General features: G+C 45.0%; 58 protein-coding genes, 1 riboswitch and 1 other annotated feature (1 of these 60 running past the window's edge). Of the genes, 15 read left to right on the top strand and 43 right to left on the bottom strand.

Annotated features, from left to right (window positions below; all coding sequences use genetic code 11):
* Positions 1-853, top strand: the 3' portion of a protein-coding gene (locus ACHAL6_RS05895) for a flotillin family protein (RefSeq protein ID WP_395269320.1). It extends 632 nt beyond the left edge of the window; only the last 853 of its 1,485 coding nucleotides appear in the window; its start codon lies off the left edge, out of view; the stop codon is at positions 851-853.
* A gap of 176 nt (positions 854-1,029) precedes the next feature.
* Here the strand turns inward: ACHAL6_RS05895 and ACHAL6_RS05890 are convergent, their stop codons facing one another.
* The 21 genes from ACHAL6_RS05890 to groES form a co-directional block, all read right to left on the bottom strand.
* Positions 1,030-1,812 (bottom strand): DUF6904 family protein, encoded by a 783-nt coding sequence (locus ACHAL6_RS05890; protein WP_395269319.1) that lies wholly within the window; start codon positions 1,810-1,812, stop codon positions 1,030-1,032.
* A 219-nt stretch (positions 1,813-2,031) separates the two neighbouring features.
* The gene (locus ACHAL6_RS05885; protein WP_395269318.1) at positions 2,032-2,946 is read right to left on the bottom strand and encodes a hypothetical protein; all 915 of its coding nucleotides are present in this window, start codon (positions 2,944-2,946) and stop codon (positions 2,032-2,034) included.
* Positions 2,947-3,217: 271 nt separating this feature from the next.
* A complete protein-coding gene (gene guaA / locus ACHAL6_RS05880) occupies positions 3,218-4,750 on the bottom strand; it encodes a glutamine-hydrolyzing GMP synthase (protein WP_395269317.1) in 1,533 nt (510 codons plus the stop codon).
* A gap of 8 nt (positions 4,751-4,758) precedes the next feature.
* Positions 4,759-6,216: an IMP dehydrogenase gene (gene guaB / locus ACHAL6_RS05875; RefSeq protein ID WP_395269316.1), complete on the bottom strand. Its 1,458-nt coding sequence runs from the start codon at positions 6,214-6,216 to the stop codon at positions 4,759-4,761.
* Between the two features lie 63 nt (positions 6,217-6,279).
* Positions 6,280-6,379: riboswitch (purine riboswitch) on the bottom strand.
* Between the two features lie 109 nt (positions 6,380-6,488).
* Entirely contained in the window at positions 6,489-7,037 is a 549-nt protein-coding gene (locus ACHAL6_RS05870; RefSeq protein ID WP_395269315.1) for a hypothetical protein, read from the bottom strand.
* Positions 7,038-7,050: 13 nt separating this feature from the next.
* A complete protein-coding gene (locus ACHAL6_RS05865) occupies positions 7,051-7,404 on the bottom strand; it encodes a prepilin-type N-terminal cleavage/methylation domain-containing protein (RefSeq protein WP_395269314.1) in 354 nt (117 codons plus the stop codon).
* A gap of 175 nt (positions 7,405-7,579) precedes the next feature.
* Complete coding sequence (locus tag ACHAL6_RS05860) at positions 7,580-8,113, bottom strand: helix-turn-helix domain-containing protein (protein ID WP_395269313.1); 534 nt, start codon at positions 8,111-8,113, stop codon at positions 7,580-7,582.
* Positions 8,114-8,205: 92 nt separating this feature from the next.
* Positions 8,206-8,448: a hypothetical protein gene (locus ACHAL6_RS05855; RefSeq protein WP_395269312.1), complete on the bottom strand. Its 243-nt coding sequence runs from the start codon at positions 8,446-8,448 to the stop codon at positions 8,206-8,208.
* Between the two features lie 193 nt (positions 8,449-8,641).
* Entirely contained in the window at positions 8,642-9,400 is a 759-nt protein-coding gene (locus ACHAL6_RS05850) for an SDR family NAD(P)-dependent oxidoreductase (RefSeq protein WP_395269311.1), read from the bottom strand.
* A gap of 13 nt (positions 9,401-9,413) precedes the next feature.
* Positions 9,414-10,349 (bottom strand): transketolase family protein, encoded by a 936-nt coding sequence (locus tag ACHAL6_RS05845; protein ID WP_395269310.1) that lies wholly within the window; start codon positions 10,347-10,349, stop codon positions 9,414-9,416.
* On the bottom strand, positions 10,349-11,200 hold the full coding sequence (locus ACHAL6_RS05840; RefSeq protein WP_395269413.1) for a transketolase: 852 nt from the start codon (positions 11,198-11,200) through the stop codon (positions 10,349-10,351). The genes ACHAL6_RS05845 and ACHAL6_RS05840 overlap by 1 nt, the downstream gene beginning before the upstream one ends.
* A gap of 16 nt (positions 11,201-11,216) precedes the next feature.
* Complete coding sequence (locus tag ACHAL6_RS05835; RefSeq protein WP_395269309.1) at positions 11,217-12,089, bottom strand: MurR/RpiR family transcriptional regulator; 873 nt, start codon at positions 12,087-12,089, stop codon at positions 11,217-11,219.
* A 78-nt stretch (positions 12,090-12,167) separates the two neighbouring features.
* Positions 12,168-13,445, bottom strand: a complete 1,278-nt coding sequence (locus ACHAL6_RS05830) for a TRAP transporter large permease (protein ID WP_395269308.1) — start codon at positions 13,443-13,445, stop codon at positions 12,168-12,170.
* Position 13,446: 1 nt separating this feature from the next.
* A complete protein-coding gene (locus ACHAL6_RS05825; RefSeq protein WP_395269307.1) occupies positions 13,447-13,956 on the bottom strand; it encodes a TRAP transporter small permease in 510 nt (169 codons plus the stop codon).
* 62 nt (positions 13,957-14,018) lie between these two features.
* Positions 14,019-15,068, bottom strand: coding sequence for a TRAP transporter substrate-binding protein (locus tag ACHAL6_RS05820; protein ID WP_395269306.1), 1,050 nt, complete (start codon positions 15,066-15,068; stop codon positions 14,019-14,021).
* Between the two features lie 524 nt (positions 15,069-15,592).
* On the bottom strand, positions 15,593-16,447 hold the full coding sequence (locus ACHAL6_RS05815) for a MurR/RpiR family transcriptional regulator (protein ID WP_395269305.1): 855 nt from the start codon (positions 16,445-16,447) through the stop codon (positions 15,593-15,595).
* Between the two features lie 120 nt (positions 16,448-16,567).
* Positions 16,568-17,929: a four-carbon acid sugar kinase family protein gene (locus tag ACHAL6_RS05810; protein ID WP_395269304.1), complete on the bottom strand. Its 1,362-nt coding sequence runs from the start codon at positions 17,927-17,929 to the stop codon at positions 16,568-16,570.
* Between the two features lie 17 nt (positions 17,930-17,946).
* A complete protein-coding gene (gene pdxA, locus ACHAL6_RS05805; protein WP_395269303.1) occupies positions 17,947-18,957 on the bottom strand; it encodes a 4-hydroxythreonine-4-phosphate dehydrogenase PdxA in 1,011 nt (336 codons plus the stop codon).
* A 147-nt stretch (positions 18,958-19,104) separates the two neighbouring features.
* Positions 19,105-19,872 (bottom strand): DeoR/GlpR family DNA-binding transcription regulator, encoded by a 768-nt coding sequence (locus ACHAL6_RS05800; protein ID WP_395269302.1) that lies wholly within the window; start codon positions 19,870-19,872, stop codon positions 19,105-19,107.
* Positions 19,873-20,790: 918 nt separating this feature from the next.
* Complete coding sequence (gene groL, locus ACHAL6_RS05795) at positions 20,791-22,407, bottom strand: chaperonin GroEL (RefSeq protein ID WP_395269301.1); 1,617 nt, start codon at positions 22,405-22,407, stop codon at positions 20,791-20,793.
* A 16-nt stretch (positions 22,408-22,423) separates the two neighbouring features.
* Positions 22,424-22,705, bottom strand: a complete 282-nt coding sequence (gene groES / locus ACHAL6_RS05790) for a co-chaperone GroES (RefSeq protein ID WP_395269300.1) — start codon at positions 22,703-22,705, stop codon at positions 22,424-22,426.
* Positions 22,706-23,034: 329 nt separating this feature from the next.
* Here groES and ACHAL6_RS05785 point away from each other — a divergent pair, with 329 nt between their 5' ends.
* From ACHAL6_RS05785 to ACHAL6_RS05760, 6 genes are all read left to right on the top strand, one after another.
* Entirely contained in the window at positions 23,035-23,679 is a 645-nt protein-coding gene (locus ACHAL6_RS05785; protein WP_395269299.1) for a TIGR01906 family membrane protein, read from the top strand.
* 74 nt (positions 23,680-23,753) lie between these two features.
* Positions 23,754-24,167: a HutP family protein gene (locus tag ACHAL6_RS05780; protein WP_395269298.1), complete on the top strand. Its 414-nt coding sequence runs from the start codon at positions 23,754-23,756 to the stop codon at positions 24,165-24,167.
* Between the two features lie 281 nt (positions 24,168-24,448).
* Positions 24,449-25,420, top strand: coding sequence for an ABC transporter substrate-binding protein (locus ACHAL6_RS05775; RefSeq protein ID WP_395269297.1), 972 nt, complete (start codon positions 24,449-24,451; stop codon positions 25,418-25,420).
* Positions 25,420-26,355, top strand: a complete 936-nt coding sequence (locus ACHAL6_RS05770) for an ABC transporter permease (protein ID WP_395269296.1) — start codon at positions 25,420-25,422, stop codon at positions 26,353-26,355. Before ACHAL6_RS05775 ends, ACHAL6_RS05770 begins: the two co-directional genes overlap by 1 nt.
* Entirely contained in the window at positions 26,321-27,112 is a 792-nt protein-coding gene (locus tag ACHAL6_RS05765) for an ABC transporter ATP-binding protein (protein WP_395269295.1), read from the top strand. Before ACHAL6_RS05770 ends, ACHAL6_RS05765 begins: the two co-directional genes overlap by 35 nt.
* A 201-nt stretch (positions 27,113-27,313) precedes the next feature.
* Positions 27,314-27,664 (top strand): DUF6054 family protein, encoded by a 351-nt coding sequence (locus ACHAL6_RS05760; RefSeq protein WP_395269294.1) that lies wholly within the window; start codon positions 27,314-27,316, stop codon positions 27,662-27,664.
* Between the two features lie 90 nt (positions 27,665-27,754).
* On the opposite strand, the gene ACHAL6_RS05755 is transcribed toward ACHAL6_RS05760, so the two are convergent.
* From ACHAL6_RS05755 to ACHAL6_RS05730, 6 genes are all read right to left on the bottom strand, one after another.
* Entirely contained in the window at positions 27,755-28,705 is a 951-nt protein-coding gene (locus ACHAL6_RS05755; protein WP_395269293.1) for a DNA-3-methyladenine glycosylase family protein, read from the bottom strand.
* A 14-nt stretch (positions 28,706-28,719) separates the two neighbouring features.
* Entirely contained in the window at positions 28,720-30,114 is a 1,395-nt protein-coding gene (gene gltA / locus ACHAL6_RS05750) for an NADPH-dependent glutamate synthase (RefSeq protein ID WP_395269292.1), read from the bottom strand.
* Positions 30,101-31,006 (bottom strand): sulfide/dihydroorotate dehydrogenase-like FAD/NAD-binding protein, encoded by a 906-nt coding sequence (locus tag ACHAL6_RS05745; protein WP_395269291.1) that lies wholly within the window; start codon positions 31,004-31,006, stop codon positions 30,101-30,103. Before ACHAL6_RS05745 ends, gltA begins: the two co-directional genes overlap by 14 nt.
* A gap of 146 nt (positions 31,007-31,152) precedes the next feature.
* Positions 31,153-31,788 (bottom strand): redox-sensing transcriptional repressor Rex, encoded by a 636-nt coding sequence (locus tag ACHAL6_RS05740; protein WP_395269411.1) that lies wholly within the window; start codon positions 31,786-31,788, stop codon positions 31,153-31,155.
* 339 nt (positions 31,789-32,127) lie between these two features.
* Positions 32,128-32,694 (bottom strand): DUF3795 domain-containing protein, encoded by a 567-nt coding sequence (locus ACHAL6_RS05735; protein WP_395269290.1) that lies wholly within the window; start codon positions 32,692-32,694, stop codon positions 32,128-32,130.
* Between the two features lie 84 nt (positions 32,695-32,778).
* A complete protein-coding gene (locus tag ACHAL6_RS05730; protein ID WP_395269289.1) occupies positions 32,779-33,525 on the bottom strand; it encodes an alpha/beta fold hydrolase in 747 nt (248 codons plus the stop codon).
* Between the two features lie 206 nt (positions 33,526-33,731).
* Here ACHAL6_RS05730 and ACHAL6_RS05725 point away from each other — a divergent pair, with 206 nt between their 5' ends.
* On the top strand, positions 33,732-34,721 hold the full coding sequence (locus ACHAL6_RS05725; protein ID WP_395269288.1) for a hypothetical protein: 990 nt from the start codon (positions 33,732-33,734) through the stop codon (positions 34,719-34,721).
* A gap of 25 nt (positions 34,722-34,746) precedes the next feature.
* Complete coding sequence (locus ACHAL6_RS05720; protein WP_395269287.1) at positions 34,747-35,283, top strand: GNAT family N-acetyltransferase; 537 nt, start codon at positions 34,747-34,749, stop codon at positions 35,281-35,283.
* A gap of 64 nt (positions 35,284-35,347) precedes the next feature.
* On the opposite strand, the gene ACHAL6_RS05715 is transcribed toward ACHAL6_RS05720, so the two are convergent.
* Together ACHAL6_RS05715 and ACHAL6_RS05710 are read right to left on the bottom strand one after the other, a co-directional pair.
* Complete coding sequence (locus ACHAL6_RS05715) at positions 35,348-35,578, bottom strand: glutaredoxin family protein (protein ID WP_207599182.1); 231 nt, start codon at positions 35,576-35,578, stop codon at positions 35,348-35,350.
* A gap of 90 nt (positions 35,579-35,668) precedes the next feature.
* Positions 35,669-35,887, bottom strand: a complete 219-nt coding sequence (locus ACHAL6_RS05710) for a cysteine-rich CWC family protein (RefSeq protein ID WP_395269286.1) — start codon at positions 35,885-35,887, stop codon at positions 35,669-35,671.
* Positions 35,888-36,003: 116 nt separating this feature from the next.
* Here ACHAL6_RS05710 and ACHAL6_RS05705 point away from each other — a divergent pair, with 116 nt between their 5' ends.
* Positions 36,004-36,723, top strand: a complete 720-nt coding sequence (locus ACHAL6_RS05705) for a pseudouridine synthase (protein ID WP_395269285.1) — start codon at positions 36,004-36,006, stop codon at positions 36,721-36,723.
* Between the two features lie 421 nt (positions 36,724-37,144).
* Here the strand turns inward: ACHAL6_RS05705 and ACHAL6_RS05700 are convergent, their stop codons facing one another.
* The 5 genes from ACHAL6_RS05700 to ACHAL6_RS05680 are packed head-to-tail and all read right to left on the bottom strand — an operon-like array spanning position 37,145 to position 42,095.
* On the bottom strand, positions 37,145-37,720 hold the full coding sequence (locus tag ACHAL6_RS05700) for an Rnf-Nqr domain containing protein (protein WP_395269284.1): 576 nt from the start codon (positions 37,718-37,720) through the stop codon (positions 37,145-37,147).
* A 1-nt stretch (position 37,721) separates the two neighbouring features.
* On the bottom strand, positions 37,722-38,360 hold the full coding sequence (locus tag ACHAL6_RS05695) for an Rnf-Nqr domain containing protein (RefSeq protein ID WP_395269283.1): 639 nt from the start codon (positions 38,358-38,360) through the stop codon (positions 37,722-37,724).
* 12 nt (positions 38,361-38,372) lie between these two features.
* Complete coding sequence (locus tag ACHAL6_RS05690) at positions 38,373-39,317, bottom strand: FMN-binding protein (RefSeq protein WP_395269282.1); 945 nt, start codon at positions 39,315-39,317, stop codon at positions 38,373-38,375.
* A 13-nt stretch (positions 39,318-39,330) separates the two neighbouring features.
* A complete protein-coding gene (locus tag ACHAL6_RS05685; RefSeq protein ID WP_395269281.1) occupies positions 39,331-40,791 on the bottom strand; it encodes an RnfABCDGE type electron transport complex subunit D in 1,461 nt (486 codons plus the stop codon).
* Between the two features lie 14 nt (positions 40,792-40,805).
* Positions 40,806-42,095 carry an RnfABCDGE type electron transport complex subunit C gene (locus tag ACHAL6_RS05680; RefSeq protein WP_395269280.1) on the bottom strand — a complete coding sequence of 430 codons (1,290 nt, stop codon included), beginning with the start codon at positions 42,093-42,095 and terminating at the stop codon, positions 40,806-40,808.
* Between the two features lie 494 nt (positions 42,096-42,589).
* On the opposite strand from ACHAL6_RS05680, the gene ispF reads away from it, so the two are divergent.
* From ispF to ACHAL6_RS05665, 3 genes are all read left to right on the top strand, one after another.
* Entirely contained in the window at positions 42,590-43,066 is a 477-nt protein-coding gene (ispF, locus tag ACHAL6_RS05675) for a 2-C-methyl-D-erythritol 2,4-cyclodiphosphate synthase (protein WP_395269279.1), read from the top strand.
* Between the two features lie 26 nt (positions 43,067-43,092).
* A complete protein-coding gene (locus ACHAL6_RS05670; RefSeq protein ID WP_395269278.1) occupies positions 43,093-43,893 on the top strand; it encodes a nitroreductase family protein in 801 nt (266 codons plus the stop codon).
* Between the two features lie 295 nt (positions 43,894-44,188).
* Entirely contained in the window at positions 44,189-44,752 is a 564-nt protein-coding gene (locus ACHAL6_RS05665; protein ID WP_395269277.1) for a carboxymuconolactone decarboxylase family protein, read from the top strand.
* Here the strand turns inward: ACHAL6_RS05665 and ACHAL6_RS05660 are convergent.
* The 8 genes from ACHAL6_RS05660 to ACHAL6_RS05625 all read right to left on the bottom strand — a co-directional run bounded on the left by ACHAL6_RS05660 (position 44,749) and on the right by ACHAL6_RS05625 (position 53,869).
* Positions 44,749-45,081, bottom strand: coding sequence for a hypothetical protein (locus ACHAL6_RS05660; protein ID WP_395269276.1), 333 nt, complete (start codon positions 45,079-45,081; stop codon positions 44,749-44,751). The two genes, ACHAL6_RS05665 and ACHAL6_RS05660, sit on opposite strands and share 4 nt — an antisense overlap.
* A 167-nt stretch (positions 45,082-45,248) precedes the next feature.
* Positions 45,249-46,094, bottom strand: coding sequence for a PRD domain-containing protein (locus ACHAL6_RS05655; RefSeq protein WP_395269275.1), 846 nt, complete (start codon positions 46,092-46,094; stop codon positions 45,249-45,251).
* A 32-nt stretch (positions 46,095-46,126) separates the two neighbouring features.
* The gene (locus ACHAL6_RS05650) at positions 46,127-47,587 is read right to left on the bottom strand and encodes a glycoside hydrolase family 1 protein (RefSeq protein ID WP_395269274.1); all 1,461 of its coding nucleotides are present in this window, start codon (positions 47,585-47,587) and stop codon (positions 46,127-46,129) included.
* A gap of 73 nt (positions 47,588-47,660) precedes the next feature.
* Positions 47,661-49,505 carry a beta-glucoside-specific PTS transporter subunit IIABC gene (locus ACHAL6_RS05645; protein ID WP_395269273.1) on the bottom strand — a complete coding sequence of 615 codons (1,845 nt, stop codon included), beginning with the start codon at positions 49,503-49,505 and terminating at the stop codon, positions 47,661-47,663.
* 185 nt (positions 49,506-49,690) lie between these two features.
* Positions 49,691-51,133, bottom strand: coding sequence for a proline--tRNA ligase (gene proS / locus ACHAL6_RS05640; RefSeq protein ID WP_395269272.1), 1,443 nt, complete (start codon positions 51,131-51,133; stop codon positions 49,691-49,693).
* Positions 51,134-51,170: 37 nt separating this feature from the next.
* Positions 51,171-51,366: a binding site (T-box leader), on the bottom strand.
* A 124-nt stretch (positions 51,367-51,490) separates the two neighbouring features.
* Positions 51,491-51,751, bottom strand: coding sequence for a hypothetical protein (locus tag ACHAL6_RS05635; protein WP_395269271.1), 261 nt, complete (start codon positions 51,749-51,751; stop codon positions 51,491-51,493).
* A 221-nt stretch (positions 51,752-51,972) separates the two neighbouring features.
* Positions 51,973-53,043: a peptidoglycan DD-metalloendopeptidase family protein gene (locus ACHAL6_RS05630; RefSeq protein WP_395269270.1), complete on the bottom strand. Its 1,071-nt coding sequence runs from the start codon at positions 53,041-53,043 to the stop codon at positions 51,973-51,975.
* A gap of 178 nt (positions 53,044-53,221) precedes the next feature.
* Entirely contained in the window at positions 53,222-53,869 is a 648-nt protein-coding gene (locus tag ACHAL6_RS05625) for a hemolysin III family protein (protein ID WP_395269269.1), read from the bottom strand.
* Between the two features lie 187 nt (positions 53,870-54,056).
* Here ACHAL6_RS05625 and ACHAL6_RS05620 point away from each other — a divergent pair, with 187 nt between their 5' ends.
* Together ACHAL6_RS05620 and ACHAL6_RS05615 are read left to right on the top strand one after the other, a co-directional pair.
* On the top strand, positions 54,057-54,551 hold the full coding sequence (locus ACHAL6_RS05620; RefSeq protein ID WP_395269268.1) for a DUF1836 domain-containing protein: 495 nt from the start codon (positions 54,057-54,059) through the stop codon (positions 54,549-54,551).
* Positions 54,552-54,711: 160 nt separating this feature from the next.
* Positions 54,712-55,500, top strand: a complete 789-nt coding sequence (locus ACHAL6_RS05615; RefSeq protein WP_395269267.1) for a VOC family protein — start codon at positions 54,712-54,714, stop codon at positions 55,498-55,500.
* A 116-nt stretch (positions 55,501-55,616) separates the two neighbouring features.
* On the opposite strand, the gene ACHAL6_RS05610 is transcribed toward ACHAL6_RS05615, so the two are convergent.
* Positions 55,617-57,626 carry a fructose-1,6-bisphosphatase gene (locus tag ACHAL6_RS05610; RefSeq protein ID WP_395269266.1) on the bottom strand — a complete coding sequence of 670 codons (2,010 nt, stop codon included), beginning with the start codon at positions 57,624-57,626 and terminating at the stop codon, positions 55,617-55,619.
* Positions 57,627-57,671 lie beyond the last annotated feature (45 nt).

Raw genomic sequence — 57,671 nt, 5'->3', positions numbered from 1 at the left:
GGCGAAAGCCAACAAGCAGTCCAACGATGAAGAAGTGAAATCCATGCAGGAGATTGCTGAGAAGCAGCATGAACTGGATATCAAAATCGCGGAACTGAAGCAAAGCGCGGATACCAAGAAAGCGGAAGCAGATGCAGCTTATGGAATTCAGAAAGAGAACCAGCGAAAACTCATAGAGATCGCATCCGCCAATGCGAACCTGGCAAGACAGGAAAAGGAGATCGAACTTCAGGAAAGAGAAGTACGAATCGAAGAGCAGAGACTAGATGCACAGATCAAGAAGAAGGCTGAAGCGGAAAGCTACGCCAGAGGAAAGATCGCCGACGCTGAGCTTTATGAAACAACGAACAAGGCGAAAGCCGAGATCGAAAAAGCGAAGGCGGACAGAGTCGCAAGAGAAGAAGAAGCCATCGGTATCAAAGCCATCAACCTGGCTGAAGCCGAAGGTATCAAGGCCAAGGGACTGGCTGAAGCGGAAGGTATCGACAAGAAAGCTGTAGCCATGGCTAAAATGAAGGAAGCCGCAATTCTTGAAATGTTCTTTGATGTTCTACCTGAAATCGCAAAGAATGTTGCAAGCCCACTGAATAATGTGGACAGCATCACCATGTACGGTTCAGGAAACACCGCTAAGATGGTGGAAGACATCACGAAAGCCACCACGCAGGTCACCACCGGACTATCTGATGGTCTGGGCTTTGATGTAAGGTCCATGCTAGCAGGATTCCTAGGTGGCAATCTCGGCAGCAAGATGAGCACAAAAGAGCTTGGTGAGGATACACTGAATAAACTGAAAGAAACATCAGGCCTTGTGATCAAGGACAACGAACTCGATGAAAATAAGGCTGAATAGAAGGATCCATTAGAAGGAGATTCTATATTCTCAGTTATAAAAGAATAAAACGCTCATAAAAAGAGAGTTGCAGAAATGCGACTCTCTTTTCTATACCTATGCTCAGAAAACAGCGAAAGAAATTATTGAATGAAATATATGCTTCAATTCCAATTTTAATCAGAACCAACAAACATTTACCATTCCAGATGTTCCGGGTAGTCTACGCCCTTCAATCTTACTTGTGATGGATCGACACCATTCTCCAAAGCGTAGGAGGAAACTTCATGATGCAGCTGATAGTAATCTTCTCCAAGAACAATCATTTTTCTCACGAGGGTTGCCAGAAGTTTTTTCCGTTTCTCCGGCTCGGCGTAGAGATACTTCATCTGGAGCTCATCGATATAATGAGCACAGAACCCTGAATATCTGAAAGAAGAATTATAGCATTCTGTTTCTTTCGCTTTCTTATACAGTCTCTTGAAGGCTGCCTCTCCTGTTGCATCCCGGAAAGCTTTCCATACTTTTTCCTGAAATAGTCTGACCAGAGCGATATCCTCGTACCTTGTCATGAAATAGTACTGCTTCTGATCTTCTTCCATCCCTGCATTTTTCATCATCAGATTGAATGTGCGATCATTTGCATACCGTTTTATAGCATCATCCAGTGCCAAAGCTGCAAACATGACATCCAGCCACAGGATATCCACACTAAAATGCACATTGGTGCCAGGATGCTTCTCTCCGAAATATTTCTGAAGCTCTTCATCATATCCGTTATCGACAAACTCAATATCCCGATCCCCCATGAAGCAATGTCTCAGATCATAGCATACAGCTAGAATCCTGAGCGATGTCAGGTCTCCCTGATCTTCAGGACCCAATACATTTTCGATTGCATGATACAGTTCATATAAATCATCGTGGGTCCCTGAAATAGTCACACCAGTCAGTTTTTTAGTGTTTTCAATAGTTAACATTCATTCGCCTCATTTCATTCTCTTATTATACCCTTCCCTTGTACTGTATAATGTTTCCAGCTGTGATTCAATATATTTCAATCTGTTCCATTGCACAGAATCTGCCTGATGGGGTAATTCCAGCCTTGTGTAACTTTTTATCATCGTGATAAAACTGATTCAGCTACTGGTAACTGTTGATAAAGCAACCCCTGAAACCACTAAATATTAGTTTCTATGTTATTTAAGATGCCTATTTAATTTATGTTTCCAGTACTCATTATGAATTATTCTTTCCTCAGCGAGATTATTTTGAACAATCTCTCTTTTAGTCAATTTAGAAACATTAACCCAATCATCTTTAAAAATATACATAGCATCACCATATAATATCGAATCAAAAATAAAGAGATTCTTATCCTTAAACTCAAAAATTAAATATCCAGTATAACCACCAATACCTTGACGGACAGAGTCTGGTTTAAATGAGTAAATATAATCAAATCTTTCTTGGATTAATATCTGTTCGCTATTAGAAAGATTTTCTATAGTTTTATTGTTGAAAGATTCCCAAATTTGCTCTCCTTTTGGAATGATTTCCCAATTTACTATTTCAAATGAACTCGTATTAATAACTTTTTGATTTGAATCCATGATAAATGTACCCACTTCATTGAAAATTTCCAATGTTAAATTAGCTCCAAATAGTATATTTTTATTATTATCTTCATTATTTTCGAATTCCTGACTCAATATAAAATACTGCCTGCCTTCTTCATCGGAAATAACAACATATTTAAACTCCTTAGGTTCAATAAATAATCTTGGATATCTCTTATATGGAACATATGATGTTCCCGAATGAGTATATCCTCCCCAATCTTTAGTTTCCCAAGATTGAGATCTATATGCAGTTTCTTTGGGTTTGCTTTTTTGAGGAATAAATTCTCCTATAGCATTTCTTTCCGACATAATACCATTAAAGGGGTTTGGAAATATCATCTGCCCTTCGCGTATATCAGCAAAATTAAGTTTTCGTTCTATAATTTCTAACGTTTCTTCTTTTAAACAAACACCTAGAAAAAATTTTTGATTTTCTTCAATGTCATTAAGCAGTTGTTTTGTTGTACGAATACTTGACTGGTTTAAATACATAAATAATACCGCCTTTCATCAATTTAATATTAATTTATACTATTATATCATACTAAAATAATAACATTAGAAAATAAGGGATATAAATTTTATGATTCAGATATTCTAATATATAAACAAAAAAAAGAATACTTCATAAAATCTCCACTATAACCAATAATGAATCTCAGTTAAGTATGAAATATTTTCTATTTTAATATCAAATCAATATTAATATAGATTAATAAAGCGTCAAACCCTTTAAACACAAGGGTTTGACGCTTCTAGTTTACTATTCCCACTCAATAGTTGAGGGTGGCTTGCTGGTTATGTCATACACGATTCTATTGACCCCAGGCACTTCATTGACGATTCTTCTTGAAACGATGTCCAGGACCTCATAAGGTATTCTGGACCATTCGGAAGTCATGCCATCCGTGGAGTTCACAGCACGCAGCGCAATTAGATGAGAATAGGTTCTGCCATCTCCCATGACCCCTACGCTTCTTACGTTAGGAAGTGCTGCAAAATACTGCCAGATGGTTTCATCCAGATTGTGCTTTGCAATCTCCTCTCTGAAGATATGGTCCGCTTCTCTGACAATTTCAAGCTTTTCTTCCGTCACTTCTCCCAGAACTCTGATCCCAAGACCAGGACCAGGGAATGGCTGCCTGTAGACCAGGTCATGAGGTATGCCAAGCTCTTCTCCAAGTACTCTTACCTCATCTTTGAAAAGCTCTCTTAGAGGCTCTATGAGCTCAAATTCGATATCCTCTGGAAGCCCCCCCACATTATGGTGACTCTTGATCACCTGTGAAGTGTCTGTACCGGACTCCACCACATCAGGATAAATGGTTCCCTGAACCAGATAATCGATCTTTCCAAGTTTATTGGATTCTTCCTCAAATACTCTGATGAATTCCTCGCCGATGATCTTACGCTTTCTCTCAGGGTCTTCCACCCCTTTGAGCTTTCCAAGGAATCTGTCCTTGGCATTGACACGGATAAGATTCATCTTGAAACGCTCTCTGAAGATTCTCTCCACATCGTCTCCCTCATTCTTTCTCAGAAGACCATGGTCCACGAAAATACAGGTGAGATCATCTCCGATGGCTTTATGCACAAGCACTGCTGCCACAGAGGAGTCCACCCCGCCGGAAAGAGCGCACAGCACTTTCTTTCCGTTGGCCACTTTTCTGATCTCTTCGATCTTCTGCTCTCCGAAGTCCTTCATCTCCCAGGTTCTTTCGCCCTGACAGGCTTTATGGATGAAGTTCGACAGAATCTCTTCTCCCAGCACCGAGTGCTTCACTTCAGGATGGAACTGAAGACCATAGAGCTTTCTCTCATTGTTCTCCATGGCAGCCACCTTGCAGTCTCTTGTGGTTGCCACTACGCTGAAGCCTTCAGGCACAGCCACCACTTCATCCTGATGGCTCATCCATACGGTGGACTTTTCATCCAGCCCCTGGAACAGTGTGCTCTGCACATCAAACTCGATGTCCGTCTTTCCGTATTCCTTGATGGTACCGGTCTTCACCTGTCCACCCAGCTTATGGGTCATGAGCTGATGTCCGTAGCAGATGCCAAGAACCGGAATACCAAGATTGAAGATCTCCTCTGAAATGGTCATGGAGTTTTCATCATAGACGGAATTGGGTCCTCCCGTGAGAATGATTCCGATGGGATTTCTTTCTCTGATTTCAGAGATGGGGGTCTTGGATGAAATCAGTTCGCTGTAGATGCCAGCTTCTCTGACTCTTCTTGTGATCAGCTGATTGTACTGACCACCAAAATCGATGACAAGAATCATATTTTCTTCCATATTCTCTCCTACGCTTCCTTATTACTGTAGTTTGGTGCTTCTTTGGTGATGTAGATATCATGAGGATGACTTTCCTTCAGGCCGTTTGCTGTCTGAACCACGAAAGTGGCTGTCTCGTTTAATGTATCCAGATCCTTGGATCCCAGGTATCCCATACCGGAACGGATTCCACCTACAAGCTGGAAGATGGTATCTGCCACAGGTCCTTTGTATGCGACTCTTCCCTCTACACCCTCAGGAACCAGCTTCTTGGCATTCTCCTGAAAGTATCTGTCACTGGACCCCTTGTTCATGGAGGTCAGAGAACCCATCCCACGATAGACCTTGTAGTTTCTGCCCTGATAGATTTCCATTTCTCCGGGGGATTCATGACATCCTGCCAGGATGGATCCCAGCATGGCTGCGCCTGCTCCTGCAGCAAGAGCTTTGACGATGTCACCTGAGTACTTGATACCTCCGTCTGCAATGACCGGCACATTCATGCCTTCAAGCTCCTCCACACAGTCCATGACTGCTGTGAGCTGTGGCACACCCACTCCGGATACCACTCGTGTGGTGCAGATGGAACCAGGTCCGATGCCCACCTTCACTGCATCCGCTCCAGCTTCCGCCAGTTCTCGTGCACCTTGAGCGGTTGCCACGTTTCCTGCAATGACCTGAAGCTCAGGATAAGCCGCCTTGATCTTTCTTACGCCTTCCATGACCCCTTCGGAGTGGCCATGGGCGGTATCCAGAACCACCACATCCACGCCTGCATCCACAAGGGCCTTCACTCTTTCCATCATGTTTCCTGTGACGCCTACTCCGGCTCCGCATAGAAGTCTTCCTCTGGAATCCTTGGCCGCATTGGGGAACAGTCTTGTTTTCTCGATGTCCTTGATGGTGATGAGTCCCTTCAGGTTATTGTCTTTGTCAACAAGAGGAAGCTTTTCGATCTTATGGGTCTTCAGGATTTCCTTTGCCTCATCAATGGTGGTGCCTTCCAGCGCCGTGATGAGATTTTCCCTGGTCATCACTTCAGAAATGGATTTCTCATAATCTGTTTCAAAAACCAGATCTCTGTTGGTCACGATACCAACCAGTTTGCCGTCTGTTGTGATGGGCACACCACTGATTCTGTAACGCTTCATCAGTTCATTGGCTTCCGCCACGCTGTTTTCGGGAGTCAGATGGAATGGATTCACGATGACGCCGTTTTCCTGTCTCTTGACGATATCCACCTCATGGGCCTGTTCTTCTATGGACATGTTCTTATGGATGATGCCGATGCCACCTTCTCTTGCCATGGCGATGGCCATGGTGGATTCCGTTACCGTATCCATGCTTGCACTCATCAGCGGAATGTTGAGCATTAAGGTCTTTGTAAGTCTGGTCTTTACAGAAACATCCTTTGGGAGCACCTCCGACTTGTTCGGCACCAGCAGCACGTCGTCAAAAGTATACGCTGTCTTTAGAATTTTACCCATTTTTTGTCCTCCTTCTAATAAAAAAACATACCCGAAATCACATGCGTGACAAGGGTATGCTAAAAAGAGCACCTTGTCACTCATAGGCGGAAATTGCATTGGCTTCCGGTAGAAACGCCCCCCCATATCAGAGGCTTATACGAGTAACTGTTATTTTTAAATTAAATCTAATTATAGTTATCCGAACCCCTCTTGTCAAACGCATTTTGCAGGAATTGTGTTATTCTTCACATCTTGATAAAAGATAACCTTCACAACTTAACAATCCGCATCTAAATACCGAAGATGTTATTGATTTTTTCCACCTGAGAAATCAGTAAACCTAAGAACAGAAAAGGAAGAAAGTAGACTTCTTTTTTCTTTCTGACAAGAGAGAACAGAAGACCAAGACCGGAAGCGTAAAACAGCGTGTAGAACACATTCCGTCCATAGGCCATGGAAATGAAGAGAAGGATCCACAGATCCCCCTCCCCAAAATAGAACTGAAGCTTTTTGTTTCCTTTATATAGTGGAATAAGAAGCATGAAGATGGCGGCAATGTAGCTTCTTGTCCCGTAAAAAAGATAAAGCGCGAAAGGCGCCATGACGTAGAGAGAACAATCATAGACTTCTCCGCTGTGGGCATCCGTGATGACACCCACCAGAAAGGCGGAGTAGAAGAGAATCTCTGCAGTGGAAAACGAAAAATAGATGGAGCTTCCTGTCAGGATCAGCGCAAATGGCAATAGGAGCTGAATTCTGATTTTTACCGTATCCCGAAGGATACGAGTCCCTATGAGGCAGGATAAGAGCGGAAATAGAATGCTGCCTGTGATCTGCATTTATCCTTCCCCGCTACGGTGTTTCAGGAATGGTGATCCCTTTTCCTTCAGCAAAGAGCCTGAGATTACCGATGGTGCACTTCTTATAATCCGCATCGACTTTGACACGCACATCATCAAAATCCTGTCCAAGACCGCTTACTCCGCTAAAGAGTTCAGTATCTTCAATGTCTGTTTCCGCATCCAGATTATAGATGTCGATGTAATTCAGCGCTTCTCTTACATGTGCACGCTGCTCCATTTCGTCAGCCTTCTCCACAATCCCCTTATACTTTGGTGCAGACATGGCCATGAGCACACCAGAGATGGCAATGACGATGAGAAGCTCAACCAGTGTAAACCCCCTTTTCTTTTTCCTTGTTTTCATATTTTTTCCTCCTTTTCCTTTGATACCTCTATTATGGAAAAGCAGTCAGGAATTATGCAGAAAAGAGTTCAATTATTCATAAAATTATTCCGATCTGTCTTCTGTCATTCTCCTTTACCCATCAGAAAATCAATGCAGCAAAAAAGAGAAGGTTTCCCTCCTCTTCCAGAACTTTCTAGTAGCTTAGAGACCTCAGTCTCAAAGTCACAGTATTTTCATCCAGCAGAATGATATGATAGAGCTTACTGACTCTGTCCTTGATCTTTTCTTCTTCCTTGTTTCCGCCGCTGAGCTGACGGTGAACAAAATAGTAGAGAGACTCTATAAGCCCCACGGTTCCCCCGCTTCCAAGCTCTGTTCCTAGCCTTGCCGTATCAGAGAGCTGGCCTGACCGCACTTCTTTCATGATTTCACTGAACTCTCCAATGACATGAAACTCCGGTTTTTTCGCCTCCAGTGCAATCTTCAGCTCCTCCCAGTTTCTTACGATGAACACTTCATCCTTGTTTCTGATCCGGATCAATGCATCCAGCACATCTCCTGGAGAGATACCTGTCGCCTGGGAAAGTGCGGTGAGGATCTTCCCGGAATAGGACTCCGGGTCTTTTTTATTGGCACTGGATAAGGTCTGCTGTGAGATTCCTGTCCTTTTGTGGACATCATATCTTGTTATACCGAACTTCTGAAGAAACACATCCATGTACTGCATCTTGCTTTTGCCTCCTGAATACTAAAATATTTTTTACTATAATTAATTTTACTACACAATATTTTAGTAGTCAAGTAGGATCCTTCGCCATTCTACTCATGCTTCGATTCTTCATCTGCTTCATCAGTCTTTCTTCTTTTCAGAAATCCGCTCTCAGTGATGAGTCGCACGGAAACAAGTACCAGGATAAGCAGAATCACCAGAATAACCGGATCTCCAGAAATGAATGTTCTCATGGCTTCTATTGCAGGATGATCTGATTTCTCAAGCATAGGAACAATCAGGATAGAAGTCGCAAATCCGAGAAAAAAATAGAATACTGATTTCTTTTTCATAAGCACCTCCCATCTTTTCGCTTTATTCTATATATAATTATAACAGTAACATAAAAAACACTATGCTTCACATTGATCTCTGCCGGCTCTTTTCTCTACTGACCCTCTATGAAACTGAAAGAGCTGCAATGAAAAAGTGCAGACCTTCTCCTCACGGAAAGTCTGCACAGAAATTCAGTTTAAAGGACTGAAACTAGTCCATATGAGAACCACCATTGATGTCGATGTCCTCACCTGTGATGTAGGAAGCCTCTTCTGATGCAAGGAATGCGATGGTTGATGCGATTTCCTTGGTTTCTCCAGGTCTTCCCATGGGAATGCTGTCAATGACAGTTTTTGCGATCTCTTCAGGCATGGACTTCCAGATGTCTGTGTTGACAAGGCCTGGAGCCACACAGTTCACTGTGATGCCATCCTTTGCCACTTCTCTGGCAAGATTTTTCGAGAAACCCAGCACCGCCGCCTTGGATGCGGAATAATGAGCCCCACCGAATACACCGCCGCCTCTTTTACCGGAAACGGAGGACAGACTGATGATTCTGCCATATCCCTGCTCCTTCATAGGCTTCAGAACCGCCTTTGAGATGAGAAACAGTCCGAACATGTTCACATTGAAGATTCTCTTCATGTCATCCAGTGTCATATCTTCCACAGTGACTTTCTGTGATATGCCTGCATTATTCACCAGAATATCGATTCTTCCGAACTCCGCCAGGGTCTTTGACACCAGCTGGTCCACCGATGCTTCGCTGGTCACATCAAGCACCAGGCCAAGGGCTTTTCCACCTGCGTCCTGAATTTCCTTCACCACGCTGTCTACACCTTCCTGAAACATATCTGCAATGACCACGGAAGCACCTAAGGAAGATAGTGTCCCCGCAATTTCTCTGCCGATTCCTCTTTGTGAGCCGCTGCCTGTTACGATCGCAACTCTATTGTTTAAATCCATCATATCTCTCTACTCCTTATGCACCGATTAGTTCTTTCGCTTTGGCAACAATATTCTCCACTGTGATTCCATTGATTTCTAAAAGCACTTCATAAGGTGCGGACTGTCCGAACTGATCCATGACGCCGATTCTTCTGACCTTCGCACCGCCTTCTTCCGCTACAACCTCTGAAACCGCACTGCCCAGACCGTTGATGATGTTGTGATCTTCCACCGTGACGATTCTCCCCACTTTGATGCTTTCAAGGATCGCATCGCGATCAATGGGCTTTATTGTATGCATGTCAAACAGTTTTGCTGTTATGCCTTCTTCACCAAGCTTCTTCACTGCTTCCATGGCAAGATGCACCGTATCACCGTTGGCGATGATGACCACATCTTCTCCTTCACTGAGCTTCTTCGCTTTTCCGATCTCGAAAGTCTCGTTTTCATCATAAATCACTGGAATGGCATCTCTTGTGAATCTCAGATATACGGGACCATACATTTTATAAGCCTGTTCCACCAGTTTCTTTGTGGAGTTGAAATCCGCTCCCATGACCACCGTCATATTAGGGAATGTGCGAAGTACGCCCATGTCCTCTATGCTCTGATGACTCGCACCATCATTGGCAGGTGTAAGTCCTCCATGAGAACAGGCGATCTTGACATTCAGGTTCGGATAACAGATGGTCTGCCTGATCTGCTCCGCCATTCTCAGAGATCCGAAGACCGCGTAGGTGGTGATGAACGGAATCTTCCCTGTTGTTGCAAGTCCGGCGGCTAAGCCTGCCGCATTCTGCTCTGCGATCCCCACATTCACATGCTGAGCAGGAAGCTCTTTGGCGAAAGCCGTGGTCTTGCAGGAGTTACCGATATCCGCATCAATGACACAGATGTTTTTATCTGTTTTACCCAGCTTCAGGATTTCTTCACCGAAAGCTTCTCTTGTAGCTCTTTTCTTGACTTCCATTATTTGAGCCCTCCTTCAATTTCCCTGAGCGCATCTTCATACTGCTCTTTGTTCGGTGCTTTTCCATGCCATCCCACTACATCCTCCATGAAAGAGACCCCTCTTCCTTTGATGGTATTCAGGACAATGCACTTCGGCTTTCCGTTTTTCTCATCTCTTACTTTATCCAGTGCATCCACAATGTCTTCCATGATGTGTCCGTCAATCCGCATGGTGTCAAACCCGAAGGCTTCGAATTTCTTCTCAAGGTCCAATGTCGGCATGACATCTTCACAGACCCCGTCACACTGCAGTCTGTTGTCGTCCACAAAGACGATCAGATTATCCAGTTCATATTTCACAGCAGTCTGGGCCGCTTCCCAGATCTGTCCTTCCTGGCATTCACCGTCACCCACCATGACAAACGTTCTATATCCCTTCTGATCCATTTTCGCTGCCAGAGCCATGCCTACACCTGCCGAGAGCCCCTGACCCAATGAGCCGGTGGAGATATCGATCCCAGGTGTCTTCTTCATGTCAGGATGTCCCTGCAGAATGGACCCGTGCTTTCTCAGTGTATAGATTTCTTCATAGGGGAAAAATCCTTTGTGTGCCAATGCACTGTACTGTATCGGACACACATGGCCTTTGGAAAGCACAAAACGATCTCTGTCCGGCCAGGCGGGATCTTCCGGTTTGATGTTCATCTCCTTGAAATACAATGCTGTCATAAGATCTGCCGCAGACAGTGATCCACCTGGATGACCGGACTGCGCAGTGTATATCATGGTAAGAGTTGTTTTTCTCAACTCTTTGGCTTTCTCTTTAAGCTCAGCGATACTGATATTGTTCATGATTTTTCCCTCCTGAATTTCTTCTGTTTCAGATTTAATAATTAACGCGTTTCAGTTTATACACTTTTTTCGATTTCTCATTTTTTCTGGAATACTTCCGATAGTCCCGCGATAAGATCCCCAGCTGCAGCACCCCGATGATACTGAGCTCACTGATTCTTGCCGAAGGCACATCGCTGAGTGTCAGTGTGTCTCTTGTGGTGGAATAGATGACAATATCCGATAAGGAGGCCAGAGGTGACTTCTCATGACCTACAATTCCGATGACGGTCGCTCCGTTTTCCTTTGCAGCCCTGATCGAATCAATGGTATTGATTGTTCTCCCACTGTGGATGATCGCCAGAAGCACATCTCCCTTTTCAAGGTGCGTCGCTGCCATGATCTGCAGGAAGGCATCGGTCTCCACCATGCAGGGAAGCCCCAGCTGAAGAAACAGATTATAGGCACTGACACAGATGGAACCTGAACCGCCTTCCCCTGCAATGAGGATTCTTTTCGCCCCAATGATGCTGTCAATGGCTCTATCCAGTGCTTTGAGATCCAGCATCTGCATGGTTTCTTCGATGACATTCTGATTGATTTTCGTAAACTTCTCTTTAATGGCCTTCAAGTCATCAAAACGTGTGATATCCTCTTCCAGGCTGTATTTTTTCGGCGCCATGTTCTTCAGATAGTATTTCAGTTCATTGAACCCCTTGAATCCGATGGTTTTACAGAACCGGACCACAGATGCTGCACTGACGCCACTGGAAGTGGCCAGATTGCTTGCAGTCATATTTTCCACTTCAGCGGAGTGCAGCAGAATATACTCGGCGATCTTATGCTCTGTTTCACTGAAACTCCCCATATAATGATGAATGCGATCAAGTGCTTCCGCATCTCCTTTTTCTGGCAGATATAAATTCATAGCAGTCCTCCGATTCCTTGAAGTCAGCACTTCAGAAGTATGTTTTCTATGGTTTCAGTCAGTTTCCGATTCCTGATCCTAGCCAAGCAGTCCTGGTAGAAACAGTACCAGCTCTTCCACATAGGTGATCAGGAAAAGCACGATAATCAGAGGAACCAGGAACGGCAGTATGGCTCTGTACATACTCTCTATGGATATCTTCGCCTGTTTCGCGCAGATGAAGAGAGATGTGCCTACTGGTGGAGTGACAAGTCCGATCATCAGATTCAGGACAATTACAACTCCAAGATGTATCGGATCTATATTATATGCACCCATCAGCGGAATGAGGAAAGGAACCGTTATGGTCAGTACAGACAGGGCTTCCATGAACATACCGAGAATCAGGAATGTGATGTTGAGGATCAGCAGAATCACAACCTTACTGTCTGTCATGGATGTCAGGAACTGTGCAAGGTTGTTCGTTACACCTGTCATGGCCACCAGCCATGAGAAAGCTGCAGCTCCTGCAATGATGAACAGGATTGCCGCGGAATCCACAGCAGTCTGCTTCATTTCCTTCCAAACATCCTTCAGTGTAAGTTCTCTATATACTATGACACTTAGAATGAACGAGTAACCCACCGCTACAACCGCCGCTTCCGTAGGACTGAAGATTCCGCCCCAGATACCGCCTATAATGATGACCGGGGTCAGCAGAGAAAGAAATGCGGACTTTGTGGAAACTACCACTTCCCTGAAGCTGAAAGCATGTTTCGGATAGTTTCTCTTCTTTGCGATGATATACACAAGAATCATGGTCGCAAGACCTAATATGAGACCTGGAATGAATCCACCCATGAAGAGTGCCCCTACGGAAACCTCAGCCATCATACCATACACGACCATGGGTACACTTGGTGGTATGATGGGTCCGACAGTTGCGGAGGCTGCTGTGACTGCCGCTGAAAATTCAGGGTCAAAGCCTTCATCCTTCATGGCCTGTATTTCCACCTGTCCCAGTCCGCCGGCATCTGCCACAGCAGAACCGCTCATGCCGGAGAAGATGATGGATGCCACGATATTGGCATGTCCAAGTCCTCCTGGAATGTGTCCTACCCAGGCTGCTGCCGCTCTGAAAATTCTTTTTGTGATACTGCCCGTATTCATCAGCTTCGCTGCCAGTATGAAAAACGGGATAGCCAAAAGCGTATAGGAATTTGTACTTCCGATCATTCTATGAATGATGGCCGTTATGGCAAATGAGTCTGTCACAAAAACTGTTACAATTGCCGAAAAAGCAAGGGATACAGCGATGGGCACGCCTATGATCATCAGGACCGCGAAAACAATTAATAGTACTACTCCAATTTCCATGCTATACCTCCACTCCGGACTGAACCGTTTCTTTTTTCTCTGAGCCTGTAAAAGTCTCCAGGAATTCCACCAGTATATGTACAAAGCTGATCACCGCTGATACAGGAAGTGAAGCATAAAACAGTCCTTTCGAAATCGGCACGGTATTATAAACCTGATACCAGGTGCTCTTTGAAACTGCCAGTCCTTCTTTGGTACTGATCACAAGAAAAACCAGGATCACCAGAAGAATCACTCTGCTTAGCCAGATTCTGGCACCCTCAGGAAGTGCATCGCTTAAGAATGTCAATGAGATCTGCTCTTTTCTTTTAAATGCCATTGACATACCGAGGAAAATCATCCAGGCAAAGCAGACCACTGTAAACTCGTATACCCATACAATGGGATTGTCCAGAACGAATCTGTAAATGACTCCTGCCAAGGTGATTGTTGTTAGAACTACAGTTATGATCCCCGCTACTGTAGATGCGGCATAATCTAGAATATCGCTGATTTTTGAGAGTAATCTCATGAATTCTTCCTCCTATTGAATCGTAGAGGAATTCACCTGAATTCCTCTACATTTTTATCTATCTATTTTGCACGTTCTACAATTTCATCAATTGCTTCCTGACCCCAGATTTCTGCATATTCGTCATATACTTCTTTTGTGGCTTCCTGGAAAGCTGCCAGGTCAGGTCTGTCTACGGTCAAGCCTTCTGCTTCCATTTCCGCGATGAGCTTATCTTCATCACTTCTTACCATGTCTCTGTGAACCTGTCCGAATTCCTTAGCACCTGCTGCAATGACTTCCTGAATGTCTGCAGGAATTGTCTGCCACACTTCTTCACTTACAAGGAATACCAGTGCTTCATATTTATGATTTGACATGGTCAGGTATGGCTGCACTTCATACAGCTTTGAAGCATGTATGTTTGCAATGGGGTTTTCCTGTCCATCGAATGATCCCTGGGATAATGCCAGATACAGTTCAGAGAATGCAAGTGGTGATGGATTCGCACCCAGTGCATTGAAGATGGAAAGAGTCATGTTGTTTTCCGGTGTTCTGATTTTCAGTCCATTCAGATCGGATGGCTGAAGAATCTGCTTCTTGCTGTTTGTAACATGTCTCATACCGTTTTCCCAGTATGCAAGTCCTCTGAGTCCCTTGGATGGAAGACTTTCAAGAATCTCCTGTCCGAATTCGCTGTCTAGAACCTGGTCCACCTTTTCATAGGATGAAAAGAGGAATGGAAGCTCGAAGATCGCGATCTTAGGTTCATAGTTCGCTACGACACCCACAGCGTTGATGGTCATGTCCAGATTACCCATACTTGCCATCTCTGCCATTTCAGAGTCTGTTCCAAGCATTTCTGTTGGATAAAGATCGATGGTCACACGTCCGTCCGTCTCTTCATTCACATATTCCGCAAACTGTTCTGCAGCCAGATGTCTCGCATTTGTCACCGCACCGCCGTATCCTAACTTGAAAGTGTACTCCTCGTCGTTTTCCGTTACTTCGCCGTTACCAGGTTCTGCAGCATCAGGTGTCTCTGGATCAGATGCGCATCCTGCAAGCATGGAGAAAGCTACAGTAGAAACCACCAGCATCGATAAGATCTTGTTCAGTTTTGTTCTTTTCATAATATCCCCCTGTTTTTGTATCTGACGATACATATAATGATTGTGCTTCACATGGTTCTTTTGTTCTGCTTGTACCTGCTTCATCAGATGGTCTGATAAAAACAGAAACAAGTCTTGGAATTGATTTCATTCTAACCGTTTACAATTTTCATGTCAAGAAATCTCTTTCATTTTTATTATTTTTATGAGTTTACTATGAACTTTCTTTTATAGTAAGTATTTTTACGTTATTTATTGTTTATCAATATTATTTAATCTATATTGTAGATGAAATCACAGAATTCAGTTTGAAATACATTCTTATTCATTTCATGATATTTCATATTTTATAAAATATTGTGAAATAAACAGTGTTTCATCTAACTATTTTATGATTCAAAATTTCATGAAGGCAAAAATGAAGCACAACTTATCATATTGTCAACGTTTCCATTTATTTTTGCGCTTTTTTCAATACAAAAAAATAAACATCTTTTACGCATATTACGCAAAAGATGTTATTTATTTAACAATACCTTATTTTACTACCTTCTGACTCTCTTCAGACTCAGCAGGTCACTTACATTCTGTCTGTAATCTCCCAGTGAGTCTTTTCTTCTTATGGCCAGGATGGAATGAAGTGTAGACGTCACATTCAGTTCACAGATCCTTGATGCCAGAGAGTCGCTGAAGAAATTATGAGAGGATACGCCAGTGAAAAGTACAATGTCAAGATGTTTTGTGATAGGAGAACCAATGATGGCAACCAGACCAATGGTAGTAAGGCCTTTCTCTTTTGCCACCTTTACCGCATCTATGGTGTTTCTTGCCTGCCCGCTGGCATTGTAAGCAAGAACCACACTGCCTTCTCTGGCATTATTGATGGCCAGAATCTGAAAAAACGGATCCTCCACAAACTGGCAGGGCACATCAATCTGGAGAAACGCATCAAAGGCTGATCTGGCTGAAGTGCCCGATCCTCCTTCACCCACTATGATCACTTCCCTGGCATTCTCCATGGCCAGAGCGGCTTCTCTTAAGGAATTATCATCCAGTATGGCCAAAGTCTCATCCATGCTGCTTCGGTTGAATGCGAAAGTCTTCTGCTTGATGGCATTCACCGATTCCTCGTAATCAACCGTCAGCATTTCCCCATGCGAATAGGCATCCTCATGTCTAAGATAGATTTTAAATTCCACCATCCCTTTGAATCCGATGGTTCTCGTAAATCTAACCACCGTTGCCGCACTGGTTTCAGTCAGCTCCCCCAATTCTTCTGCAGTGACGTCTCCAAGCTCGTTATAATGCTCAAGCACATAATCCGCTATTTTTTTCTCTGCATGACTGAAAATATAATAATGATTTCTGATTCTAGCAAGATTATTCAGGCTGTCACTCATGGAAATCCCCCCCGATATTCATTCTGTTTCCATGATACCTCATAAAAGCGCTTTCTTACAAGAAGAGAAGAAGGAACCGTAAGCACTGCGCTTTCAGATTCCTTCTTTATGGATTTCCGTTTATTCTTTTTCCTCTATGATATCCCTTTTGTGCGATTCCAGCGCAATCCGGTCCACAATCTCACAGGCTGTGTGCTCATTTCCGGTGAGACCACCCTTGCCTACAATGGGTAGACCTTCATAACGTCCTATGAACCTGCCAAGGTCCGCCTGAGGAATGACATAGTCCACCATTTCTATGGCTTCCACACCCAGTCTTTTACATACACTCTCCATGGTGTCTCCACCTGTGGTGTAGAAACCAGCTATCCTGTCCTCACCGTACATCTCCAGTATGGATGCCGCCACATCGGCCATGGCATCATTGATAAGCACGGAACAGGAGCCTGGAAGATATCCACGCTTCTGATCTTCCCGATTCAGATTCAGGTTGCTTCCGTTGGAAGATTCCAGAATCAGTGCTCCGGGACTTCGGGTTCCATCCAGCATTTCCTGCGCTTCTTTCTTCACTCTGTCCTTTTCACTGCTTCGGGTTTTCTCATCTCCGATGAGTTTCTGCGGATCCACCATGACGAATCGGGTATTCTCTCTGCCTTTGAGCTTCTCCATCTGCATTCTCGTCACAGGAGTGGCACTTCCTGCCACAACAAGTACAGTCTTCAGATGTTCCTTGCTCAGCAGGGCTTTCTCCTCACGCACAGGAGAGGTCCTATGCTCTCTTTTGAGCGTCAGGGCAGTGGTGAACGGACCCGGGTCCACCGCCAGCACAGGATTCGTAAGCTTCAGCACGGATTCCGCCAGCACGTCAATATCTTCCAGCGTGACCGCATCGCATACGATAATCCGATACCCCTCTCTTATGGCCTGAAGAAGATCCGCTGTCACTGCTTCTGGTCCCTTCAGGACCGATTTCAGACCAATGGATCCTACTCTGGTAGATGTCTGTTCCTTAAGCAGGTCAGGTACATGACTTTCAGTCACAGGTGTTTTGACATCCTTTGAAACGGAGGTCCTGGAAAGAGGGATGTTATCGATGATGGAATATCCTCCCACCACGATACGCCTGGACTGAGGCATGGCTGGTACGACGACGGCCACTGCCCCTTCATCAAGGACAGACAGCATCGCATCTATTTCAGTGCCGATTCCACCTCTAAGCGTGGTATCGATTCTTTTGGAAAAGTGTTTCACACCTCTTTCTTTCAGGTGTTCTGTCACACTTCTCACATTCCTGTAAGCTTCCTGCTTCTGCTGTGCTCTTGAGTCTGTGCTGATGCAAAGAGCACTGTAGTGTTCTTCTCTGAACCGGAAAACAGCTTCGCCGCTGAACAAAGCGGCAGTCCGAATTCCGGATCTGGCAAGAAGAACACCTACAGTAGTCGCTCCTGTCAGATCGTCTGCGATGGCAGCGTATTTCAACATGGTGTTTTCCTCCATTATTACTTCATATGCATATTGGCAGCATATTCTGCCACAACCTTCGTGGATTCAATCATACTTACAGCCTGCGCAATGTTCTTTCCGGCAATGTCGAAAGCTGTTCCGTGGTCCACCGAACTTCTTATGAACGGCAGGCCGAATGTCAGTGTAACGGACTTCTCAAAGTCCAGTGTTTTGCAGGCGATGTGCCCCTGGTCATGATAGAGCGACAATATGGCATCATAGGTGCCCTTCTTTCCGATATGGAATACAGAGTCTGCAGGAACTGGTCCCACCACATTGTAACCTTCCGATTTCAGAAGTTCTACTGCAGGAATCAGCTCATCGATCTCTTCACGGCCGAAGAGTCCATTATCTCCACCGTGAGGATTCAGGGCCGCCACTGCGATGAGCGGATTCTCGATGCCGACTTTCTTCAGTTCCTTGTCGATGTTCCTGACATTCTCCGCCACTCTTTCTTTTGTGGCATATCTGCAGGCATCTATGACAGACATATGCCGGCTGACAAAGAACACCCTCAGCTTGTGACAGTTGAACATGGTCAGTGCATATTCGGATCCTGTTTCATCCTGGTAGATTTCTGTGTGTCCAGGCTGTTTCACACCAACCAGCTTGATGGCACCCTTATGGATGGGAGCAGTAGATACCGCATCCACTTTCTTCTCTTTTCCGAGTTCAATGGATTTCAGGATGAAATCCATCGCCATCTGCCCTGCCAGAGCCTGTTCCTTCCCCCATTCTATGGATTCGGAATCATAGTTCCCGGTGGTCAGAAGATCGATGGTTCCCTTTTCAAATTTCGCTTCATCCGGATCGCTGATCAGATGGATCTTCGGATGCAACCCTTTGACATCCATCGCACGGCGAAGAATCGTTTCGTCTCCGATGAGAAAAGGCCGCGCAATCTCATGCACTTCCTCGCTGAGCATTGTTTCCAGTACGATTTCAGGTCCGATCCCTGCGGGATCCCCCATGGTTAGTGCTGTAATAGGTCTGTATCTGTTTTCCATAATTCCTCCTAAAAGCTTCAAGCTTATTGATTTATATGTACCATGATACAGACACGTCTTTTGTTTTTCAACATTTATTTTCGTTTTCGTAAAATATTATTACTTTTTATGTTGTTATTTTTTGTTATATATCGTTTTGCAATAATATCAGTAACTAGAAATCGTAAGTACGATCTTTCGACTTTTAGCTTCTTTTCTGTATTCTTCAGAAATACGCTTATCTGTGATGACGCGACTGACTTTTTCTATGGGGCATACTATGGAAAGATACGCTCCTCCGAATTTACTGCTGTCAGCCAGTACAATGACCTCCTTGGCGGCTTCCACAATGGCTTTCTTCACCTGCATCTGTATGGTTCCTATGGAGGTGATGCCCACTTTGAAGCTGATTCCATGAGCACCTATGAACGCCTTATCCACATGATATCCCTCTATGTTGCTCATGGCTGTTTCTCCCATGGTTGCAGCCATCTCAGAAGAAACCTGACCACCGATGAGGAAAAGATTCACGTGCTTTTCATTGAGAAGCTCAGTAGCCACGAGGATGGAGTTTGTCACCACCGTGATCTGCTTCAGTCGATTCTCCCTTATTGGCTTCGTCAGATAAAAACTTGTGGTGGAATCATCTATGATGATGGTATCTCCATCCTGGATCAGCTTATAGGCTTCCCTGCAGATGGCAATCTTTTCCGATTCATTCCGGTGGACTTTCTCCGAATTGAATAGAACCGGATTCTGTTCTGCCCGAATGGCTCCTCCGTGGGTCTTCAGCAGAAGCCCCTGCTCATCAAGAACCTTGATGTCGTTGCGTATGGTGACTTCTGAGCAGCTCAGAAGTTCGCTCAACTCCGTGACCTTCACAAATTCCTTCTGTTCTAGAATCTCGAGTATTTTCTTTCTTCTTGTCTGAAGCATAAGATGCACCTTTCCTTAATTTTCATTTATTTACGATTTCTTTTATTTTACCACCAAAACAGCACTTCTTACCAGTTTTTTTAACTGGCTTCATGATGATGTGCATATACAAAACATGCACATCAGAAAAGCCCGATGCTTACCCACTGACCGGTCCAGACATTCACGCTTACGATGATCATATAGGAACACTTCAAATTCTAACGATGATTTCATATTATATAATCCAATGATGATACTATTTTATGATTATCGCTTTCATTCTTGTAGATAAATAATTATTGATATATACTAAACTTAAGTATTTAACAGATATATCAGATGATCATTCAGTACTGATAGAATTTATGATGGATGTATAGAATCAGGTAGTATGAACAAAAGACGACAATAGGATGTAGCTGTCATACAGAAAATGAGTCAGGCGACGCACAAATCAATCTTATAAGGAGTGATCTAACATCAGCATTTTACTTTCACCTTTTACCATATTGGCATTTGTCATACTATCCAGTATCACAATCAATTCTATTCTGCAAAGCAAGGTACCCAGAAAAACTTATATGCTGATTAATAGCATCGCCATGCTACCAGCGATACCTGCATCTTGGTTGATGACTACATCTCTTTTCTCATCAGCGGATAGATTTTTCCACTTCTATTTGTCTTTGATGTTTACAGTGATTATAATCTTATCACTCCTATTCCGAATAATTCAGTACAAGAAAGATGAATTATAAAGAACTATAGAATTCACTCAGAGATGACGCTTTTAGTGAATACCACCGTATCATTATTTCAGCATAGGTTTCATACGAAAATTAAAACACACTGCGGATAGCTATAATCAGAAAGACCGTAGACACTGAATCAACAGTATCTACGGTCTATTTTTGACTATTGTTTCCTGAATTCCTGCTAGTACATTCCACCCATATCAGGAGCGGGCATTGCAGGTGTATCTTCCTTGATGTCCACTACAGCCGCTTCCGTGGTTAGGAAGGTCGCTGCAACAGATGCCGCATTCTGAAGTGCGGACCTTGTCACCTTGGTAGGATCTACGATTCCGGCTTTGACCATATCCACCAGTTCCTGGGAAATGATATTGAATCCGATTCCCTTTTCACTGCTTTTGACCTTTTCAATGACAACGGATCCTTCTACACCACCGTTCTTGGCAATCTGTCTAAGAGGCTCTTCCAGCGCACGCTTCACGATGTTGATTCCGACCTGTATATCTGAATCTTCACTGGTAAGGTCAGCTAAGCCGTTCATGACATTGATGTAGGCTGTTCCACCACCAGGAACGATACCTTCCTCCACTGCAGCCTTGGTTGCTGCCAGTGCATCTTCCATTCTCAGTTTCTTTTCCTTCAGTTCTGTTTCTGAAGCTGCACCAACCTTGATGACTGCAACGCCACCGGCCAGTTTCGCCAGTCTTTCCATGAGCTTTTCCTTGTCGAACTCAGATGTGGTTTCTTCAATCTGACTCTTCAGCACATTGACTCTGTTTTCAATGTCTTCCTTATGTCCTCTTCCGCTGATCACAACCGTTTCGTCCTTATTGACTCTGACTGTGTCTGCGCTTCCAAGCATATCAAGGGTAGCATCCTTCAGTTCTCTGCCCAGTTCTTCTGAAATCACCTGTCCACCGGTTAGGATGGCGATGTCCTGAAGCATTTCCTTTCTTCTGTCTCCGAAACCTGGTGCCTTTACCGCCACGCAGGTGAAGGTACCTCTCAGTTTGTTGACCACCAGTGTAGCCACAGCTTCACTTTCGATGTCGTCCGCAATCAGAAGAAGCTTTTTGCCGGTCTGTACGATCTGTTCCAGAATCGGAAGGATTTCCTGTATGGTTGAAATCTTCTTGTCTGTAATAAGGATGTATGGGTCATCAAGAACCGCTTCCATCTTCTCTGTATTGGTTGCCATATAGGCGGAAACATATCCTCTGTCAAACTGCATCCCTTCCACGACTTCAAGCTCTGTACCGAAGCTCTTGGATTCCTCTACAGTGATGACGCCTTCTGTGCCCACTTTCTCCATGGCATCGGAAATCAGCTGTCCTACTTCCTCGTCTCCTGCTGAAACCGCAGCAACCTTGGCGATGTCATCTTTTCCTCTGATGGAGATGCTCTGTTCCTTGATCGCTTCCACAGCCTTGTCTACAGCCATCTTGATTCCCTGTCTGATGAACATGGGATTGGCTCCCGCTGTGACATTCTTAAGCCCTTCCTTGATCATTGCCTGCGCAAGTACGGTAGCTGTGGTTGTTCCGTCACCAGCCACATCATTGGTTCTTGTGGCAACTTCTTTGACCAGCTGGGCGCCCATGTTCTCGTAGGCATCTTCCAGTTCGATTTCTCTTGCGATGGTCACACCATCATTAGTGATCAGTGGTGCGCCGAATTTCTTCTCCAGAACCACATTTCTTCCTTTGGGTCCTAAGGTCACCTTGACGGTATCCGCCAGGATGTCCACACCCTTCTGCATCGCTCTTCTTGCTTCTTCACCATATATGATTGTCTTAGCCATAATCTCTCTACTCCTCCTACTCTACAATTGCAAGGATGTCACTCTGTCTGACGACGATGACCTCTTCACCTTCATGCTTCACTTCTGTACCCGCATACTTGGAAAAGAGCACCTTGTCTCCCACTTTGACTTCCATCTCCACTTTATTGCCTTCCACAAATCCTCCCGGACCTACGGCAATGACTTCCGCTTCCTGTGGCTTTTCTTTGCTGGATCCTGTTAAAACGATTCCTGATTTTGTTGTTTCTTCTGCTTCAAGTCTCTTCAGCACGACTCTGTCCCCTAAAGGTCTGATCATTTGACATTCCTCCTAAAAGTTCGTTTTATTAGCACTCTCAACTGTCGAGTGCTAACACCTATTTCCTATTATAATTTATTTGATTCTTATTTCAAATATTATTTTACGGCCAATCTCTTAAATATGCCATAAAATCTTTTATTTCAGGCATTTAGCTGTGATTCTCTGAAAAAATCGCCCGTTCTCTTTCTCTTTTACCGTCTTATAAATCCCCTGAAATCATGATATCATTATTCAGAGGCTTAGACCAGTTTAGCCCATATTCTATAGTATGAAAGAGGTGAATCATACGGAAGAGTAGACAAGCATCATTCTTCTGTAGAACGATCATGCACAAAGCGAAAGAAATCCTATATGCCATAATCAATGCACTTATGATCATTTCCGGTTCTGTTCTTCTGGGACTGAACCTTCGATTTCTCTACTATTATAACATTCCAAGGATTCAGGCCATGAACCCGGAGTACTCCGGAAGGCTCATCAAGAATAATTATGATATCCTCATCGATTATCTCAATCCCTTCTACAGAGGAGATCTTTCCCTGGATGGACTTACCATGTCCAGTCAGGGTGAATTTCATTTCTATGAGGTGAAGGTCATCTTCGATCTTATCTTCATCCTTTTTGCGGTCACTCTTCTTCTTTCTCTCCTGATCTTCATCCAGAAAAGAAAGAAACGTGACTACCGGTACATGAAATACACCGCACTGCTTACATTCCTCATTCCGGTCATTTTAGGCATTCCTTTTGTCCTGGACTTTTCGAAGTCCTTTGTGGTCTTCCACGAGATCGCCTTCAGCAATGATTACTGGATCTTCGACCCACGGATCGATCCGGTCATCAGGATTCTCCCAGAATGGTTCTTTATGTATGCGGCGTTTCTCATCCTCATCCTCATGGCGATCACGGCCTTCCTGTTCTTCCTGGCTGGGAAATATGGAACAGGAAAACCTGAAAATGATGCAAAAGCATAACCATAAGAGAGAATCGTGCAAAGTAGAGGAAAATCTCTGATATAATGAAAGAAACGGTTTAAAGAGGTGCAGATATGATTTTGAGTCTGGATATACCAAAGGAAGCGGTCAGGCTTGCTTTGACGACAAGAGAAGAAGAAAAGGAACTCATCGTGAAAATACAGTCCATGGGCGGCCAGGCAGCCGCTGTTGATATAGGAGGCAATGTCTCCACAAGCATCGCCAAGATTCTGGAACGCGCCCTGGTGGCGTCCAAAAGAGCAGGTCTCATCCCTGAGGAATACGCAGCCGAAGGCGCCGTCATGGGCGCAGCAAGAGATGCCCTCATGCAGATTCTGGAAAGATCCAACAATCTCAATGTAGGCGGCAAGATCGGTCTTGTGCGTATGGGTGATGATATCGCCGTATGCATCTATGTGAGCATCGGTCTTCTTCACCTGAATGAATTCGCCATCGGCATCGGACATCGTACCCTCTCCCCAAGATAAGAGAATACAGTTCCATCACCAGGTATCGGTTTTCCGGTACCTGTTTCTTTTTTAACCAAATTTCAGAATATTGAGATGTAGTTGTTTACATTCTCCCCCTCTGTGCCAATCAGACAATTTACCAGCATTTTCATTTCCAAAGTATCAAGAAAACTCTTCTAAATTTAACACTATTCTCTAATTTTCATAAAAACAACCCTTGCAAAGGGACTTCCTCCTCTTTATAATTAGGTAATTCATGAAATATTCATGAATTATTGTAGTATTAGGAGGACGGAAGAATGGTAGGAAAAAAACTAATGGCTGCAGCAGCAGTGCTTATTGCCCTGGGGGCAGCAGGCTGCGAAAGCAAAGAAGATGTCGTAACGATCGGAATCAATCAGTTTGTCGTGCATGAGGCACTGGATGCTTCAAGACAGGGATTTCTGGATGTACTCAAGGAGAACGGTTATATTGAAGGCGAGAACATCGAAATCGACTATAAGAATGCACAGGGCGAACAGCCCACAGCACTGACCATCGCACAGGACTTTACAAACAGCAAGAAAGATCTGATTTTCGCAATCGCAACGCCAAGTGCTCAGGCATCCTATAATGCCACAAAAGAGATTCCCATCGTCATCACTGCGGTGACAGACCCTGTGGATGCAGGAATCGCTGAATCTTTTGAAGCATCAGGAACCAATGTCACAGGCACATCAGACGGTGTCCCCATCGGACCGCAGCTCGAGATCCTGAAAAAAGTGCTGCCCGAGGCAAAGACCATCGGCGTGATCTATAACACCTCAGAAGCCAATTCCATCTATCAGGTGAATCAGCTGAAGGCAGAAGCCGAAAAGCAGGGATTTACACTGAAGGAAGTGGGCATCACAAACCTCAATGATGTGAACTCCGTGCTGCCAACGGCACTGGAAGGCATCGATGTACTCTATACACCAACAGACAATACCGTGGCATCAGCCTATGCCATCATCATAAAACTGGCCACAGAAAAGAACGTTCCAGTGTTCTGCGCAGAAGATGCAGGCGTCAACGTAGGCGGACTCATCTCAGCAGGACTGGACTACTATGAACTCGGAAGAGAGACAGGACTCATCGCCATCGAAATCATCGAAGGCAAAAACCCCAAGGACCTCCCTATTTCAACGATGAAAAATCCAGTGATCGTGGTCAACGAAGACACAGCTTCAAAACTCGGGATCACCATTCCGGAGGAGATTTTAGCTGATGCGAAACTGGTAGGAGGTAACTGATGAATATCCTGATCAATATTCTGGAACAGGGAATGCTTTTTGCAGTTCTTGTCATGGGGATCTACATCACTTATAAGATCATGGACTTTCCGGATCTTTCTGTTGATGGCACCTATCCTCTGGGCGCAGCTGTCTGCGCAGTGCTTCTGCTGAGTGGAATGAATCCATGGGCAGCCACACTGCTCTCCGCACTGGTCGCTTCCCTGGGTGGACTCATCACAGGAGTCATTCATACGAAACTGTCCATAAACGGGCTCATGGCTGGTATCCTTGTGATGTTCGGTCTCTACTCTGTGAATCTGAGAGTCATGGGAAAATCAAACATTCCCCTCTTCAACGAACGTAATGTATTTGAACTGAAAGCTGTCACTGTCTTTGGAGAAGACATCAGCACGCTGCTTCTTCTCACTGCTTTCGTGGTGCTGATCAAGGTGCTCTTTGAACTTTTCTTCAAGACGAAAACAGGCTTCTTCCTAAGAGCTGTGGGAGACAATGAGGAAATCCTCACCTCTCTTGGTGCGGACAGTCATAAGATCAAGATTCTTGGTCTCATGGTGGCAAACTTTCTTGCGGGTCTTTCCGGCGCCCTTACAGCGCAGTATCAGGGATTCTCTGATATCGGCATGGGTACAGGAAGCGCCGTTACGGCTCTTGCAGCGGTCATCATCGGATTCTCCCTTCTGAAGAAACTAAATGTATCCATGAGCGGTATCGCCATTTCAGGCGCGATTCTATATAAGGGCATTCTGGTCTTTGTACTTCGCTTCGGTCTGGACCCCAATGACTTCAAACTGGCTACGGCAGTAGCGGTGATTGTAGCCATGGGATTCACATCAGGCGCTTTCAAGCACAAGAAGAAAGCCGTAAAAAAAGCGAATTCATCTGAAGGAGGTGAGTCCTATGCTGAAGATCGAAGGCTTGTCAAAAACCTTTAACAAAGACACACCCCTGGAGAACAGGGTCATCGATGCCCTTTCCCTGAAAGTGGATCGAAAGGACTTCATAACGCTCCTTGGTTCCAACGGAGCAGGAAAATCCACCCTTCTGAACCTCATTGCAGGAACCCTGGAAGAAGAGGAAGGACAGATTATTCTGGACGGACAGGACCTTACCCCTATGAAAGCATATAAGAGAGCGAACCTCATCGGACGCGTCCATCAGGACCCGAGGCTCAGCGTATCTCCCAACATGACGCTTCTTGAAAACCTGTCCCTGGCGGATGCCAAAGGACACAGTTTCAGCCTGAAGAAGGCCATTGACCTCTCCAGGACAAGCTACTACAAAGAGCAGCTGGGTACCCTTGGCCTAGGCCTTGAGACAAAGCTTCATACAAAGATCGGCCTCCTCTCAGGAGGACAGAGACAGGCAGTTGCCCTCTTCATGGCTGTGATGAAGAAACCGAAGCTCCTCCTTCTGGATGAGCATACAGCAGCTCTTGATCCCAGAACCTCAGAAATCATCATGGGCGTCACGGAGAAGCTCATCAGCCAGGAAGAGATCACAACCCTTATGGTCACCCATAACATGAACCATGCACTATCTTATGGTAATCGCCTTCTCATGATGCATGAGGGCAGAATCGTGGAAGATCTTCGCGGAAAAGACAAAGCGGATCTCAAAGCGCAGGATGTCATCACCATGTTCAAGAAGAATGCTGAGGTCATAGAAGACCGAATGGTTCTTGGTTTATAAACAGTATATTTTCATTGACATACTCCTCCCGATGGGAAGGTCCTCCTGAAGACAACTTCAGAAGGACCTTTTCTTTGTTCCAGAATCATGCTCACTACTCCGAGTTTCCCGGTGAAAGATCTCTAGCAGCCCTACCCTCTGAACTTTCAATATGGTACCATCTATATATAATACTGATTGATATGGAGAGGAGAAGGATTTATGGCAAAATTATCCATGCAGGGAAAAGGAAATGGAGAAGAGATTGTAAACTTCATCATCGAAGAAATGGGCAGAAGCGGCATGACCGTAGAACTCATTGATTCCGTGACTCGTCAGATCGGAAACGCCATGGTCTATATCATGGTTTTCGAAAAGTATTACATGCGTTCCTCAAACCGTGCAAGCCTTACAGTGGTTGTGACAGCAGAAAATGACGCCATCATCGTGGATGCCATCGGAGCAGGTGGTGGTCAGGGCGTTGTCTTCAAGTGGTCCTGGGGTGCCGAAGAGAGCTTTGTCTCTTCCATCGAGAATATTCTTGCCGGAAAGAACTTTATCCTAATGGAGTAGAAAAACTTCGAAAAGCAGAGTCTCCTGAAGAAACCAACTTCAGGAGACTCTGCTTTTCTGTATTTGATCTGCGAAAAAACCGCCGCTTCCCTACTCAATCCGGATCTTGTTCTCTCTGGCGTAGTAGAAAAGATACTGCTGGGCTATGCCGGCCAGTTTTCCGAACTGATTCTGCCCGAATGCTCTGATCTTAGGAAGATTCGTCCCTTCTGCACCGTAGAAATGCATCATGGCTTTCTTCACCCATACATCCACAGGAAAAGCTTCCTCTTTCTTCATGGAGAAGAGCATCACGCAGTCCGCCACCTTGGCACCCACACCGCTATACCTCTGGAGCGCTTTGTGACAGAGGTCCTGTGGAAGAATCGATATGCTCTTCAGATCAAAAAGAAGATCTTCCTTCTCTTCCTCTGTCAGCACGCTTGCCTTCTCTTGCTCTCTCAGAATCTCCGCCCTTCTTATGGCCTGCACCGTCTCGTAGATGTATTTAGCGCGATAGCCTACTCCAAGGTCTCTCAGCTCCTTTTCCGTTGCCTGAGAAAGCTCCTCTGGCGTAGGAAAGGCGTAGTGCTTCTCTCCAGCAGATGCTATTTCTTTTCCGTACTTCTCACTGATTTTTCTGATGCCTTCCTTGATCTTCGGAATCAGATTGTTGGAAGAAAGAATAAAGGAGATCAGCGTCTCAAAGGGTTCCTGATTGAGCACTCTGATTCCATATCCGAATTTCACCGCTTCTTTCAGAAGCGGATCCTTGCGAAGCTCCTTCTTCACCTCTTCATACTCTCTTCCCAGATCAAAGTACTCTCTGAAGAAACCATTGAACTCATCGATGTTCACATTCTCCAGATGCACATCCGTATCTCTCAGAGATACGCTTATGACTTTACCATGGACTATCCCCTGAAATCTGGTCTCATCATCCGCATCTATTCTGTTCCACCGGAAGCACTGTCCGCATTCGAAGATGTGCTTCGGATGAAAATTCTTCACATTCCTCAGTCTGATTTCATTCTCCAGTATTTCCACTGCTTTATAGTCCATCTCTTCCTCTTTCCTTAGTCTGCCTTCCCCTTGTTCTCCAGATAGGCATGAATGCCCTTCGCCGCTTTCTTTCCTGCACTCATGGCAAGAATCACTGTAGCGGAACCTGTTACAGCATCTCCACCGGCAAAGATTCCTCTAAGAGTGGTCTCACCGCTTTCCTCATTGATGATGATGCATCCTCTTCTGTTGGTGTCGATTCCCTTTGTGGTGGATGCGATGAGCGGATTCGGTGATGTTCCTAGGCTCATGATGACACTGTCGCAGTCAATGACAAACTCACTTCCTGTAATCTCCACAGGTCTTCTTCTTCCGGAATCATCCGGTTCACCCAGCTGCATCTTCACACAGATCATGCCCTTCACAAAGCCCTTCTCATCCACAAGAATCTCCTTGGGATTGGTCAGAAGGTTCATGATGACCCCCTCTTCGATGGCATGATGCACCTCTTCCGCCCTTGCCGGGATTTCCTTCTCCGATCTTCTATAGACGATTCGAGACTCCGCACCCAGTCTTACGGCAGTTCTTGCCGCATCCATGGCTACATTGCCCGCACCCACCACAGCAACTTTCTTTCCATGACTGATGGGGGTATCGTAATCACTTCTGAATGCCTTCATGAGATTGGCACGGGTCAGATACTCATTGGCAGACATGACGCCATTGGCGTTTTCTCCCTTGATGCCCATGAACATGGGCAGACCTGCTCCGGAACCGATGAAGATTCCTTCGAAATTCTCATCCTCGATGAGACTGTCAATGGTCACTGTTCGTCCGACGATGACATTGGTCTCGATCTTCACGCCCAGATCCTTCAGCAGACTGATCTCTTCTCTTACAACGCCTTCCTTCGGCAGTCGAAACTCAGGAATGCCGTAGACAAGAACGCCGCCAGGCTCGTGAAGCGCTTCAAAAATCGTCACTTCATAACCAAGTTTCGCCAGGTCTCCTGCACAGGTAAGCCCTGCAGGACCGCTGCCAACCACAGCCACTTTTCTGCCGTTTCCAGGCAGTCTGTCCGTGTTCCTGTAGTTGTTTTCCATGGCCCAGTCTGCCACGAAGCGCTCCAGCTTACCGATGTTCACCGGTTCTCCCTTGATCCCCACAATGCAGCTTCCCTCGCACTGTTCTTCCTGAGGGCAGACTCTTCCGCAGACCGCAGGCAGATTGCTTGCCTCCCCGATGGTGTCTCTGGCACTCCTGATGTCGCCGCTTCTCAGCTCCAGTATGAATTTCGGAATGTCGATGGCCACCGGGCAGGCGCCCACACATCTGGGATTTCTGCACTGGATGCATCTTTCCGCCTCAAGAACAGCTTCCTCCAGATCATACCCATAGCTAACTTCCTTGAAATTTCTTATTCTCTCTTCCGGTTTCTGTTCTCTCACCGGCACTCTATTTTTCTTCATGCAGTATTTCCCCCAAATCGCACAGCTGTGAATGCTCATGAACCGCCTTCTGCTCCATGATGATGTTCTTCTTTCCTTCCACCGTCTTGTACATGCTCTGGCGCCTCATGGCCTCATCGAAGTTTATGAGATGCGCATTGAATTCCGGTCCGTCCACACAGGCGAATTTCACCTCATCTCCCACTGTGACTCTGCAGGCTCCGCACATGCCTGTTCCATCCACCATGATGGGATTCAGCGATACAATGGTTTCCAGGTCGTAGTTTTTCGTGAGCTGTGATACAAACTTCATCATGATCATAGGACCGATGGCGATGCAAAGATCGTATTCCTTCTTTTCCACCTCCATGAGCTCTTTCAGCTTGTCTGTCACAAGACCATGAAATCCGTAGCTTCCATCATCCGTACATACATACAGGTTCTTTGCCACTTCTTTAAATTCTTCTTCCATGATCAGTGTCTTTTCTGATCGCGTACCGATGATCACATCCACATCGATGCCTTTCTCCTTCAGCATCTTCACCTGCGGATAGACCGGTGCTGTACCTACACCACCGGCCACAAAGACAATCTTCCTCTTCAGAAGATGCTCTTTCTCATCGGTGACCACCTCGGAAGGATTGCCCAAGGGTCCGACGAAATCTCTGATTTCATCTCCCTCCGAAAGGGCTGCCAGCTTCTTCGTGGAAGCGCCCAGCGTCTGGAAGACGATGGTCACAGTTCCCTCTTCTCTGCTGTAATCGCAGATGGTCAGTGGGACTCTTTCTCCCCACTCATCCACCTTGATGATGACAAACTGTCCAGGCAGTGCAGACTTCGCCACACGCCTTGCTTCAATATCCATCAGGAATATGTTTTCAACCAGTTCCCTTTTACGCGTTATTTTATACATCTGTTTCCCCCAATACTTTAAGCCTCAAAGACTTATTTCAATCACCATATAAGTATACGGATTCTCATGGATTATTTCAACCGATACCACTGGAATTTAAGGTAATGGAAAGGAGACCTTATTCAGGTCTCCTTGCGTGAATTACTCTATTTATCCAGGTCATTCATGAGATAGACAAGTGTCAGCAGACTTTCACTCAAATGCACATTCTCAATGGATACATTTTCCGGCACCTGGATATCCAGGGGAGCAAAGTTCCATATTCCCTTTACACCATTTTCAACCAGAAGATCCGCCACTTTCTGCGCCTGTGCCTGTGGAACGCAGATGATTCCGATATCCACCTTGTTCTCTCCTAGGAAAGATTCCATCTGATCCAGATCAGATATCTCCACATCCTTGATTCTCATGCCGATGAGCTTAGGGTTCACATCAAAGATCGCCTTCAGGTCAAATCCGAACTTGTCGAATCTTGAATAATTGGCAATGGCCTGTCCGATGTTACCGGCACCGATGATCACGGTGGTGTACTTTTTGTCCAGTCCTAGAATGTGAGAGATCTCATTATATAGTTCCTTTACGTTGTATCCATAACCCTGCTGACCGAAGCCACCAAAGCAGTTGAAATCCTGTCTGATCTGAGAAGCCGTGAAGCCGATCTTTTCACTTAGTTCCTTGGAAGAAACACGATCCACATCATTTCTCAGAAGCTCAGCAAGATGTCTGTAATATTTTGGCAGTCTTTTGATGACAGCCATGGAAATGTCTTTTTTCTTATCCATCATTGCACCTCATCGTTAATTAAATTTCTAACAATATAATACCATAAAAAAGAATAACTTGTGTAGGTTTTTATCAAGGAAATTCCATTTTTCAGAAAAAATTATGAGATTGTTAGAAACCTGAACAATTTACCCACTGATTTTTCCATAATTACAGTAAAATACCTATGACACAATCAATAATAAGAAATACTGAAGTCAATGTTTTCTCTTATTGTTAATATTTCACCTTGCACATCCCTTTACTGATACATAGTGGTAATAATTTCCCAAAGCAGAAGAAACCATCTCTTCAGATGGTTTCTCTGCTTTCAAGGCATCCTTTCTGTTTTTCAGTTTTCAGATCTCCGCCTGCGTCTGCTTTTTCCGGTTGAGCCGCAGCAGAATACCTCTGCTGCGGGCTTTTCTTTCAAAGGCTTCCACTGCAGTCTTCGCCTTTTCCTTGCCTGACAGCTCCATTTCTCCTGTCTTCTCTTCGATCTGCTTCATAACGTCTTCAAGGTCGTTCATCTCCAGAAGATTCACAGAAAGACAGTAGAAGCTCTTGCGCCTGCCGTCATTGTAGTCGGAAAGAAGACGGGAAAGCAGCTCCATCTTTTCATGAAGCTCCTTCTGATAAGCATCCAGCCCAATGGTCTTCATCTTCTCAAGGTCCTTCCTCTGATTCCGATGCAGAATGAAGGAATCCACAAGCTCAATGCCCTGATACTTCTCGCAAGGATACGCTTCACAGTCGATGCAGTACGCCACACCCCCATGGTTCAAGCTGCACCGGGCGATGGCACAGGCCTGGTTCCCTTCTCCACCACCACATCCAGGACAGTATCCTCCGATATACATGGTGCAGAGTCCGCAGTTCAGTCCGCAAAGTGAAAAAAGCGGGTCGGGTCTTCTGAAATTCTTCACTGTTCTCTCCCTCCCAGAATTCAAGGAAAAAAGGGTTCCTCACAATGCCGCTTCTGCCATTCACGTCCACTTCAGCAGGGAGCCCTACCTGAAGGCATCTCTCAGAACATCCAGCACAAAATTCTGCTGAGCATTGTATCCGATATCCGGGAGGGTATCTCCATCCTGAACACCGTAGTTTGCGAAGCTGGAATGATTTCCGCCGCGAATATCCACCTCGATCATGGAGACAGGCAGCCTGACCTTTGCTTCCTCCAGATTCTCCATGTCGATGACGGAGTCTTTTGTGCCCACAAGTGAGTAGACTTTGAACGGAGCATCCCTTAGGTCTGTACCACCATCAGGATAGGCCGCCAGAAACACCAGTGCCCTGATCTTATCGGGATTCTTCTCCGTAAACCTTGCTGCTGAAACGCCACCCAGGGAATGTCCTATGATGACCCAGTCCGACAGACCTTCCTCTTCCACATATTTCTTCGCTGCCTGGTTGGATAGAATGGACAGCTTGAGCGGCGCTTTTATGATGACTGTCTTATACCCCATTCCGGCGATCTTACTGCCCAAGAGGCCATACGCTCTTTCAGAGACTCTTCCTCCAGGGTAAATGACGACGCCTCCCACAGGATTCTCTGGTGTAAACACCAGATCTCCGTCCTCAACCGTAAACTCAATTCCCTGAACCGACTGCAGCGCACTCTGCGCCGTCACGGAGGGTCTGTAATAATCATCCGCATAGATATAGATTCCTACCGATGCAAATATAAGAAGAATAAAGAGAATCCTCCCTATTCCATAGATCCATTTCGATTTTCCTGATTCCTTTGTTTTCAAGTCCCCACGCCCTCTGCCTTTCGCTTAATACTCCATGTAATTGTCTCTGTACTAAGTATACTTGATTCCAGCCCTTCCTTTAAGCTCTTTTCGTGAATTTTAAAAGATTTAGAAGTGAAACCTGCAGAAGTTTCCCCTTTCTCTCCTCTTCATAACGAGACCTATGATAGAATAGAGATAGTGAAAACACAGGAGTGTAAGAAGAAATGGTGAAAAGAGTTTTAGATAAGCAGCGTTATGTCTTTTTAGAAAAGCCGGCCATGGAAGTGCTGCAAAGAGAAGAAAATGAAATCAGAGCAGCCCAGATTGAATCCTATTTAAGTGAACTGAAAGAATTCCATCTCTCTGTCATGAAACTTTCAGAAACCCGATATGACAAGAAAACGCGGAGTCTCATGCTGAACCTGGCCATGATCCTTCTGTCGGAAGAGAAGCTCTGGGAGAAGACGAGATCCGAAAAGCGCATTCCCCTGAAGGTCTTCTCAAGAATGGTGGAGGAACCCGTCTTTGAACTGAAGGAGATGGAAAGCCACATCCTGGCCTACGCGCTTCTTCTGGAGGAGGATAAGTATCCTCTCATCCGAAGATACCTTCATTACAAGGAAGGCGCAGGAGAGGACACCTATGAAAACGGAGAGGATAAGAGCCGGGGTCTTTCTCTGCTTAGGAAAGGCAGATTCTCTTTCATCCTCACAAGCCAGGGACAGTTCATGAAAATCCGGGTGGAGGAAACCCCTTCCGGTCATGTGGCAGCCGGCAGAAAAGTAAGAAAGAAGCTGAATCTGTTCAAACCACTGCTGGTGCTTCTACTGGCTGCGCTGCTACTTGGCAGTGTCTACATCACCATGTCCAGGAGAATCACTCAGACCATCATCGTGAAAGCTGCAGGAGAGGTGAAGATGGACTTCAACTCCTTTGGAGATGTGATCCATGTCATCGGCATCGATGGCGCCGGACGGAGTTACGTTGCGAAAGCGACCTTCGAGGAGAAGGATATCGATACGGTCCTTGCTGAAATCATCGAACAGGCTTACATCAGTGAAACCATAAAGGAAAGAGCGGAAATCACGATTCTTGTTTCCGGAGAATTTCTGCCGGAGGATTTCTTCAAATCCGGAAAAACCCACGACCGGATTCTTTCTTACCAGCTCAACGCCAAAATAAACAACAACGGTTCCTTCCTCTATGTGGAATAGCAGGAAGGAAAACCCTGGAGGTATCATGACAACCATGGAAATCAGACCCTTATCAGAAGCAGAGCTTGAGCCCGGACTGTTCCGCTCCTTCAACCGCTACCAGAAAGTGACCCGGTGCTACAGAAAACACGAAGGAAGCTGGGTACTGAAGGACATCCCCTTCACGGAAGACTGGGGTCCGGAAGAATATGCCTATCTTGTACAGTGTCTGAAAAACACTGTTGCCACCGGCGGCATTGTCCTGGGCGCATTTGAAGAGGATACCCTTGTAGGATTCGCTTCCCTGGAAAGTGAACGCTTTGGTAAAGGCTTGCCCTATCTTCAGCTCTCCAGCCTTCATGTTTCCCATGAGCATCGCAGCATGGGCATCGGAAGACGACTCTTTCAGGAGATGATTCTCGATGCACGCAGAAAAGGCGCAGAAAAGCTCTACATCTCCGCACACTCTTCCGAAGAAACCCAGAACTTCTACCGCACTCTGGGATGCGTGGAAGCGGAGGAATACAATGAAAAACTGACAGCAGAAGAACCCTTCGACTGTCAGCTGGAATATATCCTGTAAACTGAAATAGGCAGCCTGACTTGAAACCGTCAGGCTGCCTTCATTTCCGCTATTCTTCTCTGTTTTACGCGTTGTAGAGTTCTTCGAAGGCACCTTCGTCGAATCCCACCACATACTGATCATCCACAAAGATGGTAGGAACACTTCTTACACCGATGCTCAGAAGTTCTTTTCTGAAAACCGGATCTGATGTGTTCTTCTCTTCATAAGGAATGTTGTTCTCCTTGAAATATTCCTTTGCAAGATCACAGTATGTACATGTGTTGGATGTGTATATTACTACTTTTTTATCCATTCTTATCCCTCCATTATTGTAAAGCTTCCATAACAGGCATCTATATGCCAGTAAATCAATTGTATCCTATTCAATGCATTTTGTCCAATTCTATCTGGACAATTCAGCAAGAAACGCCTCACCTTTTTCGCCGTATTTCAGAGCGCAGGACCTGCAGATGCATGCCTGTCTTCTGGCTTCTTCCGGAACAAGGAGAAGCAGTCCCTCAGGAAAAGTCACATCCTTGCACCAGCAGTTATTCGGATCCTTTCCATTTTCCATGTAGCAGTCATTGGGTTCCCCACACAAGGGGCAGATCGATCTATCCATTAAAAACTCCTCTCAATTTATCATTATATCCATCATAATCCCTTTTCGTCTCCATCACAATAATACTGTTCAAAAAGGTTCTCTATCATGTATAATAGGGTCTTAGGAGGTGCTTTATGGAAGAAAAGAGAATCAATAAAGCCATATCCGATACAGGATACTGTTCAAGACGTACGGCAGACAGTCTCATCGATGAGGGGCGCGTCACAGTGAATGGCGAGAAAGCAGTCATGGGACTGAAGGTCACTGAAGAAGATGAAATACGCATCGATGGAAAAATCATCAGCAATAAGCCGCCTATGGTCTACATAGCCCTCAATAAGCCCCGTGGCATCGAATGTACCACCAATCGCAAGACCAGAGGAAACATCATAGATTTTGTGAAGCACAAGGAAAGAATCTTTCCTGTGGGCAGGCTGGATAAGGATTCAGAAGGCCTTATCCTCCTGACCAACGACGGGGATATCGTAAACAAGATTCTGCGCGCCAGAAACAATCATGAGAAGGAATACATCGTCACGGTGAATAAGCCCATCACGGATGAGTTCATCCGAAGAATGTCTGGCAGGATTCCCATCCTCGGCACCATGACCCGTGAATCCAAAGTGGAGAAAATAGACGATCGCACCTTCAGAATCATTCTGACTCAGGGTCTGAACAGACAGATCCGTCGTATGACTGAATATCTCGGCTATCGGGTTGTCACACTGAAAAGAATTCGAATCATGAACATCAGATTAGGAAATCTCAAACTTGGCACATACAGAGACCTGTCGCCATTGGAGCTTAAAACTCTGAATGAACTGGTGGATGATTCCAGTAAAACCATTGATTAACCGTCAATGGTTTTTTCTTTACTCAAATTTAACTTCGAATTCATATTCCATGAATATTATCCGCACAACTGTTCATTTATGCACATTGTTAACAAAAACCTGTGGATAACTTGTGGAATTCCTGTTATTTACTTCTGTATAACTTGATGTGTTAAATAATAACAGGAATCTCTCCACAAAACGCCTTAGTTATCCACAGACTTATCCACATTTCCGTTCTCTTCTTGTGAGTAGTCTGTTCAAAACAGGAAGAAACCTCTTCTTTTCTGTGGACGCGCATTGAATCCTGTTCTTTTTTAATCTCACTCAACATCCTGCACCATTCTGAATGAACCGAACCGCAGAAGCATAATAAAAGAAACCTCCTCACCGGAAAAATCGGTTAGGAGGTTCCTTGATGTTCTGAAATTACAGGCAGTGTCTATATGATCCCATTGAGACCGCTCAGTGCCATTAAAGCCAGAGCCGCGTAGATCAGTAGAATAGGCAGTCCTCTGAACGCTTTAGGCGTATCTGATACCGCAAGTCTTTCTCTTACTGCCCCGTACAGGACAAACGCAAAGAGAAGACCGATGGGTGCTCCAATGGATGTGAAAAGCATCGGCAGGAATTCCATACCCTGATTCATCATATCCAGAATGAGATAAAGGATTGATGAGTTCACAGCAATCAGTGGAAGGACCTTGCCTACCGCCTCATACATTTCAGGCTTTCTGGATTTTACAAATCCCGTCACCGCCATGGTGACCAAAAGGACTATGAGTACATAAACCAGAAGGTTCAATACCGTAACCCCTAAAGGATCCAGGATGAAGGTGAAGGCCACATAGGACAGGATACTTGAAACAGCCATGATGACCGCTGCAGATAATCCAAGCGTTAAAGTCTGATCTTCATTGTCACCGAAGTTTGCCAGCTGTCCGATAGACACAAGCTTCGTCAGTGCCAGGTTGTTGATCAGTATGGTGCCTAAAAGAATCGGAAATAAATTTTCCATGCTATTTACCTCCCATATCTACATCTTTTTTACCCAGTGCGGCAAAGAGCGCCGCCACCATGGCAAGAACCAAAAGGGCTCCTGCAGGCTGAGTGAAAAGACTCAGTGTATATTCAGACGGAAGCAGGCTGAAACTTGCGATTTCCGCTCCACTTAATGGATTCGAAAGGGCTATGCCGCCTGTTCCAAGCACTTCACGCACAAAGGACACTACCAGAAGGGCTACTGTATAGGCTGCGCCAGCCTTGACCGCATCGCCCAGTCCCTTCCCGAAGGAAGCTTCCGGCAGGAATGCCCCTGTGGCAAACAGAATCAGTGAATTCACTGCAAGCAGCGGAAGGAAAATTCCCACACTGGATGCAAGGGATGGTGCATAGGCGAGAACGAGAAGCTCTCCCATTTTCGCAAGGAACGCCACCAGCACAATGTTCACGGGAAGCAGCGCTTCCTTCGGTGCAACCATCTTGACGATGCCGCCTAGAACTGCAGCCAGAAGTACGAGTACGAATGTGAGGATCCCGATCCCCACTGCACTGGTCATACTTGTGGTTACTGCAAGAGCGGTGGTAAGACCAAGGGCTAATCCAAGCACTGGATTATTGCCGAGGAATCCGATTTTTGTGTTTTCCAATCTATTCATTCTCTTCCCCTCCTACTTGCTTTCTTCTATGGCAGCGAGTATCGCATTGACTACAGATGTGGATGAGACTGTCGCTGCAGAGATGGCATCCACTTCCGCACTTTCATCCGCATAGGACAGGCCTTCAAACTGAGCCAGGAAATCCGGATGCTCGATCTTTGTACCCAGGTTTGGTGTATCACTTGCTTCCAGCACTTCCACACTCTCTATGGTCTGTTCCGCTTTGTTTATGACGATCTTCAGGACGTTTGGTGTATCACCATAACCTTCCTGCTTGGCGTATCCTGCCACTTCAACGGTGTAGGTCACAAGATCGCCTTCTTCTACTGTATCGGTGATGATTCCGGCCTTGCTTTCCGCCACTTCTCTGAAAAGAGAAATCTTCGCACCGAACTCGATGGGCTGCACTGCAGGTTCCTCTGGTTCTGCAGGCTCTGCTGTTCCGTCATCCACGATACCCATGGATTCATTATAGATGGCTTTGGCCGCATCGATTCCGTCCACAACAGCCTTTGAGCTGACTGTGGCTCCTGAAATAGTGGCAAAGGCATCTGTGGAGGTCTTGCCCACCACGGAGCTTACGAATGATTCATCTCTTACCTGTGTGCCGATTCCGTCGGTATCGTTGAGACTGATCACTTCATATCCTGTGATGTTTCCGTCCTTGTCGAAAGCCAGGGCAAATGTGATCACATCCGCGTATCCCTGATTTTCGATGATATATGCATATCCTGCATCTCCGGCTTCATAGGCTTTCTTCACAAGCCCTGTCTCATCTGTGAATTCCACAGCTGTGAATTCCGTCTGACCTTCGAACAGGCTTTCCAGTACCGCTTTGTCTTCTGAACCACCAGCCGCATCTATGATGGGTCTGAGCTGGCTGTCGGCAAAAATGAGGATTCCCCCTGTAAGGAGAACAGCAACCAATAGAACGAGTAAACTCTTTGTACTTTTCATACTCTCTTCCTCCTTACTTATTCAGTTCTTCAAATGCGATTCTGACCGCTTTGGTTACAGAAGTTGAAGAAATTGTTGCTCCGCTGACTGCATCCACTGAGGCATTCTCATCTTCAGAGGTGATGCCTTTGAACTGGTCCAGGAAGGATGGATCATCAATCCTGTCTCCAAGACCCGGAGTGTCATTCACTTCAAGAATCGCCACACTTTCCACTGCATTGGTGTCTTTATTGATCTTCACTTCAATCTTATTGTTGTCTCCGCCTTCCTGTGCATAGTAGCCTGGTGCAGACAGAACGAATGTCACGATGGAGCCGTCTTCCGTCTCTTCCAGCACTTCAGGAAGATCTGTGGTGGAATCAGAGAATATCTTCAGACCTCCATCCTCTCCAGGGAATTCAATGGCTTTGGGTTCCAGACCGTTTCCAGCAAAGAATGTAAGCACAAGTCCAAGGACAAAGGCTGCAGCAATGGATATGTTGTATTTCTTCAGTGCATAAATGGACCATCCGTCTGTAAGTTTATCAAGCAGAGGAGATACCATATTCATGATGAGGATTGCGTATACCACACCACCAGGCAGACTGGACTGTAGTCTGATGACTACGGTAAGTACTGCAAGTCCGATGGCATAGATGATTCTTCCAGTGATGGTCGTCGGATTTGTAACCGGGTCCGTTGCCATGAATACGGCACCGAACATAAGCCCTCCGGAAAGAACATGGAAGGAAGGATACCACATGCCCACACCGTTAGCCAGCGCTATGACGGCAGTGAAGATGAATACGGCTCCCACATAGACCACTGGCACTTTCCAGTCCAGCACTTTTCTGTAGGCAAGATAGATGCCCACAAGGATGATGAGCAGTGCACTGGTTTCACCAAGTGCGCCTGGATACCATCCCAGAAGAAGATTCGTCAGTCCGCCGAACTGCTCCAGGAACTGCTCTGTTACAGCGGCATCCTTGATCAGCCATCCTGCATTTGCCATGGAGGAGACTGGCGTTGCGCTGGTTGTGACATCTGCCACAGTAGATCCTACCAGAGAGGAGAATATGACCATTCTACCCACCCCTGCAGGATTGAAGATGTTATGTCCGAATCCGCCGAATACAAGCTTACCGAAGAAGATTGCAAAGAAAGATGCAACTCCGATGGCAAAGAAGCTTGTAGACATTGGAACTGTTAACGTAAGTATGATTGCCGTCACAAGCGGGAAGGAGTTCTTGATATGATATCCCACTTTCTTCCTGGTGGCTAGAGCGAAACCCGCTTCTGTCACCAGTGCCGTGATGATGGATACCGCCATGAGGCCGACGCCATGAATGACGTAGTCCATTCCATATTCCTGGAAATAGAAGACCATGGAGAACACGAATACGACCATAAGGCCAACTGCAAGCTCCGCCATGATGCCATGGGTGCTGTGGTCCTTGTCTCGATTGTTCGGAGACACTTTTGTAATAAATTTCATTCTATCTGTCCCCCCTACTTCTGCGTTGCAGCTCTGAGAAGAGCTTTACCGCGTCTAACGCCTTCAGTAACTTCAATCTTGGAAGGGCACACGTACGTGCACATTCCGCACTCGATACACTGGTCCGCTCTCAGCTTCGCCAGGAGCTTCACATCGCCAGCTTCTTCGGCATTATTGATTCTTACAGGAAGAATTCCTGCAGGACAGTGGTCATTGCATCTTCCGCATCTCAGGCACGCGATGGTGTCCACAGGATCCGGCTTCAGTATCGTGATGGCATTGGATGCTGTAGTGATGACCATTTCATCGGACGTTGCGGTTTTACCCATCATAGGTCCACCTGCAATGACTCTCACTTCATCCTGCGCATATCCGCCGATCTGCTTCACGATTTCTCCCACGGAGACGCCTACCGGAACACGGACGTTGCTTGGATTCTTCACCCCGTCACCACTGACTGTGATGAGCTTCTCTATAATCGGCTTTCCCTGTTTCAGCGCTTCTGCAAAGGAAATTGCAGTGGTCGCGTTATTGACGATGACCCCGATTTCTCCAGGAAGCCTGTCATATCTTTTCTTGAAGATTTCATATATAAGTGTTCTTTCCCAGCCCATGGGATACATGTCTGGCACTTCCACCACTTTCATGGCACTCTGACCCTGCAATGCCTCGTTCACCTTGGCAATCAGGTCCTTCTTTGTAGTCTTGATGGCAATGAGCGCTTCTTTTCCGCCAGACATTTTCAGCATGGCTTTTGTACCGTAAAGAAGATCCTCCACCTGATTGTTCATGATTCTATAGTCTGCAGTAATGAACGGTTCACATTCCACCGCATTGATCACTAATGTATGAATTCCCTTTGCTCCTCTGTATTTCACATAGGATGGGAATCCGGCTCCGCCGCAACCTACGATTCCGGCATTCATCATGAAAGTCACCAGTTCCTCCACAGATGCTTTTTCCGCATCCAGTGGTTCAAATGGTCTTTCAAATTCTTCACATCCGTCGTTTTCCACCACAAGATGATCGATTTTCATCCCTACATTGTGTTTCAGTTCCACTTCTTCTATACCCAGAACCTTTCCACACACAGAAGAGAAAATTGGTACGACAAAATGATCATTCCTTTTGGCGATTATGGTTCCCTTTTTCACATAATCTCCAGCATTGACCAGAATATCCGTGCACGCCTGAAGTGGTATGTAGACCTTCTTCCCCGCGACGATATTCTTTACTTCCCCGTAGCTCGTCAATTCTTTGTGCCCATTTAAATGAAGCTTCATAGGGCCAATTAATATTGACATACTGTTCACCCGACCTTTCTGATTTTCGTTAAGATTTAAACTAAGAATGTTTTAACTCCCGATAATTTATGTCATTCTTATTAAGTTCCTGAATAATTATAACATAAAACAAAAATATTTAAACAGAATATGCTTTTGGATTGGCACCATTTTAACGAATTTTGCACGATAAACGTTCCATTTATTATCAACCTGACAATTTAATCCTTTTCAGCTGTTTATTATTATATTATCAAAGATGCTGTTATATTTTAACAACCCATATTTCAGCTGTTAATTTGTTAACTTTTCCTGAATTTACTAACAATCTAATTGTGAAATACAGATGTCTATAACAAAAAGATAATCCTACAGGGTTCCTTGCCTGATTTTCTCATTGAGATTTTCATAAATCGAATTAAAATATAACGAATCAGATTATTGATTTCGTTTTTACCACTGCATGCTATAATAGAAGAAAGAAAAAGCAAAACTTCTTGATTTAGGAGGAATATATGAGAGTTGGAATCGGTTATGATGTACATAGATTAGTGGAAGGAAGGGACCTCATCATAGGAGGTGTCAGAATTCCCCATGAGAAAGGACTGCTCGGTCATTCCGATGCGGATGTCCTGACCCATGCCATCATGGATGCGCTCCTTGGAGCAGCAGCCCTTGGTGACATCGGCACACACTTTCCCGATACGGATGATGCATACAAAGGATCCGACAGTCTGGATCTTTTGAGACGCGTCAAGGCCATGCTGAAGGAAAGAAACTTCAAAATCATCAACATTGACGGTGTCATCATTGCACAGGAGCCCAAAATGAAGCCCCATATACCGGAGATGAAGAAGATTCTCTGCGAAATACTGGGCATGGATATGGATCACCTGAACATCAAAGCAACTACCGAAGAGGGCCTTGGTTTCACTGGAACAAAGGAAGGCATTTCCTCTCAGGTGGTTGTACTCATAGACAGACGTTATTAGCAGATATCACTTAGGAGGAGAGGCACATGGAAGCATTATATGACAACATCTCCAGAAGGAAATCCACCAGAAACTTCAATATGGACATATTAGATGAAGCTTCTCTTCTTAGGGTTTCAGATATTCTTGATCGCGCGCCGAATCTCTTTGAAGGACTCAAGGTGCATTATCATATCATCAAGGACGGCAGCGGATTTTCTGAGAAAGCCACCGGCATCATCGGTGCATACACCAAGGTGAAGGCTCCGCACTTCATCGTGGTCACTTCAAAAACCCAGTCCGGCTTCCGTCAGGCAGTAGGCTACTCCATGGCGCATGTGATCTTATCCATGAATGACCTGGGCATTGCCACCTGCATCACGTATCCGGGTGTGGATAAAACCGTCATTGAAAAATACACACAGCTGGAAGAGGAGCATGAACCCGTTCTCTTCATCGCTTTCGGAAATCCGGAGAATCCTCTGGAACTGTATCCGAAGGCGGACTATTATAAAAGGCGTCCGCTGAAAGACATCATCATACAGGGACCTGTAAAGAGAAAATACAAGTTCATCCTGGAAGCGGTAAGACTTGCCCCTTCCTCTTTCAACACACAGCCCTGGCGCTTCAGCGTGGACGGAAACAGGATCCATCTCATGAGAGTGAAGCTCGGATTCATCAAGAGCAAGTTCTTCACCTCGCTCAACAAGATCGATATGGGTATCGCTCTTGCCTACATGATCATCGCCATGAAGTCCAAGGGCATGAAATTCAAGCTGGTGAAGCAGTCCGTACCCCATGAGAACATGGAGTACATGATCACCATCGAAATACAGGAACAGAAATAATAACCGGGAGGGTCTATCATGAAGCTGAATAAGAAAAAAATGATTTTCGCACTGCTCTTCGGTCTGGCCTTGCTTGCCATCAAAGCCAGCACCGTTAAGGAACCCGTCCAGTCAGAGGAACTATGACGTTTCTCAGATGATCAGAGCCACAGTGAATGCACTCGGAAATCTGCGTGCTTTTCACTGTGGCTTTTTCATTCGAGGTGATTCTCTCAGCCATATGCATCTGACTTCACTGATGGTAAGATGAGTGTAGAAGAACTTTATAGAACACGATCCATAGGAGGGATTCCATATGAAAGAGAAGGCCTATATCAGACCACCGGAAAAGATTCCATTCTACATAAAGCTTGGTCTCATGATCTCGAAAAAAGTGACAAAGAAAGACCTTCTGGTGCCAAAGCTTCTCGCCTGGTACCCGAAGGTCGCCATCAGTTCCGGTGTGCTGGAGTCACTGGTCGCCCATGGAAAAAAAGACCTCTCGCCACGAATGCTAAAGCTCGTGCGGATGCAGGCATCCATTCTCCCCTCCTGTCCCTTCTGCATCGACATGAATTCCTTCGAATATGAGAAAAGCGCCATCTCCGAAGAGGAAATCAATGCCCTTACGGGAAGGACTTCCATGGATGAAGTCCATACGTTCTCAAAGAAAGAGCGTCTGGCTGTTACTTACACCCAGCTCATCTCAAAGACGCCCGTCATGATCACAGATGCCTTCATGGAAGAGATCAAGGCGGAATTCACAGAGCGCGAAATCGTCATCCTGGCAAGCACCGCCGCTCAGGTGAACTACTGGGCCAGACTGATCAGCGCTCTGGGTGTCCCTCCGGCCGGTTTCACAGACCGATGTGATTTCTAGATATTCCGGGAAGCATTCTCCTTCTGCCTGATGAGCAGCCTGCTGTTGACCTCATCTATGGTGTAGTCAATGAAGTGATCTCTCGCATCCAGTTCAAGGAAGGCCATGGCTGAAAGAAGATCTCTGTCCATGAGAAAATGGACAGAGAAAACATCTCCCTGACCGATTCGGATCAGAATGGTGGAAACCTGAAAGAACTCCATCTCCACCTTATACCTCAAAATCAAAGGCTTCCCGTAGTTATCGATGAAGTAGTCCTTATCTCCGTCACGGTCCTTCACAGAACGCAGCTCGTAATCCCCCTTCAGAATATCTTCCAGTTGAAGCATACTTCTCTCTCCTTTCACGATGCATGACACAGATTGCATCACTCTTGTTCTTATCTGTATTATACGCCATCAGCATTAATAAAAAGTATACGCACTATGAATATACGTAGAAAGATGCAGAGGAAAATCATTTCTGATTTTCCTCTGCATCTTATATTTTCTTTCGGCTATAGTTTATTCTGAGAAAGGAGCCTCTGGATATGAACTGCAAGATAAAGCAGTTCCTCTTTAGTGATTTCTTTGCCATAGGCGTCTTTTATATAGCCCTCAATTTTATTTGCACCCTTCATAGCAGCAGGATAACTTTTACTGATCTGCTCGTATAGTGTCATGTCACTGGAAACAAGCATTTTCCCGCTGAAAAATCTTTCTACGAAAAACTTGACATGCGTTATAAATCTATAGTAATGAATATCCTCAGTGTCCATATTAATATTAAGGGTATATCTTACAAGATTGATGATATTCCCTGTAAGTTTTGCAGCTTTCATGGCATCCTTTGAATTCTCTTTCTCTCCCTGTGCGTTAATGAGATGAAAAGCGATATTTGCCGCTTCCTCTTCAGGAAGCTCTATGGCAAGATGCTTATTCAAAAGTTCTACAGCGTATACCCCAATATTGAATTCATCTCTGTAGTAGTTTTTAACTTCCCAGAACAGGCGATTTGTGATGGCAATATTATTCTTGATTCTTTCAGAAGCAAAGTTCATGTGATCCATAAGCGTAAAATAGATTCCCGGATTCAACTTAGAGCCCAACTGCTTTTCCGCATATTGAACTATTTTTCGTGTCAGTTCCAGAAAGACAGGATCTATCTCATTGATGATTTCCATGAAATGCTCTTTCTTCGTGTGGTCAACAGGTATGAACACCTGATCTGCAAGATCTTCCTGAATCAGGCTCCCAGCCTTTTTTCCATACCCTATACCTTTTCCTAAAAGAACGTACTCATTCTTCTTCTCATCTTCTGCCAGGACAACACTCGAATTCAGCACTTTTTTTATCGTCTTCACATATTCACCTTCTTCTCAAGCAATATTATATACTAGTCAAGCTTCTCTGCGTTAGATTCAATCACTTTCTTATACCAGAAAAAGGAATCCTTTTTCTTTCTTTCCAGTGTACCATTTCCTTCATCATCCTGATCCACATAGATGAATCCGTATCGTTTTGACATCTGCGATGTACCGGCACTGATGATATCGATGGGACCCCAGCTGGTATAGCCAAACAGATCCACACCTTCTTCCACAGCTTCCTTCATTGCTTTGATATGCTCTCTGAAATAGGATATTCTGTAGTCATCATGAATACTTCCATCCTCTTCCACTTTATCTGCCGCACCCATTCCGTTCTCCACAATGATCAGCGGTTTCTGATAACGATCATAAAGTTCCAGAAGAGATATCTTTAGGCCCTGAGGGTCAATCTGCCATCCCCAGTCCGTGGAAGGAAGATAGGGATTCTTTATTCCCATTATAGTGTTACCGGCAGCTTTTTCCAATCCTTCATCTGCAGATTCGGTCAGTGACATGTAATAACTGAAGGATACATAATCCACAGGATTGGCTTTCAGTATTTCCAGATCCTCTTCTTCCATTACGATTTCAATTCCATTCCTCTTGAACCTGTTGAGAATCAGCGGTGGATATTCACCAAAGACCTGAACATCTGTGTAGAAATAGTTATCAAGATTTCTTTTCAGTGTTTTTTCCACATCCTGTGGATGGCAGGTATGCGGATAGGTCGTGAGCTTGGTCAGCATGCATCCTACCTGGCTTCCTGGTATGATTTCATGACAATCCTTTGTTACCTTCGCAGAGGCCACGAACTGATGATGAAGTGCCTGATAGACGGTTCTGTCTTTCTCTCCCTCCGGACACTTGTCAGGAATGATTCCTGCAGTTGTAAAGGGATGTCTCACAATACTGTCGATCTCATTGAAGGTGAGCCAGTATTTCACAAGATTCTTGTATCGTTCAAAACATACTCTGGAATAATTCACAAAAAGGTCCACCACTCTGCGATCTGCCCAGCCATTATATTTCACACTGAGGGCTAAAGGCATCTCATAGTGAGACAAGGTTACGATTGGCTCCATACCCAGCCTTCTCATCTCTGTGAAGAGGTCCTCATAAAACTGCAGCCCCTTTTCATTCGGCTCGGTTTCCTCTCCATCTGGAAAGATTCTGCTCCATGCGATAGATACCCTTAATGCTTTGAATCCCATTTCTTTGAACAGCGCCAGATCTTCTTTGTAATGGTGATAGAAGTCCACACCTCTTCGCTTCGGATATTTTTTATCATCAGGGTCCTTCATTGCAGCTTCCACAAGCTCACTGCTTATGGCTACATGTTTATTATAGTCCTTCACATCCACATTCGCCTTGTACTGGGCAACGTCGGCTACAGAAAGACCTCTTCCATCCACGTTCCATGCACCTTCGGCCTGATTGGCCGCTATTGCTCCTCCCCATAGAAAATTCTCCGGAAATCCTTTACTCATATCATTCTCCTTTTTCTATTGGATGTTATGATGTTCTTCATCCAATAATATTTCTTCTTTATAAAGCATGTTTTTAGATCGTTGTATCTATAACGGTCATCAGCTCTTCCTTATGTGTCACATTCTTTCGTTCTGCAAAACTGATACTGAAATCTTCCTTATTCGTCACCACCATAATTGTGATCGGATCGAATTTTTCGTCCACAATCTTTTCAAGATTGAAATGAAGAAGCTCCGCTCCTTTTTTAACCAGATCACCTACTTTTACTTTAGGTTCAAAATACTTTCCGTTCAGATTCACTGTGTCAATCCCCACATGGAACAGCACCTGTGCTCCACCCTCAGTGGTCATTGCCAGGGCATGGCCAGTTTCAAAAACCATCTCAACTTTTCCGTCAGCTGGTGCATATAGAATTCCATTGGATGGAATTACTGCTACACCTTCACCCATGGCTTTGGATGAGAACACATCATCATTCACATCAGATAGCGCTACTACTTCTCCATCTACTGGACTTGAAAATGATTCTTCAGCTGTATTCTTTTTTGATTCCAAGACCACCTCTTTAACAGCATCCTGATCTTTTCCAAAAATGAGTGCCGCAACAAATGCCACTCCGAAGGAAATCAGTAGACCGAAAACCGCATTTCTTAAATTGCTAGGATCATCCGGAGCGATGTACATGGAGATACTGGCAAGTCCAGGTCCCACGATAGCAAATGCTTCCAATGCCACGATACCTACAAAAGCACCACCAACCAGAGAACCAAGTACAACACTCGCTAACACTTTTTTATTCTGCAGCGTCACTCCATAAAGTGCAGGCTCTGTGATGCCAAAGATTGCTGAGATTCCTGCTGAAATCGCCGTCGCTCTCAAAGTCTTATCTTTTGTTCTGATTGCTACACCGAAGCATGCTCCACCTTCAGCAATATTGTGTGCAAGGGAAGCTGGAAGATACAGAATTTCCTTTCCAATCTGTGAAAAGGTGGTAATGGCGTATGGAAGCATCGCCTTGTGCATGCCGGTAGCCACCATAAACGGTAGTGCTGCGGCAAGAAGTGCAGTTGCAACCCAACCGAGTTTATCATAGAGAAAGAGGATCACACTGGCAAAGCCCTGTCCGAAATTAAACCCTGCGGGTCCTAGTAGAAGAAGCGTTACTGGAACTGTAACAACCAGTGACAGCATTGGCACCAGGAAAATTCTTAAAGACTTTGGCGAAACTTTTGTAAAGAACTTCTCCAGTTGTGCATATAGCAGCACTGTGAGAATTGCTGGGAACACCTGATAGGCATATGCGATATTCTGAAGACCAAATCCGAAAAGTTCAGCCCCTTCAGCAAGCATTGCAGTCATATTCGGAAGAATAAGAGCTGCCACAGCAGACATGGCTACCAGCGCATTGACTTTCAGTTTGTTTGCAGTGGTGATCGCTACCATGATTGGAAGGAAATAAAGCGGAGCATCTCCAATGAGGTTCAGTACCTTGTAGGACTGCGAATCCGCACTCATGACCCCAAGAACAGATAACAACAGCAGTAAGGACTTTAGTACACCACCACCTGCGATGGCAGGTACCAGCGGCTGAAATACACCGACTATAAAATCAAGTACCACTGCACCGATCTTTCTCTTCTCTTCTGGTCTTTCTTCCCTGCTCTGCATTGATGTATCTCCGATGAGTTTCACTACTTCATCATACACCTCCACCACATCATTTCCGATGACCACCTGACACTGCGCTCCTGTCTTGACAGCCATTACACCTTCTACTGCCTGAAGTTTTTCAATGTCAGCCTTTTTATTGTCAAGTAGAGAGAATCTGAGTCTTGTGGAGCAGTGCTCAAAATGAGAAATGTTTTCCTTACCGCCCACATACTTAAGTACATTCTGTGCAACCTGTTTGTAGTTCATAATTTATAACTCCTTTTATGCTATTATTTCGAAAAAACAAAAAAAGGACCCAAAATGACAAATAATACTATCTGTCATTTTAGATCCTGCCTGCTTCACCAGTCACATGTCTAATTTTGTTTATTCATTTCGAGATGATTATATCGAATAAAACTGTAATCGTCAACATTATTTTTGATTTTTTTCTAATATGCTTTGCCCCAGTAGACAAGTGACTCTGCCTTTTCACCACAGCAGATGCATGTATCGCTGAGTTCTTCCTGTTCAAAAGGCATACATCTGGACGAGAGTCCATACTCTTCCTTGATCTGCTCTTCACAGGAAAGCTTTCCGCACCACATGGCCTTGATGAACCCCGGTTTGTTGTCTGCAGCATCTCTCATCTCTTCTGGAGTCACCGCTTCACTTGTCATGGTGGTCATGCGATCCAGCGCCTTCTCATAAAGTGCATCGTGGATTTCATCAAGAAGCGCTGGAAGCTTCTCTTCCAGTTCATCCATGGATACGAAGATCTTCTCTCTTGTATCTCTTCTCACCAGTACCACCTGGTTGTTTTCGATATCCTTAGGCCCTACTTCCAGTCTCACTGGAACACCCTTCATTTCATATTCGCTGAATTTCCAGCCTGGCTTCTTGTCTGACGCATCAACCTTGACTCTGACGACCTTGGAGAGTTTTTCTCTCAGCTCTTCCGCTTTTTCAAGAACGCCTTCCTTGTGCTGAGCAACAGGAATGATCACAAGCTGTGTAGGTGCCACTCTTGGAGGAAGCACGAGTCCTGAGTCATCCCCATGCACCATGATGATGGCACCGATGACTCTTGTGGAAAGACCCCAACTGGTCTGATGGACATGGGCAAGCTTACCGTCTTTTCCTGTATAGGTGATGTCGAAGGCTTCCGCAAATCCCTGACCGAAGTTGTGACTGGTTCCGGACTGAAGTGCCTTCCCATCGTGCATCAGCGCCTCGATAGTATAGGTCGCCTCGGCTCCTGCAAACTTCTCCTTGTCGGTCTTTCTTCCCTTGATCACTGGAATGGCCAGGAAGTTCTTCATCATATCCGCATAGACATTCAGCATCTTGATGGTTTCATCCTGCGCTTCTTCTGCTGTGGCATGGATGGTATGACCTTCCTGCCATAAGAATTCGGAAGTTCTCAGGAAAGGTCTTGTGGTCTTTTCCCAGCGGATGACGCTGCACCACTGATTGTACAGTTTTGGAAGATCATTGTAGGACTGGACGATGTTGGAGAAATGCTCGCAGAAAAGCGTCTCTGATGTAGGTCTGATGCAGAGCCTCTCTGCCAGCTCCTCAGAACCGCCATGGGTGACCCATGCCACTTCCGGTGCAAATCCTTCCACATGATCCTTCTCTTTCTGAAGAAGACTCTCTGGAATCAGCATCGGCATGTAGACATTCTCGTGGCCGGTTTCCTTGAATCTTCTGTCAAGATATCCCTGAATGTTTTCCCACAGCGCATAGCCGTAAGGTCTTAAGATCACCGCTCCCTTTACTGTGGAGTATTCGATCATCTCCGCTTTCTTCACGATATCCGTGTACCACTGCGCAAAGTCCACATCCATAGGTGTGATGGCTTCAACCAGTTTCTTATTGCTGTTCTTGCTCATTTGTTACCCTCCCTAAAAATAAAAAAAAAGCATCAATCAAAGGGGCCGAATCTTCTCCGGCGGTACCACCCTAATTGATACTTGTGTATCCACTCTAAAGTATAACGGCTTTCCCCGCTCAGTCCTCTGAGAAACTCCAAGACAGGTTCCGAAAACTTTCCCTGAGGGCTTCCACCATTTCCCTCTCTCTGTAAAGGCAGGACTTTCGTACTGGTTCTTTTCATCGTTTATATCATTATGATTCTATAGGAAAAACCCGCTTTGGTCAACTAGTTTTTTCCCAGCAGCGCCCTCCATATTCACCAGATTGCAAGGAAAAAAGAGATGATAGTTCGATTCACATCTCTTTTCAGATTCCTACAGAACCCACCAGGTCTTGTATCTGGGATCCAGATACAGGGTATATCTTTCTTTCAGTCTCTTTCGTCTTCCATACAGATGATAGGTCATCTCCTTCAGTCCGTTTTTGTCCTTCATGGAAACATAAAGAATCTTCTCCACGTCCACCGTAAGATATCTGGCCTGATCCACAGCATAATATCTGAATTTCAGAGGATAGACCCTGCCGTCCTTACAGTAGGTGATCACTTCACAGGGATACTTTCTTGATGTCAGCATAGGCTCACCTTCTTCCATATCTTACCTAAATAATAGAACACATATTCTTTTTTGTCAATATACCCAGAATCGCGCAAAATTATTCCTACATATTGACTTGAGTTTTGAGTTACCCACAAGATATTGTGGATACTGTGCATAACCTTTGTATTCCTAATGAACTTTGTTTCGGATTCTTTACCAGAATATGAAAAGAGAGCCCTTCGGCTCTCTTTTGTTGTCTACTTTATGTATTTGGATGGGTTTACTGTACTTCCACCCATTCTGATCTCAAAATGAAGATGACTTCCTGTGGATCTTCCGGTGCTGCCCATCTTTCCGATGACATTTCCTTGCGTTACACTCTGCCCGACTTTTACATTGATGGAGCTTAAGTGTGCATAGGCTGTCTCGATTCCGTTTCCGTGATTCACGATGATCAGTTTTCCGTAGGTTCCTTTGTATCCGGCAAATGTGACTTTACCGTTTCTGGAAGCCAGAATACTGGTTCCTCTGGAATTGGCGATATCAATCCCCGCATGGAATGCTCTTCTTCTGGTTACAGGATGGATTCTGTTTCCATACCCGCTTGTGAGTCTTCCACTGGCTGGTCTGATGAACGTTGTCGCTCTTTTTCTCTCCAGCTCCTGCTGCTTGCGCTTTTCCTCTTCCACTCTGATTTCTTCTTCCACTTTAGTCTTCTGAGCACTTAAGGTCTCTGACTGTGTTTCCACCTCAGTGATCTTCACACTCAGTTCTCCGTTGAAGGTCAGAAGCTCTGTAGATCTTGATGCTCCGTTTGACAGAATCTCTTCCACCTGAGCAAGATCTTCTTCCAGCTTGCTGAGCTTTTCCTGAAGTCCTTCTCTTATGGCTTCCTTGTCGTCTTTTCGTATCTCTTTTTCCTGATACTGCTCAAATTCTTCCGCTGAAGAATGAATTGCAATGAGAATATCTGCCAGTTCCATTTCCAGATACCCATTGGTAAGGGTCAGAAGCGCCGCCTGAATGATATTCGGATTCTTCTCGTCCAGCATTTCACCTTTTTTCATTGTCTCTTCAATGTTGCTTCTTAAATACTCCGCTCTGATGCGATAAATTTCTCTATCTCGATTTAGTTTCTCGATTTCCTTAAGATTCATTTCCAGTTGTGTTTCTGATTCCTGTCTGAGCACACTCACTGTTTCCAGTTCATTGGTCAGATTACCAAGCAGTGCTTTCTTATCTTCCAGGGCATATACGTTCTGAGCTGAAAATCCGCTGATGGTCCCCGCCACAAGCAGTCCAGCGACAATTCTTTTTAAATACTTCATTTGTTTCCTCCATGTCACTTTTTACGACTTCCTTATACTAAAGTCTTTTTATGAAGAAAATATGAAGATATTTCATTTATTTTTACATTTGATTAAAGATGTTCTTCACAACTCTCGGGAACCGGCATGATATCACTCTTCTACCACGTCATCACTTTTACATAAAGTCTGAAATAATTTAAGCCAGATAAAAGAATGTGAAGAAATAGTGCATGAGACTTCCACCTAAAATGAACAGATGAAAGAGTTCATGAAATCCGAAGGATTCTGAAATATTAGGCTTCTTTACCATATAGATGAACCCGCCTATGCTGTAGAGAATGCCGCCGGAAAGCAGGAGCATGAATCCAGTGAAGTCCACATTTCTATAGACATCTCCGATGAAGAACATGACCATCCATCCCATGAAGAGGTAGAAGAAGGTATAGAGGACTCTTGGCATATTGTTTATGAACACCTTGGATAGAATGCCGAATAATGCGATGGACCAGATCACCACAAGCACCACATTTCTCTGCGTCCCTTCCAGTACACTTAAGCACATGGGGGTATAGCTTCCTGCAATGAGTACATAGATCATGCTGTGATCGAGCTTCTTCAGTCTTCTGATTCCCTTCTCACTGCCGTTGTATCCATGATAGATTCCGCTGGCCAGATAGAGCAGTACCAGGCTGATGCCGAAAATCAGGGCACCGATGATGCTCTTTAAGGAAGCCTCGATGAGAATCCTCTGGGTCAAAAGCACAATGGTGCCGATAAAGAAGAGGATTGCACCGGCAAGATGGGTGATGGAGTTGACAGGTTCTCTCAGTTTTATTTTTCTCATATGAATTCTCCTTAATGTAGTTTTTATAACTACGTGTTGTCCTGTTCATATTATACCTTAATATAAAATAAAATCAACATTGAAGTTGCAGAAATTTTATATTAATATGATACTATCTAGTTTTTAGAACTACATTTAGCAGAAATATCATTCGCCTGAAGACTTCAGGCGCAAAAGGAGATATGAAATGATAGCCAAGGAGACGCTTCAACTTCCTGAAATTTCGCAGCTGCCTGATTTCGGTCTATACATGGACCAGGTCATCACCTATATGGAAAAATCCTATCCGAAAAAACCGCTGACGAAAACCATGATCAACAACTATTCCAAAGACAAGATTCTTTTCCCCTCCATCAAAAAGAAATACTCCAGAGAGCACCTGATGCTGCTCTCCCTCATCCAGATCCTGAAGAGAACCCTGACTCTGCCTGAAATCAAGATCCTTCTCGGACCCATTTCAAAAGAATGCGCCAAAGGGGAAACAGAGAGTCTCTACACTCTTTACGAAGATTTCCATGGTCTTTTCAAGGCCACCCTCTCTCAGTCAGAAGATCTCAGAATAACGGCTTCCGAAGGCCTTTCAGACAGTCGGGTGAAAATTCTCGTATATTCATTAATTTCAGCCTATTTCGGCAATCTTTCTGAAGAACTGCTTGCCGAAACAGAAAGATTGAATCAATAAACCTTGAATGAGCTGAAAAACCCTTATTGTTCACAATTATTTCTTAGGGTTTTCATACGTCATTTCCACAAAACCTGTATCATAATATTATGCAAACTGAAATTAATAAACAGTTAAATGATAAATTATGCAAATATGTGATGGAAATGAAGGCGATATTATGAAAACAATCGAATTAGGCGCGGTGCACCTTAATGTAACAAACGTGGAACAGCTGACCCTATATTATGAAAATCTGGGATTCACAAGAAATGAGCGAGAAGATGCCATGGAGCTTCTGGCAGGGAATATCCCCCTAGTTGTTCTGCATCCCACAAGACAGACAAGACGACATGAAGTGGGCCTGTACCATTTGGCAATACGAGTTCCTGAAAGAAAGGATCTGGGTAATTTCCTTTACCATCTGGCAGCAAGCAGGATCCCTGTAACAGGATTTTCCGACCATCATGTGTCGGAAGCCATCTATCTTACAGACCCTGAAGGAAATGGCATAGAAGTCTATTGGGACAAGCCCGAGAATATCTGGAAAAACAAGAACAGAATCCATATGACCACAGATACCATGGATGTGGATGGAGTTCTGGAATCCAGAACCACCGACTCCTTTTCCGGATTCCCTGAGGGAACGGACATGGGACATATCCACCTGCATGTGAAGGATCTGGACGCATCGGATCTGCACTACAACAAAACGCTGGGACTTGAGAAGACACTGGATTATCCTAAGGCCGGATTCTTTTCAAGAGACGGCTATCATCACCATATCGGGATGAACATGTGGCTTCAGGGAAACCCAGCCATGAAACAGGACGGTTACCCAGGGATTCACCACTTCAGCATTCATCTTGATCCATCAGTCTTTGAAGAGATCTATGGTCAGGATACGGATATGGTGGAGAACCGGGACCCGAACAATATCCTATATAAGGTTTATCGGGGCTTTTTATAAGTCTCTTTAAATAGATCTAGACCCCGCTTCCTCCTACTTGAAATATACTTTCTCTTTTTTGTATATTTCAACATAGATGAACCCCGAAGAATTCGTTCTTCGGGGTTTTACCTTGTCTATTTGTTTTCGTAAGCGGTCTGTATGATTTCCTTGATGTATCCTTTTCTGTAGGCATTCACAAGCTGAAGAAGGTCCGCCACCTGAGACTTCAGTTCCAGACCGGTGTCCGTATCCGCCACTCTTCTTCGGCTTCTCACACTTTCAAGAACCATCACCGTGGACACAATGTCCTTTTCCTCCAGAATGGCTTTCTGGGTGGATTCAAAGGGTTCATGACTCACAAGATTCAGACCATGGGAATTGTAGATCAGCGTATATCCTGCGATACCTGTCTCCTTCTGATAAGCCTTGGCGAATCCGCCATCAATGACCAGAAGCTTTCCGTCCGCCTTGATGGGACTTTCTCCCTTTGTGACCTTCACCGGTACATGCCCATTTACAAGGTGAGCATGATCTTTGTCCAGTCCGAACTCTTCCAGGATCATTTCAATACGATCCGGTCTTTCCCTGTCTCTGTAGTACGGATTCTTTTCTTCCGCGTGCGGTGTTTTGTCCTCAATGTAATACCTTTCGAAGGTGGCCATCTTTCTCTTGCCGAAAAGGGGAGATGCAGGTCCGCACCATAGATACCACATGGCATCCAGGCCCTGTTCCTTGAGCACAGGATCATTGTTGAAATACCCCTGCCTTGCAAGCCTGTCCAGCTCATCCAGTGCCGCCTTCCCTTTGTACTTGTCTCCACCGATCATGATCTCCATGAATACGCCATCCTCATCCATGGGCATGCAGCCATGAAGAAGCAGGTTCCCGTTGAAGACTTTGTACATGCTTCCCTTGGAAAAGAGAAGCTTCATATGATCATTGAGTCTCATGGAATTCATGAAGGATCGCTTCAGTCTTTCCATGATGTCCTTTTCCGCCTCTGTAAGGATGAAAGGATTCTTTTGATCCACTGTGGGAAACTCCGTGGAATTCAGTTCATATTCCATACCATCTACCAGGATGGTTCCTTTTTCATAATCGATCATGTCCAGCAGCATCCGGTCGTTCATGCCATATTCCGGATGCTTGTATATGATTTCCGCTTCCAGCTTCATCTGAATCAGAAAAATCGCTTTGTGTATTTTCGCGATGAGTTCCAGCTCCTTCTGGTTCTTCTCCGTGACTTCCACTCCTTTAGGCATGAACTTGGTGAGTTCGTCACTGCCATAGGTGTCCATGGCAAAAGTGGCCAGGGGCAGAAGATTGATGCCGTAGCGGTCTTCCAGAAGCTCCAGATGATTGTATCTGGCTGTGATTCTCACCACATTTGCGATGAGCGCTTCACTTCCGGCACAGGCACCCATCCAGATCATGTCGTGATTTCCCCACTGAATGTCCAGAGAGTGATACTCCTTCAGCATGTCCATGATGATGTCCGCTCCAGGTCCTCGGTCATAGATGTCCCCGATGATATGAAGCCGATCCACGGCAAAACGCTGAATCAGGTTGGATATGGCGATGATGAACGATCTTGCACGATCCAGATCTATGATGGTTTCTATGATCTTATTGTAGTAGTCGTACTTATTGATCCGGTCCTCGTTCTCATTCAGGAGTTCGTCCAGAATATAGGCGAATTCCTTCGGAAAGGCTTTTCTCACCTTGGATCGGGTGTATTTCGAAGAGACTCTCTTGCAGACTTCGATGAGCCTGAAAAGATGGATTCTATACCAGTCGTCAATCTCCCTGTCATTGATGTCCAGCATATCCAGCTTCTCTGCGGGATAATAGATCAGTGTAGCCAGTGCTTTCTTCTCGGATTCTCTCAGCGTATTCCCGTAAAGATCATTGATCTTGTTGCGGATGACCCCCGATGCGTTCTTCAGCACATGCCGGAAAGATTCGAATTCTCCATGCACATCAGAGATGTAATGCTCTGTCCCTTTGGGCAGATCCAGAATCGCCTGAAGATTGATGATTTCTGTTGTTGCATCACTTATGGTTGGATACTGCCTTGCCAAAAGCTTCAGATAGTCTATATCTCGAACTGTCTCAACTTCCTTTCCAGTCAATTCATTCGTCATTTTAACGCCCCCAATAAAAAATTAACAAATCTGTTTCTTTCTCTC

It is taken from the genome of Proteiniclasticum sp. C24MP (assembly GCF_043951855.1).
In the GTDB taxonomy this organism is placed as follows: domain Bacteria; phylum Bacillota; class Clostridia; order Clostridiales; family Clostridiaceae; genus Proteiniclasticum.
This window is presented reverse-complemented; position numbering and strand designations above follow the sequence as displayed.

Coding starts and splice junctions, on each gene's coding strand:
- ACHAL6_RS05890 (WP_395269319.1), bottom strand. CDS start 1,812: ATGTTAACTATTGAAAACACTAAAAAACTGACTGGTGTGACTATTTCA.
- ACHAL6_RS05885 (WP_395269318.1), bottom strand. CDS start 2,946: ATGTATTTAAACCAGTCAAGTATTCGTACAACAAAACAACTGCTTAAT.
- guaA (WP_395269317.1), bottom strand. CDS start 4,750: ATGGAAGAAAATATGATTCTTGTCATCGATTTTGGTGGTCAGTACAAT.
- guaB (WP_395269316.1), bottom strand. CDS start 6,216: ATGGGTAAAATTCTAAAGACAGCGTATACTTTTGACGACGTGCTGCTG.
- ACHAL6_RS05870 (WP_395269315.1), bottom strand. CDS start 7,037: ATGCAGATCACAGGCAGCATTCTATTTCCGCTCTTATCCTGCCTCATA.
- ACHAL6_RS05865 (WP_395269314.1), bottom strand. CDS start 7,404: ATGAAAACAAGGAAAAAGAAAAGGGGGTTTACACTGGTTGAGCTTCTC.
- ACHAL6_RS05860 (WP_395269313.1), bottom strand. CDS start 8,113: ATGCAGTACATGGATGTGTTTCTTCAGAAGTTCGGTATAACAAGATAT.
- ACHAL6_RS05855 (WP_395269312.1), bottom strand. CDS start 8,448: ATGAAAAAGAAATCAGTATTCTATTTTTTTCTCGGATTTGCGACTTCT.
- ACHAL6_RS05850 (WP_395269311.1), bottom strand. CDS start 9,400: ATGATGGATTTAAACAATAGAGTTGCGATCGTAACAGGCAGCGGCTCA.
- ACHAL6_RS05845 (WP_395269310.1), bottom strand. CDS start 10,349: ATGGAAGTCAAGAAAAGAGCTACAAGAGAAGCTTTCGGTGAAGAAATC.
- ACHAL6_RS05835 (WP_395269309.1), bottom strand. CDS start 12,089: ATGAATTTATATCTGCCAGAAAAAGGAGATGCGGAAGCACTTGATCGC.
- ACHAL6_RS05830 (WP_395269308.1), bottom strand. CDS start 13,445: ATGGAAATTGGAGTAGTACTATTAATTGTTTTCGCGGTCCTGATGATC.
- ACHAL6_RS05825 (WP_395269307.1), bottom strand. CDS start 13,956: ATGAGATTACTCTCAAAAATCAGCGATATTCTAGATTATGCCGCATCT.
- ACHAL6_RS05820 (WP_395269306.1), bottom strand. CDS start 15,068: ATGAAAAGAACAAAACTGAACAAGATCTTATCGATGCTGGTGGTTTCT.
- ACHAL6_RS05815 (WP_395269305.1), bottom strand. CDS start 16,447: ATGAGTGACAGCCTGAATAATCTTGCTAGAATCAGAAATCATTATTAT.
- ACHAL6_RS05810 (WP_395269304.1), bottom strand. CDS start 17,929: ATGTTGAAATACGCTGCCATCGCAGACGATCTGACAGGAGCGACTACT.
- pdxA (WP_395269303.1), bottom strand. CDS start 18,957: ATGGAAAACAGATACAGACCTATTACAGCACTAACCATGGGGGATCCC.
- ACHAL6_RS05800 (WP_395269302.1), bottom strand. CDS start 19,872: ATGCTTCAGACAAGAAGAAAGAAAATACTCGAGATTCTAGAACAGAAG.
- groL (WP_395269301.1), bottom strand. CDS start 22,407: ATGGCTAAGACAATCATATATGGTGAAGAAGCAAGAAGAGCGATGCAG.
- groES (WP_395269300.1), bottom strand. CDS start 22,705: ATGATCAGACCTTTAGGGGACAGAGTCGTGCTGAAGAGACTTGAAGCA.
- ACHAL6_RS05785 (WP_395269299.1), top strand. CDS start 23,035: ATGCACAAAGCGAAAGAAATCCTATATGCCATAATCAATGCACTTATG.
- ACHAL6_RS05780 (WP_395269298.1), top strand. CDS start 23,754: ATGATTTTGAGTCTGGATATACCAAAGGAAGCGGTCAGGCTTGCTTTG.
- ACHAL6_RS05775 (WP_395269297.1), top strand. CDS start 24,449: ATGGTAGGAAAAAAACTAATGGCTGCAGCAGCAGTGCTTATTGCCCTG.
- ACHAL6_RS05770 (WP_395269296.1), top strand. CDS start 25,420: ATGAATATCCTGATCAATATTCTGGAACAGGGAATGCTTTTTGCAGTT.
- ACHAL6_RS05765 (WP_395269295.1), top strand. CDS start 26,321: ATGCTGAAGATCGAAGGCTTGTCAAAAACCTTTAACAAAGACACACCC.
- ACHAL6_RS05760 (WP_395269294.1), top strand. CDS start 27,314: ATGGCAAAATTATCCATGCAGGGAAAAGGAAATGGAGAAGAGATTGTA.
- ACHAL6_RS05755 (WP_395269293.1), bottom strand. CDS start 28,705: ATGGACTATAAAGCAGTGGAAATACTGGAGAATGAAATCAGACTGAGG.
- gltA (WP_395269292.1), bottom strand. CDS start 30,114: ATGAAGAAAAATAGAGTGCCGGTGAGAGAACAGAAACCGGAAGAGAGA.
- ACHAL6_RS05745 (WP_395269291.1), bottom strand. CDS start 31,006: ATGTATAAAATAACGCGTAAAAGGGAACTGGTTGAAAACATATTCCTG.
- ACHAL6_RS05740 (WP_395269411.1), bottom strand. CDS start 31,788: ATGGATAAGAAAAAAGACATTTCCATGGCTGTCATCAAAAGACTGCCA.
- ACHAL6_RS05725 (WP_395269288.1), top strand. CDS start 33,732: ATGGTGAAAAGAGTTTTAGATAAGCAGCGTTATGTCTTTTTAGAAAAG.
- ACHAL6_RS05720 (WP_395269287.1), top strand. CDS start 34,747: ATGACAACCATGGAAATCAGACCCTTATCAGAAGCAGAGCTTGAGCCC.
- ACHAL6_RS05715 (WP_207599182.1), bottom strand. CDS start 35,578: ATGGATAAAAAAGTAGTAATATACACATCCAACACATGTACATACTGT.
- ACHAL6_RS05710 (WP_395269286.1), bottom strand. CDS start 35,887: ATGGATAGATCGATCTGCCCCTTGTGTGGGGAACCCAATGACTGCTAC.
- ACHAL6_RS05705 (WP_395269285.1), top strand. CDS start 36,004: ATGGAAGAAAAGAGAATCAATAAAGCCATATCCGATACAGGATACTGT.
- ACHAL6_RS05700 (WP_395269284.1), bottom strand. CDS start 37,720: ATGGAAAATTTATTTCCGATTCTTTTAGGCACCATACTGATCAACAAC.
- ACHAL6_RS05695 (WP_395269283.1), bottom strand. CDS start 38,360: ATGAATAGATTGGAAAACACAAAAATCGGATTCCTCGGCAATAATCCA.
- ACHAL6_RS05690 (WP_395269282.1), bottom strand. CDS start 39,317: ATGAAAAGTACAAAGAGTTTACTCGTTCTATTGGTTGCTGTTCTCCTT.
- ACHAL6_RS05685 (WP_395269281.1), bottom strand. CDS start 40,791: ATGAAATTTATTACAAAAGTGTCTCCGAACAATCGAGACAAGGACCAC.
- ACHAL6_RS05680 (WP_395269280.1), bottom strand. CDS start 42,095: ATGTCAATATTAATTGGCCCTATGAAGCTTCATTTAAATGGGCACAAA.
- ispF (WP_395269279.1), top strand. CDS start 42,590: ATGAGAGTTGGAATCGGTTATGATGTACATAGATTAGTGGAAGGAAGG.
- ACHAL6_RS05670 (WP_395269278.1), top strand. CDS start 43,093: ATGGAAGCATTATATGACAACATCTCCAGAAGGAAATCCACCAGAAAC.
- ACHAL6_RS05665 (WP_395269277.1), top strand. CDS start 44,189: ATGAAAGAGAAGGCCTATATCAGACCACCGGAAAAGATTCCATTCTAC.
- ACHAL6_RS05660 (WP_395269276.1), bottom strand. CDS start 45,081: ATGCTTCAACTGGAAGATATTCTGAAGGGGGATTACGAGCTGCGTTCT.
- ACHAL6_RS05650 (WP_395269274.1), bottom strand. CDS start 47,587: ATGAGTAAAGGATTTCCGGAGAATTTTCTATGGGGAGGAGCAATAGCG.
- ACHAL6_RS05645 (WP_395269273.1), bottom strand. CDS start 49,505: ATGAACTACAAACAGGTTGCACAGAATGTACTTAAGTATGTGGGCGGT.
- proS (WP_395269272.1), bottom strand. CDS start 51,133: ATGAGCAAGAACAGCAATAAGAAACTGGTTGAAGCCATCACACCTATG.
- ACHAL6_RS05635 (WP_395269271.1), bottom strand. CDS start 51,751: ATGCTGACATCAAGAAAGTATCCCTGTGAAGTGATCACCTACTGTAAG.
- ACHAL6_RS05630 (WP_395269270.1), bottom strand. CDS start 53,043: ATGAAGTATTTAAAAAGAATTGTCGCTGGACTGCTTGTGGCGGGGACC.
- ACHAL6_RS05625 (WP_395269269.1), bottom strand. CDS start 53,869: ATGAGAAAAATAAAACTGAGAGAACCTGTCAACTCCATCACCCATCTT.
- ACHAL6_RS05620 (WP_395269268.1), top strand. CDS start 54,057: ATGATAGCCAAGGAGACGCTTCAACTTCCTGAAATTTCGCAGCTGCCT.
- ACHAL6_RS05615 (WP_395269267.1), top strand. CDS start 54,712: ATGAAAACAATCGAATTAGGCGCGGTGCACCTTAATGTAACAAACGTG.
- ACHAL6_RS05610 (WP_395269266.1), bottom strand. CDS start 57,626: ATGACGAATGAATTGACTGGAAAGGAAGTTGAGACAGTTCGAGATATA.